This window comes from Streptomyces sp. NPDC034111 (assembly GCF_055575375.1).
In genome coordinates, this window is sequence record NZ_JBVIST010000003.1 from 56,849 (window position 1) to 112,740 (window position 55,892).

General features: G+C 71.2%; 51 protein-coding genes and 1 pseudogene (1 of these 52 cut by a window edge). 26 read left to right on the forward strand and 26 right to left on the reverse strand.

The genetic code is table 11. The annotated features are described in order from the left end of the window. A pseudogene (locus ACZ55A_RS09655) lies at nucleotides 1-93 on the forward strand (peptide-methionine (S)-S-oxide reductase MsrA) (its annotated part extends 12 nt beyond the left edge of the window); the annotation flags it as partial. 145 nt (nucleotides 94-238) lie between these two features. Here ACZ55A_RS09655 and ACZ55A_RS09660 read toward each other — a convergent pair. The 6 genes from ACZ55A_RS09660 to ACZ55A_RS09685 all read right to left on the reverse strand — a co-directional run bounded on the left by ACZ55A_RS09660 (nucleotide 239) and on the right by ACZ55A_RS09685 (nucleotide 7,625). After that, nucleotides 239-1,234 (reverse strand): terpene synthase family protein, encoded by a 996-nt coding sequence (locus ACZ55A_RS09660; RefSeq protein ID WP_468836779.1) that lies wholly within the window; start codon nucleotides 1,232-1,234, stop codon nucleotides 239-241. Between the two features lie 275 nt (nucleotides 1,235-1,509). Beyond that, nucleotides 1,510-3,189 carry a PP2C family protein-serine/threonine phosphatase gene (locus ACZ55A_RS09665; RefSeq protein WP_468836781.1) on the reverse strand — a complete coding sequence of 560 codons (1,680 nt, stop codon included), beginning with the start codon at nucleotides 3,187-3,189 and terminating at the stop codon, nucleotides 1,510-1,512. 664 nt (nucleotides 3,190-3,853) lie between these two features. Further along, nucleotides 3,854-4,567, reverse strand: a complete 714-nt coding sequence (locus ACZ55A_RS09670) for a DUF6333 family protein (RefSeq protein ID WP_468836783.1) — start codon at nucleotides 4,565-4,567, stop codon at nucleotides 3,854-3,856. 312 nt (nucleotides 4,568-4,879) lie between these two features. After that, complete coding sequence (locus ACZ55A_RS09675) at nucleotides 4,880-5,722, reverse strand: MerR family transcriptional regulator (RefSeq protein ID WP_468836785.1); 843 nt, start codon at nucleotides 5,720-5,722, stop codon at nucleotides 4,880-4,882. A gap of 378 nt (nucleotides 5,723-6,100) precedes the next feature. Further along, nucleotides 6,101-6,415 carry a hypothetical protein gene (locus tag ACZ55A_RS09680; RefSeq protein ID WP_468836787.1) on the reverse strand — a complete coding sequence of 105 codons (315 nt, stop codon included), beginning with the start codon at nucleotides 6,413-6,415 and terminating at the stop codon, nucleotides 6,101-6,103. Between the two features lie 352 nt (nucleotides 6,416-6,767). Then, on the reverse strand, nucleotides 6,768-7,625 hold the full coding sequence (locus ACZ55A_RS09685) for a class I SAM-dependent methyltransferase (RefSeq protein WP_468836789.1): 858 nt from the start codon (nucleotides 7,623-7,625) through the stop codon (nucleotides 6,768-6,770). 70 nt (nucleotides 7,626-7,695) lie between these two features. Between ACZ55A_RS09685 and ACZ55A_RS09690 the strand changes: the two genes are divergently transcribed. Together ACZ55A_RS09690 and ACZ55A_RS09695 are read left to right on the forward strand one after the other, a co-directional pair. Beyond that, nucleotides 7,696-8,295, forward strand: a complete 600-nt coding sequence (locus ACZ55A_RS09690) for a TetR/AcrR family transcriptional regulator (protein ID WP_468836791.1) — start codon at nucleotides 7,696-7,698, stop codon at nucleotides 8,293-8,295. A gap of 51 nt (nucleotides 8,296-8,346) precedes the next feature. Further along, nucleotides 8,347-9,249 (forward strand): phosphorothioated DNA-binding restriction endonuclease, encoded by a 903-nt coding sequence (locus ACZ55A_RS09695; RefSeq protein WP_468836793.1) that lies wholly within the window; start codon nucleotides 8,347-8,349, stop codon nucleotides 9,247-9,249. A gap of 56 nt (nucleotides 9,250-9,305) precedes the next feature. Here ACZ55A_RS09695 and ACZ55A_RS09700 read toward each other — a convergent pair whose 3' ends face one another. Then, on the reverse strand, nucleotides 9,306-9,905 hold the full coding sequence (locus ACZ55A_RS09700) for a hypothetical protein (protein ID WP_468836795.1): 600 nt from the start codon (nucleotides 9,903-9,905) through the stop codon (nucleotides 9,306-9,308). A 255-nt stretch (nucleotides 9,906-10,160) separates the two neighbouring features. On the opposite strand from ACZ55A_RS09700, the gene ACZ55A_RS09705 reads away from it, so the two are divergent. From ACZ55A_RS09705 to ACZ55A_RS09715, 3 genes are read left to right on the forward strand one after another with little or no spacing between them, the layout of a single operon-like run. After that, complete coding sequence (locus tag ACZ55A_RS09705; protein WP_468836797.1) at nucleotides 10,161-11,492, forward strand: sensor histidine kinase; 1,332 nt, start codon at nucleotides 10,161-10,163, stop codon at nucleotides 11,490-11,492. A 34-nt stretch (nucleotides 11,493-11,526) separates the two neighbouring features. Then, nucleotides 11,527-12,174 carry a response regulator gene (locus ACZ55A_RS09710; protein WP_468836799.1) on the forward strand — a complete coding sequence of 216 codons (648 nt, stop codon included), beginning with the start codon at nucleotides 11,527-11,529 and terminating at the stop codon, nucleotides 12,172-12,174. Beyond that, nucleotides 12,171-12,884, forward strand: a complete 714-nt coding sequence (locus tag ACZ55A_RS09715) for a class I SAM-dependent methyltransferase (protein ID WP_468836801.1) — start codon at nucleotides 12,171-12,173, stop codon at nucleotides 12,882-12,884. Before ACZ55A_RS09710 ends, ACZ55A_RS09715 begins: the two co-directional genes overlap by 4 nt. Nucleotides 12,885-13,043: 159 nt before the next feature. Here the strand turns inward: ACZ55A_RS09715 and ACZ55A_RS09720 are convergent, their stop codons facing one another. After that, on the reverse strand, nucleotides 13,044-14,246 hold the full coding sequence (locus ACZ55A_RS09720) for a DUF2786 domain-containing protein (RefSeq protein WP_468837892.1): 1,203 nt from the start codon (nucleotides 14,244-14,246) through the stop codon (nucleotides 13,044-13,046). Between the two features lie 133 nt (nucleotides 14,247-14,379). After that, a complete protein-coding gene (locus ACZ55A_RS09725; RefSeq protein ID WP_468836803.1) occupies nucleotides 14,380-14,784 on the reverse strand; it encodes a winged helix-turn-helix transcriptional regulator in 405 nt (134 codons plus the stop codon). A 142-nt stretch (nucleotides 14,785-14,926) separates the two neighbouring features. Between ACZ55A_RS09725 and ACZ55A_RS09730 the strand changes: the two genes are divergently transcribed. Beyond that, nucleotides 14,927-15,337 (forward strand): YybH family protein, encoded by a 411-nt coding sequence (locus ACZ55A_RS09730; RefSeq protein WP_468836805.1) that lies wholly within the window; start codon nucleotides 14,927-14,929, stop codon nucleotides 15,335-15,337. Nucleotides 15,338-15,488: 151 nt separating this feature from the next. Here ACZ55A_RS09730 and ACZ55A_RS09735 read toward each other — a convergent pair whose 3' ends face one another. Both ACZ55A_RS09735 and ACZ55A_RS09740 read right to left on the reverse strand, forming a co-directional pair. After that, entirely contained in the window at nucleotides 15,489-16,826 is a 1,338-nt protein-coding gene (locus ACZ55A_RS09735; RefSeq protein WP_468836807.1) for a L,D-transpeptidase, read from the reverse strand. A gap of 309 nt (nucleotides 16,827-17,135) precedes the next feature. Then, a complete protein-coding gene (locus ACZ55A_RS09740; RefSeq protein WP_468836809.1) occupies nucleotides 17,136-17,474 on the reverse strand; it encodes a hypothetical protein in 339 nt (112 codons plus the stop codon). A 109-nt stretch (nucleotides 17,475-17,583) separates the two neighbouring features. Here ACZ55A_RS09740 and ACZ55A_RS09745 point away from each other — a divergent pair, with 109 nt between their 5' ends. Beyond that, the gene (locus tag ACZ55A_RS09745) at nucleotides 17,584-18,000 is read left to right on the forward strand and encodes a hypothetical protein (protein WP_468836811.1); all 417 of its coding nucleotides are present in this window, start codon (nucleotides 17,584-17,586) and stop codon (nucleotides 17,998-18,000) included. Nucleotides 18,001-18,051: 51 nt separating this feature from the next. Here ACZ55A_RS09745 and hutH read toward each other — a convergent pair whose 3' ends face one another. From hutH to ACZ55A_RS09770, 5 genes are all read right to left on the reverse strand, one after another. Continuing rightward, complete coding sequence (gene hutH, locus ACZ55A_RS09750; protein WP_468836813.1) at nucleotides 18,052-19,596, reverse strand: histidine ammonia-lyase; 1,545 nt, start codon at nucleotides 19,594-19,596, stop codon at nucleotides 18,052-18,054. Between the two features lie 109 nt (nucleotides 19,597-19,705). Beyond that, nucleotides 19,706-20,812 carry a GGDEF domain-containing protein gene (locus tag ACZ55A_RS09755; protein WP_468837895.1) on the reverse strand — a complete coding sequence of 369 codons (1,107 nt, stop codon included), beginning with the start codon at nucleotides 20,810-20,812 and terminating at the stop codon, nucleotides 19,706-19,708. Nucleotides 20,813-21,086: 274 nt separating this feature from the next. Beyond that, on the reverse strand, nucleotides 21,087-21,881 hold the full coding sequence (locus tag ACZ55A_RS09760; RefSeq protein WP_468836815.1) for an enoyl-CoA hydratase/isomerase family protein: 795 nt from the start codon (nucleotides 21,879-21,881) through the stop codon (nucleotides 21,087-21,089). 132 nt (nucleotides 21,882-22,013) lie between these two features. Continuing rightward, nucleotides 22,014-23,168, reverse strand: a complete 1,155-nt coding sequence (locus ACZ55A_RS09765; RefSeq protein WP_468836817.1) for an adenylate/guanylate cyclase domain-containing protein — start codon at nucleotides 23,166-23,168, stop codon at nucleotides 22,014-22,016. A gap of 370 nt (nucleotides 23,169-23,538) precedes the next feature. After that, a complete protein-coding gene (locus tag ACZ55A_RS09770; protein WP_468836819.1) occupies nucleotides 23,539-24,429 on the reverse strand; it encodes a biotin--[acetyl-CoA-carboxylase] ligase in 891 nt (296 codons plus the stop codon). Between the two features lie 131 nt (nucleotides 24,430-24,560). Here ACZ55A_RS09770 and ACZ55A_RS09775 point away from each other — a divergent pair, with 131 nt between their 5' ends. From ACZ55A_RS09775 to ACZ55A_RS09805, 7 genes are all read left to right on the forward strand, one after another. Further along, entirely contained in the window at nucleotides 24,561-26,150 is a 1,590-nt protein-coding gene (locus ACZ55A_RS09775) for an acyl-CoA carboxylase subunit beta (RefSeq protein WP_468836821.1), read from the forward strand. A 12-nt stretch (nucleotides 26,151-26,162) separates the two neighbouring features. Next, complete coding sequence (locus tag ACZ55A_RS09780; RefSeq protein WP_468836823.1) at nucleotides 26,163-26,375, forward strand: acyl-CoA carboxylase epsilon subunit; 213 nt, start codon at nucleotides 26,163-26,165, stop codon at nucleotides 26,373-26,375. Nucleotides 26,376-26,505: 130 nt separating this feature from the next. Further along, nucleotides 26,506-26,634, forward strand: a complete 129-nt coding sequence (gene mmpB / locus ACZ55A_RS09785) for a morphogenic membrane protein MmpB (protein ID WP_468836825.1) — start codon at nucleotides 26,506-26,508, stop codon at nucleotides 26,632-26,634. 165 nt (nucleotides 26,635-26,799) lie between these two features. After that, complete coding sequence (locus tag ACZ55A_RS09790) at nucleotides 26,800-28,284, forward strand: peptidoglycan D,D-transpeptidase FtsI family protein (RefSeq protein WP_468836827.1); 1,485 nt, start codon at nucleotides 26,800-26,802, stop codon at nucleotides 28,282-28,284. A gap of 43 nt (nucleotides 28,285-28,327) precedes the next feature. Beyond that, complete coding sequence (locus tag ACZ55A_RS09795) at nucleotides 28,328-28,939, forward strand: nucleoside triphosphate pyrophosphatase (protein WP_468836829.1); 612 nt, start codon at nucleotides 28,328-28,330, stop codon at nucleotides 28,937-28,939. An 86-nt stretch (nucleotides 28,940-29,025) separates the two neighbouring features. Further along, on the forward strand, nucleotides 29,026-29,856 hold the full coding sequence (locus ACZ55A_RS09800) for an MOSC domain-containing protein (protein WP_468836831.1): 831 nt from the start codon (nucleotides 29,026-29,028) through the stop codon (nucleotides 29,854-29,856). 60 nt (nucleotides 29,857-29,916) lie between these two features. Further along, entirely contained in the window at nucleotides 29,917-30,483 is a 567-nt protein-coding gene (locus tag ACZ55A_RS09805; protein WP_468836833.1) for a DJ-1/PfpI family protein, read from the forward strand. Between the two features lie 61 nt (nucleotides 30,484-30,544). On the opposite strand, the gene ACZ55A_RS09810 is transcribed toward ACZ55A_RS09805, so the two are convergent. From ACZ55A_RS09810 to ACZ55A_RS09825, 4 genes are all read right to left on the reverse strand, one after another. Further along, nucleotides 30,545-32,662, reverse strand: coding sequence for a protein kinase domain-containing protein (locus ACZ55A_RS09810; RefSeq protein WP_468836835.1), 2,118 nt, complete (start codon nucleotides 32,660-32,662; stop codon nucleotides 30,545-30,547). Between the two features lie 53 nt (nucleotides 32,663-32,715). After that, entirely contained in the window at nucleotides 32,716-34,941 is a 2,226-nt protein-coding gene (locus tag ACZ55A_RS09815; protein ID WP_468836837.1) for a protein kinase domain-containing protein, read from the reverse strand. Between the two features lie 7 nt (nucleotides 34,942-34,948). After that, nucleotides 34,949-35,896 carry a protein kinase family protein gene (locus ACZ55A_RS09820; protein ID WP_468836839.1) on the reverse strand — a complete coding sequence of 316 codons (948 nt, stop codon included), beginning with the start codon at nucleotides 35,894-35,896 and terminating at the stop codon, nucleotides 34,949-34,951. Between the two features lie 140 nt (nucleotides 35,897-36,036). Continuing rightward, nucleotides 36,037-36,546, reverse strand: a complete 510-nt coding sequence (locus ACZ55A_RS09825; RefSeq protein WP_468837898.1) for a hypothetical protein — start codon at nucleotides 36,544-36,546, stop codon at nucleotides 36,037-36,039. A gap of 434 nt (nucleotides 36,547-36,980) precedes the next feature. Here ACZ55A_RS09825 and ACZ55A_RS09830 point away from each other — a divergent pair, with 434 nt between their 5' ends. Further along, a complete protein-coding gene (locus ACZ55A_RS09830; protein WP_468836842.1) occupies nucleotides 36,981-38,750 on the forward strand; it encodes an acetyl/propionyl/methylcrotonyl-CoA carboxylase subunit alpha in 1,770 nt (589 codons plus the stop codon). Nucleotides 38,751-38,826: 76 nt separating this feature from the next. Here ACZ55A_RS09830 and ACZ55A_RS09835 read toward each other — a convergent pair whose 3' ends face one another. Continuing rightward, nucleotides 38,827-40,011 carry an alpha/beta hydrolase gene (locus ACZ55A_RS09835; RefSeq protein ID WP_468836844.1) on the reverse strand — a complete coding sequence of 395 codons (1,185 nt, stop codon included), beginning with the start codon at nucleotides 40,009-40,011 and terminating at the stop codon, nucleotides 38,827-38,829. 348 nt (nucleotides 40,012-40,359) lie between these two features. Between ACZ55A_RS09835 and ACZ55A_RS09840 the strand changes: the two genes are divergently transcribed. After that, nucleotides 40,360-40,998 (forward strand): TetR/AcrR family transcriptional regulator, encoded by a 639-nt coding sequence (locus tag ACZ55A_RS09840; protein WP_468836846.1) that lies wholly within the window; start codon nucleotides 40,360-40,362, stop codon nucleotides 40,996-40,998. 94 nt (nucleotides 40,999-41,092) lie between these two features. Here the strand turns inward: ACZ55A_RS09840 and ACZ55A_RS09845 are convergent, their stop codons facing one another. Together ACZ55A_RS09845 and ACZ55A_RS09850 are read right to left on the reverse strand one after the other, a co-directional pair. After that, on the reverse strand, nucleotides 41,093-42,043 hold the full coding sequence (locus ACZ55A_RS09845) for a DeoR/GlpR family DNA-binding transcription regulator (protein ID WP_468837900.1): 951 nt from the start codon (nucleotides 42,041-42,043) through the stop codon (nucleotides 41,093-41,095). Nucleotides 42,044-42,399: 356 nt separating this feature from the next. After that, nucleotides 42,400-43,845, reverse strand: coding sequence for an NAD(P)H-quinone dehydrogenase (locus tag ACZ55A_RS09850; protein WP_468836848.1), 1,446 nt, complete (start codon nucleotides 43,843-43,845; stop codon nucleotides 42,400-42,402). A gap of 140 nt (nucleotides 43,846-43,985) precedes the next feature. Here ACZ55A_RS09850 and ACZ55A_RS09855 point away from each other — a divergent pair, with 140 nt between their 5' ends. The 3 genes from ACZ55A_RS09855 (at nucleotide 43,986) to ACZ55A_RS09865 (ending at nucleotide 47,986) form a co-directional block, all read left to right on the forward strand. Beyond that, complete coding sequence (locus ACZ55A_RS09855) at nucleotides 43,986-44,423, forward strand: gamma-glutamylcyclotransferase family protein (RefSeq protein WP_468836850.1); 438 nt, start codon at nucleotides 43,986-43,988, stop codon at nucleotides 44,421-44,423. A 475-nt stretch (nucleotides 44,424-44,898) separates the two neighbouring features. Next, complete coding sequence (locus tag ACZ55A_RS09860; RefSeq protein ID WP_468836854.1) at nucleotides 44,899-45,720, forward strand: purine-nucleoside phosphorylase; 822 nt, start codon at nucleotides 44,899-44,901, stop codon at nucleotides 45,718-45,720. Nucleotides 45,721-46,303: 583 nt separating this feature from the next. Then, nucleotides 46,304-47,986 (forward strand): phospho-sugar mutase, encoded by a 1,683-nt coding sequence (locus tag ACZ55A_RS09865; RefSeq protein WP_468836858.1) that lies wholly within the window; start codon nucleotides 46,304-46,306, stop codon nucleotides 47,984-47,986. 69 nt (nucleotides 47,987-48,055) lie between these two features. Here the strand turns inward: ACZ55A_RS09865 and ACZ55A_RS09870 are convergent, their stop codons facing one another. Further along, nucleotides 48,056-48,721: a PH domain-containing protein gene (locus tag ACZ55A_RS09870; RefSeq protein ID WP_468836860.1), complete on the reverse strand. Its 666-nt coding sequence runs from the start codon at nucleotides 48,719-48,721 to the stop codon at nucleotides 48,056-48,058. Nucleotides 48,722-48,851: 130 nt separating this feature from the next. On the opposite strand from ACZ55A_RS09870, the gene deoC reads away from it, so the two are divergent. The 4 genes from deoC to ACZ55A_RS09890 all read left to right on the forward strand — a co-directional run bounded on the left by deoC (nucleotide 48,852) and on the right by ACZ55A_RS09890 (nucleotide 53,064). Beyond that, nucleotides 48,852-49,847, forward strand: coding sequence for a deoxyribose-phosphate aldolase (gene deoC / locus ACZ55A_RS09875; protein ID WP_468837903.1), 996 nt, complete (start codon nucleotides 48,852-48,854; stop codon nucleotides 49,845-49,847). 7 nt (nucleotides 49,848-49,854) lie between these two features. After that, nucleotides 49,855-51,306, forward strand: coding sequence for an aldehyde dehydrogenase family protein (locus tag ACZ55A_RS09880; protein WP_468836862.1), 1,452 nt, complete (start codon nucleotides 49,855-49,857; stop codon nucleotides 51,304-51,306). Continuing rightward, on the forward strand, nucleotides 51,306-52,172 hold the full coding sequence (locus ACZ55A_RS09885; protein WP_468836864.1) for an aldehyde dehydrogenase family protein: 867 nt from the start codon (nucleotides 51,306-51,308) through the stop codon (nucleotides 52,170-52,172). Before ACZ55A_RS09880 ends, ACZ55A_RS09885 begins: the two co-directional genes overlap by 1 nt. Before the next feature lie 220 nt (nucleotides 52,173-52,392). Further along, nucleotides 52,393-53,064 (forward strand): hypothetical protein, encoded by a 672-nt coding sequence (locus ACZ55A_RS09890; RefSeq protein WP_468836866.1) that lies wholly within the window; start codon nucleotides 52,393-52,395, stop codon nucleotides 53,062-53,064. A 54-nt stretch (nucleotides 53,065-53,118) separates the two neighbouring features. On the opposite strand, the gene ACZ55A_RS09895 is transcribed toward ACZ55A_RS09890, so the two are convergent. Next, entirely contained in the window at nucleotides 53,119-53,523 is a 405-nt protein-coding gene (locus ACZ55A_RS09895) for a hypothetical protein (protein ID WP_468836868.1), read from the reverse strand. Nucleotides 53,524-53,682: 159 nt separating this feature from the next. Here ACZ55A_RS09895 and ACZ55A_RS09900 point away from each other — a divergent pair, with 159 nt between their 5' ends. After that, the gene (locus ACZ55A_RS09900) at nucleotides 53,683-54,336 is read left to right on the forward strand and encodes a uridine kinase family protein (RefSeq protein WP_468836870.1); all 654 of its coding nucleotides are present in this window, start codon (nucleotides 53,683-53,685) and stop codon (nucleotides 54,334-54,336) included. 28 nt (nucleotides 54,337-54,364) lie between these two features. Continuing rightward, nucleotides 54,365-54,841, forward strand: coding sequence for an OsmC family protein (locus ACZ55A_RS09905; protein ID WP_468836872.1), 477 nt, complete (start codon nucleotides 54,365-54,367; stop codon nucleotides 54,839-54,841). A 231-nt stretch (nucleotides 54,842-55,072) separates the two neighbouring features. Here the strand turns inward: ACZ55A_RS09905 and ACZ55A_RS09910 are convergent, their stop codons facing one another. Continuing rightward, nucleotides 55,073-55,882 (reverse strand): SigE family RNA polymerase sigma factor, encoded by an 810-nt coding sequence (locus tag ACZ55A_RS09910; RefSeq protein ID WP_468836874.1) that lies wholly within the window; start codon nucleotides 55,880-55,882, stop codon nucleotides 55,073-55,075. Nucleotides 55,883-55,892: the final 10 nt, after the last annotated feature.

Consider the following 55,892-nt stretch of genomic DNA (forward strand, 5'->3'; position numbering starts at 1 on the left):
CAGCAGTACCTCGACAAGAACCCGGCGGGGTACTGCGGGATCGGGGGGACGGGCGTGAGCTGTCCGGTGGGTGTGGCACCGGCAGAGGACTGACGACGTCGAGTGGGCTTCAGAACTGTGCTGTCGGGCACTACTGCCCGCTCGGCTTCAATGTGGGCTGCGACGCACACTTCTGCCTGAGGATCCCGGTGCCCCTGGCACGGCGGTGCCTGACGCGCCCGGGCGACGGCCGACGGTCCTACGGAATGAACAAGTCCGCCAGATAGGTCGGTTTGGCCTCTATCTCCGCATAGCGCCCGGTCTCCTTCGACCAAGCGACGTTCCCGGCGGTGAGCGCGTGGAAGTCCCTGACACAGCGGAGCGCGTCGGCGACGACGTCGTCGGCGAGGCCGGAACGTGTCAGACGTCCGGGCAGGACCTGTTCGAGATCGAGGATGCGCTGGACGTATCCGGCCTGCATCAGGGCCACTCGCTCCACCGCCTCCTGGAGGCTGCACCGGTGATGGTGGCTGATCACCGTGACGGCGTTGAACGCATAGTCATGGGCGAGTTCTTTGGGCAGCGAGTAAAGATCATTGATGCAGGCATTCGCGTAGATCACTGCCTCGCGCACGTCCGCGAAGGCCGGGTTCGCATACAGTTCGTCGGACAGGTCCACACCGGTACCGATTTCCATCAGGTCCAAGACGGCGTCGAATGCGAATGAGGCGCGGCGGTGGGCGAGATATTGCTGCAAGCCTGGTACACGCCCTTCCTCACGATGAATCATATCGGCCCGGTAGCTGTCGAAATACCACAACAGGTGCGGGACAAATCTTCGCTGCCATACGGAAGAACGGACAGCCGTCGTACGGCGCCACAGATCGGCCAGGGAACGCGCCAGTCGCCCAGCCGTAACGTTCCCGTCGAAGACGGCGAACAACGGGCCGAACGCCTCCCGCCACTGCTCGGGCTGGTAGCCGCGCACCGGGTCGTCGTCGAACTGGTCGTCCAACTGGAACAGCCACGCGTTCCACTGGGTGATCAGCGTCAGCGCCTCCCGTGAGGCGTTCGGGCACAGCCACGCGGTGAGCCGGTCCACACGAGTGCGCTGCACATGCCGGCGTGCCTCCTCGGTGGGCGCCAGACCGAACTCGTCCAACCACGCCTCAGTGGCCGCCGTGACCTCCTGGAGTTCCGGATTGAGCGCTGCCGGTACGGGTATGCAAAGATCCGGGATCCGGAGATTTTCCATACGTCAGCCCACTTCTCGGTATTTCTCTGCTATTCGCGACATCCAGCGACGTGCGGCATGCCAAGGCCCGCATACACCATGGCCAGGCAATCCCAACCACCGATGCAAATTACCCTGCCCGTCGTTGACGTTCGACAGAGGTCTCGTCTCTTTGGCATTCTTGCGTTGTGTCGGGCAGCACACGGACCCGGATAAATCGGTTGGCCGTGGAGACAAGTATCCGGCGGTCCAAGCGAGTTGAGGACAAGCCGGGTCAGGCCCGGGTCAGGCCCGGGTCAGCTGCGGCGGCCGGGCCTGTTCAGACGAGCCAGGAGCAGAGCGACATCGTCCCCCAGGCCGTGATCCCTCTCTGTACCGGCAAGGAGGTCGTCGACAACGTTCTCCAGGTCCGCCGTGGGAGCCCCTCGCAGACCCCGGAGGAACCTCTCGATGCCCTGGTCGATGTCCTTGTTCACGGCCTCCAGCAAGCCGTCGGTGGTCAGCGCGATCACGCTGCCCGGTGCGATGCGCAGGCGGGTGGTCGGGTACCGCTGCTGCCGGTCGATGCCCAGGGGGAGGCCGCCGGGGACCTCCAGGAGGCGCGGCGGCTTGCGGGGTGTGATCAGCGCTGGGGCCGGATGGCCCGCCCGGCACACCCGGAGCGTTCCGTCGGAGGGGGTGAGTGCGAGGTAGCAGCACGTGGCGAACAGGGCCCTGTCCGGGTCGGTGTTCAGCTCGGCCAGCAGGCGGTTGGTGCGTTCCAGGACGGCCGCGGGAGGGTGTCCTTCGCTCGCGTAGGCGTGCACGGCGGTGCGCAGCCGCCCCATGAGAGACGCGGCGTGAACGCTGTGTCCCTGCACATCTCCTATGACCAGAGCCACGCCACCGTCGGGCAGGCTGATGGCGTCGTACCAGTCGCCACCGATCCACATGCCGGAGGTGGCGGCCTGGTAGCGGGCGGCGATGGTCACACCCGGCACCGTGAGCGGCCCGCGCGGCAGCATGCCGCGCTGGAGCTCGGTCGCGAGTGCGTGCTCCGACTCGTACATGCCGGCTCGCTCCAGTGACTGGGCGAGCAGTCCCATGGCGGCGACCAGGAGGGCCCGCTCCTCGGGCAGGAATTCCTGCGGCTCGGGAAAACTGACGAGGCAGGAACTGACGCGGCCGCGCGAGTCCGTGAGCGGCAGTGCCGCCCACGCCTGTCGGGCCGACTGCGCGCACGGTGCCAGGTGCGGATAGCGGGTCATCAGCGCGTCCGCGGAGCCGATGAGGACGGGCGCCCTACGGTCGAGTGACTCCTCCACGAGTGTGCGGGCCGTCGCCTCGAGGACTCGCATGGAGTCCTCGCCCTGCTCGTCGTCGGCGCACGCGGCGACGACGGTCAACCGGTCCCCCTCCGGGGCGATCACCGCCAGCGCGTCCGCTCCGAAGGTATGCAGCCCTGCCTGTGCGGCGGCCATGATGTCCTTGACCGTCACCGCGGCGGCCAGACCAGCGGTGAGCTCCTGCATCCAGCGATCACGGCTGGCCCGCTCGTACAGCCGCCGCCTCTCCGCTTCGTGGCGCTCATGGACGGCCGTGGTGTCCATGACCACTCCGACCATGCGGGCCGGCAGCCCGTCGGCACCGGGCAGGACGCGGCCCCGGGCTTCCAGGGACCGGTGCCGGCCGTCGTCAGAGGTGACGCGGTACTCGATCTGGTAGTTGCCGCAGGATTCCGCTATCAGCCCCAAGGCCTCGCGCACATCGGCCAGATCGGACTCGTGTACTGCGGACAGGAAGCTCGAGATGTCCGACGGGCCGTTCTCGGGCATACCGTGCAGGGCGAGGGTGAGCGGATCGCAGCTCACCTCGCCAGTGGCGATCTCCCAGCAGAAGAAACCCGCCTGCACGATGCTCGCGCTGGCCTGGAAGTCGACAGGATGGGACTCATCCTCCCGAAATACAGCAGTACGCACCGGCTCGACGTCTTTCACTGGATCTCCCTGCCGCGGCGTGAGCTACTTCTCTCCGAGGAGCCGACCGTGCTCGACAGGATGGGCCACGCAGTGTAGTGGGCGGCCGATGGAAACCAGCCAGTCAGGCGACTCAAGAGTCCGCGGGACTGCGACACCGTTCCCTCCTAGATGTGAACGGGCTTTTGCAGCGGAGTGTGCTCCCGCCCTTCCAGGGAAGATCGCCGAACCGACCTGGCTGTGGCCGGATCGTGCGCATGGTAGTAACTTTCCGGATCTTGCGCTAGACGCCCCACCTGGCAGACCGCGTCGGCCGGGCAAGCGAACGCGTTCCTCCGCCCGGCCCACGCCGGTCGCTGAACGCGGCACCACAGGTGGGTCCTGGCGTCGCGCCTGGGATCGCGCCCGCCAAGAGGCTGCTGTGCCGCAAGCGATGGGGCGCGTCCGGCGACAGCGACAGCCTCTTCCGACTCGCCGGGGCGAGCGGCGGCCGCCCCGAGCGTAAGCCGGGCTGCGGCTACACGCATGGGCGAGACCCCAATACCGTCCGGGCCCCGGCTCGGGGCCTGGTGCCCCGGGCCGCCGGGCAAGGAACAGGCAAGTGCGTGTCGGTGTGTCAACCCGTGCGTCAACCAGACTGCGGCGCAAAGGAGTTGAGTTGCCTGGGCTGGTTGGTCGCGTTGCTTCAGAGGAAGTAGAGGTCTTCCATCGTGCGGACAGCATCCTCGGTGTGGCGGACACGGAACGCCGCAGCCTGGATGTCGGGAAGGTTCCACGGGTCGGCAGCCCCCAGGGCCAGAGCAGCCAGGGCAGACCACTCGGTCTCCCCGGGCTCGTCCTCCTCCAGGTCGATCCCGGCGTCTTCCAGCATCTCGGCCGTCAGCGCCAAAGAAGCGATCACCGCATCCGGGTCGCCTGTGACGACGAACGGTTCGTCACCGGGCCAGCCGCTGGCGTGGAACATGGCGCCGTCCGGCAGCCACACGATGTCCTCGGTGTGGTCGGCGCCCCCGTAGAAGTGGACCCGGCCGACGATCCGCGCGTCGGGAAACCGCTCCCGCAAGGCCTTGGCCTCATGCAGTAGCGGGGTGTCGTTGCCGTTGTCGGCGAACGCCGGATCGTAGACGCCCAGGACAGGGCCCCATGCACCGGCCTGGATGACGTCCAGGTCGGCGCGGGTGTCTGGCTCGGGTGTGTGGAGCGCGGTGCAGGACCCGGCGTCTTCGAGGATCTCTTCGACGGTGCTGATGGAGGAGGCGAACTCGGCTGCCCGCCCCGGGTCGTTGGCAGGCAGCGCACCGGCACCGAACGGGGGCTCCAGGACGGTGAGGTTGCAGTGGCCCATGGAGCCGCGCACTATCCGATCGGCCGGTGACGTCCAGAAGTCGTTGACGGTCATGGCGGTCACCGTAGCGGCCGCGGCTCACCGCCGGTTCTCCAGCGCCGCGCATCCGGCGCTTCACCCACGCCTGTTGGAGGTCACCTTGATGTCAGCTGTAGATGTGCCAGCGGCCTTCATCCAGGGTCCAGATCCAGATCACGAGAGCACAACGCTCACCGCTTCCGCCCTCAAACGCGAGTGCCGTGAGGTGCCGCGACGACCGTCGATCTGGTGGCGGACCGTGCTGCACGGCACCGCCGGCCCGGCGCACGGTGGTGCTCTGCGCGGGCTCTCGATTCTTCTCGGCGTACGGGGCCGTCGCTCGTCAGGTCACCCGACCACGCTGGTCTCGTCGAGCTTGCAGATCGATGCGGTGGATTCGATGCCGTTTTCATGCAGCAGATGGCGCATGCGCGCGATGTCCAGGTAGGCGTCGTCGAGGGGATGCCGGGCCAGTCGCGAGAGTGCAGTGGCGTACTTGGCGATCGAGCACTTGCCGGGGATGAATATCGACAGTTCGTCCCGGGCCTCGAAGGTCTGCACCTCAACGTCGCCGGGCAGAGCCTCGACCGCTTTCCCGTCCGCCGTGACGGGGATCTTCACCACCCAGAGCCCCATGCCGGGGGCGAGGCCCTGCCTCCTGTGCTCCGCGGCGCCGGCCAAGGTTCGCCAAGGGGTACCCGACACAACCGCTCCGCACGACTCGACGGTCTTCACCAGGTCCTGAACGGCGGCGGTGACGGCGGCATGGACGTCGTCCCACTCGCACTGGTTGCGCAACAGGGCCGACGACTCGGGCACCGGCTTCGACACCACGGTCATCTCGGGCACGTGGCGCAGGCGGACCTCCGGCCACGAAGGGAACAACTCCCGCGCGTCGCTGATCGCCTCGTCCTGAGCCCGCCGCTGGCGCTGCACCTCCACACTGTGCTGCTGCAACAGGGCGGGAGCCGCGTCCGGCTCGTCGAGAGCACGCCGGACGAGCTCGACACTCATCCCCGTGCCGCGCAGGACGGTGATCAGCATGGCCCGTTCGACCTGGTCAAACGTGTACGAGCGGTAGCCGTTCTGCTCGTTGACGTCGGCCGGGACGAGCAAACCCTCAGCGTGGTAGAACCGCAACGTCTGCGGCGACAGATGGCACATTTGGCTGAAATCGCTGATGGACAACATGGCTCCATGTTCGCCCTTACAGCAACTGCAAGGTCAAGCGCCGAGTATGCGGCGCAGGGCAGCCTGTGTCCGGTGTGCGGGCGGGGCGGCTGGACGCAGACACGCGTGGTCACCCTGACTCCTGTCTGCGGCCCATGTCCGGTCCTGAGCATCTGACTCCGGATCACCGCATGGTGCCCTACGGGCCCTCGCCGAGGCCGATGTTGACCCGGATGCTGGTGAGCGGTCGTGGTTGTCGGCCATCGGCGCCCGGTGGCCGAGGAGGTGGGGCCAATCGCCGCTCGCACATTGCCGCTTGTGGGCTCAGCCAGGCTGGTCACCGGGGGAACCGGGTCCGGCGCTCCGGCTGTGCTGAGGGGCAGGACAGGCACAGGAAAGTCAGGCGTCCTGAAGGATCGACAACACCACAAGACACAGTGCCAACGAAGCCGCGGCGCCGGCCCCGCCCCACGTGACGAGGCGCGGCCGGTCGTTCCGTCGACCGTGCACCCTGACAGCCAAGCCGGTGTACATGGCCACCAGGTTCAGCGCCGTCAGCCACACTCGCGTCCCATTGGTGACGGAGAGATAGACGAGCACCCAGGGCACCACCAGAGCCAGCCCGAACATGACGTGCGTGAAGACCCTGCTCTCCCGGCGCATCATCTCGTCCGCAGGTCCGAGCGGTTCCAGATCCGGCAGTTCGGGACTCACAAGGATTCCTTCCACAACGTCCACAGCCGTACTACACGGCTGCACCTACACCAGTCGCCCAGCGAAAGGAGTTCCGGTGCACCACCCTGGGTTCGAACCCTATCGGCCGCAAGCAACGCCCTGTCGGCGTCGAAGACCTGGGCCCAAGCGGTCGAAGAGGTCACCCTGAACTTCCGTACCGGACCGCCTCATTGGGCCCTGGGGCGGAAGAGACCCCGAGCCGTCGCCGGAGATCGCTGGGTACAGAATGGCTCGTTGGCCAAGGCCGGCGCGGCGGGTCTGCCCGCCTGAAGCCGGGGACGCAGATCCCGGCCAGGCGCCCTGCCCGCCACGGGCAGAGCGAAAAGTCGGGTCAGGCGCCGTCGGTTCGGGTCGCGGTGACCGCCACCGTTGTGTAAGGCATCGTGAAGCTGCCGCCCAGGGCGTCGATTGCGGTTCCGACGTCGTTCAGGATCTCTGTCAGCTTGTCCGGGGGGAGGCGGGTGAGGGCGCCGTGTGTGGGTAGTTGGTCGAGCCATGCCTCGCGGGTGTAGGACCACTGCCAGTCGAAGCGCCACTGCTCCGGGCGGCTGAAGGCGCCGACCTCTTGGATCCCATTGGTGGCCTTGGTGAAGAGCGGCCGGTATCCGTCCATGGCTTGCTTCGTCGTTGCCTGGAGGTTGAACGGCGCGTCGGGCATCACCCGTCGGCAGGCCGCGGCGAAGGCTTCCGTCACGGCGGGCGGGGGCTGGCCCACGTTCCAGAAGGCGGCCAGCAGACCGCCGGGACGCAGTACCTGCGCCGCCTTGGCCGCGCCGGCGACCGGGTCCACCCAGTGCCAGGTCTGTCCGGAGACGACCGCGTCGAAGTCCCGGCCGGCCGGGTCCCAGGCCTCGAACGCGGCCACCTCGGCCTCAACTCCGCTGCGCCGCGCCAGGTCTGCCATCCGTGCATCGACGTCGACGCCGAGGACCCGGCAGCCGGCTGCCTGGAACTGCCGGGCGGCGATGCCGGTGCCGCACCCGACGTCGAGGACGTCGGGGAGGTCGGGGGCGTCGGGGGCGTCGGGGACGGGGCCGGCGGCGATGATCGCCTGCACCATGGCGTCGGGGTAGCGGGGGCGGGCCCGGTCGTAGCGCGCGGCGTCCGTGCCGAACGACCCTGCTATTTCCCGGTGTTGATGAGGTTCGTTCTCGGTGCGGGGTGCTCGCTCAGGCGGTAAAGTGGGCATGCGCCCACTATGGTGGGCACATGCCCACTCGTCAACCGGGTGGGCACCGAGAAGGAAGGGCGGGATTGCGGTGCCGACAGGGGTGGCGATGCGGGATGCGCGGGAGCAGTTGTTCGGCGCGGCCGAGCGCGTCCTGCTCCGGGACGGGCCGAACGCGCTGACCAGCCGGGCGGTCACCACGGAGGCAGGCTGCGCCAAGGGGGTCCTGCACCGGCACTTCGCCGACTTCGACGCCTTCCTCGCCGAGCTCGTACGGGACCGGATCACCCGGCTCGACGAACAGGCCGCCGCCCTGCGGGACTCGGCAGGGACCGGCACCGTCGCCGACCACCTCACCGGTGCGCTGACGGACCTCTTCGGGACGGTCGCCGTGGCCATCGTCGGCCTCGTTACGTCGCGGGACGAGCTGCGCGCCCGGTTGCGCCGGACCACGCCCACGGGCGTACCCGTACTGACGGAGGCGACGGCCGTGATCGCCGCCTATCTCACCACCGAGCGCGAACTGGGGCGCATCGCGGCGGATGCCGACGTCGACGCCCTCGCTCCCACGCTGATCGGCGCGGGGCACCTGCTCTTCGCCGACCGGAAGGGCGCCCCGCCGGAGGTCGGCGCCGTCCGCCAGGTCGTGACAACGGTCCTCGCCGGCGTCGTACGAGAACCGAGGGGATGACTCTCTCCGCCGCTGTCAGGTTGCTCGTCGACGGTCCTACAGTCGGGTGCCATGGACTGGGTCGAGCGGGTGGGGAATCTGCGTCAGTGGACGCGCAACGGGGCTCGGGCGCCGCACAAACCGCTGTTGATGCTGTATGCCCTGGGGCAGTTCAGGCGGCATCCGGGCGGGGCCATGCGCTACTCGGACGTCGAGCAGGATCTGCGGGAGCTGTTGCAGGACTACGGGCCCCCGCACCAGACGTCGCCGTCCTATCCGTTCCACCATCTCGTCAGCGACGGGGTCTGGGACGTACGTACGGACGCGGGTGACGGCAGCCCGGGATCGGGTGTGCAGATGCTCCGGGAGAGCGGTGCGCGGGGACGGCTGGCTCCGGGGCTGCGGGCTGCGCTCGCCTCGGATCCGGCGCTGCTCGGGCGGCTGACGCACCTGCTGCTGGACGTGCACTTCCCGCCGTCGACCCACCCGGACATCGCTGCTGCCGTGGGGCTGGAGCTGGAGCCCGCCGCCGGGACGCCGCTCGGCTCCGGGCCGGCGGGCGAGCGCCGGCGGGCGGTCGAGCTGCGCAGGGATGTGCTGATCGCTTACGAGTACCGCTGCGCGTTCTGCGGCTTCGACGGGGCGATCGGACGGGTTCCGGTCGGACTGGAGGCCGCGCACGTCCAGTGGTGGTCCTTCCGGGGGCCCGACGAACTCTCCAACTGCCTCTGCCTGTGCTCCCTGCACCACAAGCTGTTCGACAGAGGCGCGCTGGGCCTGGACGCCGGCCGGCGCATCACGGTCTCCCAGGAGTTCGTCGGCCGCGGTGCCGCCGCGCGGAGTCAGGTCCTCGGCCTCAGCGGCCGGGCCCTCATCGGGCCGCAGAACGGCAGCGCCCAGGTTTGCCCGGAACGCATCCGGTGGCATACGGCGCAGGTGTTCCGCGGTGAGCCACGGATACCCGCGCAGGTGTGAAACGGCAGGGCGCGCGGCCTGTGCGGTGTTTGCAGGCCGCGCGCCCTTCTGAATGTCTAGCCGGCCGTGGAGCGCTGCGCGGGGGCCGTGGTCCGAGTGCCGCTGCCCGTGGCCGGAGTTCCGGTGCCTGTGGCCGGAGTACCGGTGGTGGTGGCGGTGTTGCGGAGGCGCCGGCGCTTGGTCAGGAGGATGGCGGTCCGGGTGAGGACCATGGCGAGGGACATGAAGACGAAGGCGTTTGCGTAGACGTCGGGGCCGCTCAGCTGGTTGTCGATGCTGAAGCGGACGAGATCGGCGGCGAACCAGTGCTCGGAGCCGTAGCTGAAGAGGACGCGGGCGCTGGAGAGGACGATCCACAAGGCCGCGTAGCCGAAGCCGCCGGTGGTGTAGATCTCGCCGTCGGTGCCTCGGTGGGCGGGGAGCAGGGCACCGGCGACCAGGCCGCAGATCACGCCGACGCCGACGCCGATGAGCTGGAAGGACGGGGCATTCCCTGACGTGGGGAGGGAGTGGACGAAGAGCGCGATGATGAGGGCGACCGCGATCACTGAACGCAGCATGCGCATGTTCGTGACCCGGCGGAGGCCCAGGTCGGTGGCGAGGATAATGACCAGGATCGTTCCGCTGGCAATGAGTGCGGTCAGGAATGGGCTCATCGGTTACGGGGCCTTCTGATAGCGGTGGTTGCGTTTGCTGCGGTTGCTGTGTTCGCTGCGGTTGCTGTGTGTTGCGGTTGCCGCGTTTGTTGCGGTGGTTGGGGTGGTTGCGGTGGCTGGGGCGACGGTTCCGGCGCTCTGGGAAGCGGTTTCCCGGCTCTCAATGACCGTATGGCGGCGGGCGGTTGGGGCGGTACGACCAGGTGGTGGACCGGATGTCCACCGAACGGTGGACAGCGGTGACGGGAGAGTGGAGTGGCGGAGGGCCAGGCGGGGAGCGGGCCGGAGGCGCGGGTGCGGTGGCTCGGGCTGTGGGACGGCTACTTCGTGGTCTGCTATCTGGTCACCACGGGGCTGGTGTTCACCTCCGGGAGCCCGCAGGGCGCTCGCATCGTCGCCATCTGTGCCCTGACGCTCGCGGCTCTCTGGTACGCGGGCCTGGGACGGCAGCTGATGATCAGGCACGAGGACGGGCGGCGGAACCTCGTCTTCTGCGGCGGGTTGCTGGGGCTGTTCGTCCTGACCGCGTTCGCCGATATGGCGGGGTCGTTCGCGCTGTTCGGTGTGGTCCCGATGCTGATGATGAGCCTGGCCACCAAGCCGGCCCTGGTCGTTGCCGCCGTGGTCAATGTGCTGCCGCTGGCGGCATGGTGGCTCCAGCGGGGCGCCGCGGCCCCGCCCCCGTTGTTCGCCGTGCTCGCCTCGCTGCTCGGGATCGCGCTGTCCGTACTGCTCGGGCTGTGGATCAAGCGTGTGGTGCGGCAGAACCGGGAACACGCCGAGCTCATCGAGGAGTTGCGGCGCAACCGGGAGCGGGTGGCCCGGCTGTCGCACCAGGCAGGGATCGCCGCCGAACGCGAGCGGCTGGCGCGGGAGATCCATGACACCCTCGCCCAGAGCCTCACCAGCATCATCGGCCTCGTACAGGCCGTCGAGTCGGAGGTGGCGACCGCCCCCGGACTCGACCGGGCGCAGGAACGTCTTGCGCTGGTCGGGCAGGTGGCCAGGGAGAGCCTGGCGGAGGCCCGGGAGTTCGTGGCCGGGCGGGTGCCCGCGTCGTTGCAGGAGAGTTCGCTGGCTCAGGCCGTACGGCGGCAGGCGGAGGGGCTGAGCGCGCAGAACGGGCTGCCGGTGCGGTTCACCGTCGAGGGGGACGAGCTGCCGCTGCCGATGGCGGTCAGTGTGGTGCTGCTGCGGGCGGCGCAGGAGACGCTGGCGAATGTGCGCAAGCATGCCGCCGCCGGGCGGGTGGAGGTGACGCTCCGGTACGGGGAGGGGCGGGTCGGGCTCGTCGTTGCGGATGACGGCAGGGGGATGGGGGAGGACCAGCCCTTCGACGGTGGTGGGGAGGTCGGCAGCGGTCCCGGCCCGCGTGACCAGAACCAGGACCAGGACGAGAACCGGGACCCGGACCGGGACCAGGGCCGCGAGGGCGGGTTCGGATTGCGGGGTCTGCGGGCGCGGGTGGCGGAGTGCGGTGGGGAGATGACGGTCGCGAGCGGGCGAGGGGAAGGAACCGTGGTGGAAGTGACGGTGCCCGTGGGGCAGTTGGAGACCGCGGCGACAGCGGCCCGAGCGGAAGCGTGACAGGGCACGGAAGGCAGGACGGAGGAGACAGGCGATGAATGCTGCGGGGAGTGCGCGGGCCAGGGTGGTCAGGGTGATGCTGGCGGATGACCACCCCGTTGTGCGCGAGGGCCTGTGCGCGATGCTCGAATCCGACCCGGGGATCGAGATCGTCGGGCAGGCGGGCTCCGGCGAGGAGGCCGTCACGCTGGCGGAACGGCTCGCTCCTGACGTCGTGCTGCTCGATCTGCGGATGGGCGGGATGGACGGGGTCGCGGCGACCGGGCAGATCCTGCGGCGGTCGCCGGGCAGCCGGGTGGTCATCGTCACCACGTACGAGGACGACGGCGACATCCTGCGGGCGGTGGAGGCGGGCGCGGCCGGCTATCTGCTCAAGGGGAGTTCCCGGGCGGAGCTGATCGACGCCGTGCATGCCGCCGCGCGGGGCGGGACCGTGCTGACCCCTTCCCTGGCCAGCAAGCTGTTCCGGGCCCGGGCGGTGGAGGCGCCGCTGCTGTCGGTCCGGGAGTGCGAGGTGCTGCGGCTGGTCAGCCAGGGCCTGACCAATGCCGAGATCGGCCGGGAACTCTTCATCGGTGAGGCCACGGTCAAGACGCATCTGCTGCGGGCCTTCAAGAAGCTGGAGGTGTCGGACCGGACGGCGGCGGTGATCACGGCGCTGGAGCGGGGATTGTTGGCGTGAGGCCAGGCAGCGGGTCCGGCGCCGTCGGTGCGGCGTCCGTCCAGGCGCTCAAGGAGAACGCCTGGCGGGAAGTCGCGGCGATCGATGCGGCGTTGGAGGCCGGGCAGATCGACGAGGCCGGCTGGCATGCGGCGGTTGCCGGGCTGGTACGGCCGGCGTATCTCGCGGCGGAGACGCCGTGGGGCCAGTCGGGCATGACGTGTGACGAGGCGGGCTGGGTGGCGGCCCGGCGTTTTGTGCTGGAGGCAGTGGAGCGGGACGGGACGTTCCTGGACTGCGGGTGCGCGAACGGCTATCTGATGGAGTCCCTGGAGCGCTGGGCGGCGGCCGACGGGCTGCGGCTGGAGCTCTACGGGCTGGACATCGTCGGGGAGTTGGTGGCACTGGCCAGGCAGCGGCTGCCGCACTGCGCGGACCGCATCTGGGAGGGCAATGCGCTGACGTGGGTGCCGCCGCGACGGTTCGATGTCGTGCGGGTGGGGCTGGAGTACGTACCGGAGCGCCGGCGGCCGGACCTGGTGGGGCATCTGCTCGCGGCGGTGGTGGCGCCGGGCGGGCGGCTGGTGGTCGGCCCGTATACGGAGGAGGCCGGCAGCCAGGGGACCGAACGCGCGCTGGTGGACTGGGGGTTCACGGTGGCGGGGCGGGCCGAGGTGGCACATCGGGATCCGCGGGTGGTACGGCGCATCGCGTGGGTGGACGCGGGGTAGCGAGGCCGGCCACGGGCCTACGGGCCTACGGGCTGGCCAGCTACGGGCTTACGCGGCCGGCCGGGGCACGAGCGAGGCCACACAGACCGACCGCAGAGCAGACGTCCCCTGAACGCCCCCTGCACACCCCTGGCACATCCCTTGCACGCCCTCGTCCCCTCACCCGTCGCCCAGTTCGGCGCGGTCCGCGGCGGCTCTGCCCTGATGCCAGCCGTCGGCGTCGCGGATGCCTCGCAGGCGGACCGGGGCGGTGTCCGGGAAGAGGGTGCCGGTGGTTTCGGCCACCGCGAGTTCGCGGGCGGCGAGGACCGGGAGGAGGTCCGGGGCCGCGCCGTCGGATGCGGCGGTGGCCGCGGCCGTCGCGGCCGCGGTGGCCGCCGTCAGCCGGACGCGGATCCGGTCCGCGTACGCGACGAGGAAGGTCTGGCGGAAGTCCCGGGTGCGGCGGGAGCGTCCGCGGGCGTGGTGGTCGTCGCCGGCGCGGTTCATCGCGGCGGTGGCCTGGAGAAGCAGCGAGGTGTAGAGGAGTTCGGCCGCCTCCAGGTCCGGTGCGAAGCCGATGAGCGTCGAGAAGCCGACGTCGGCGGCCCAGACGGCCTGGCAGCGGTTGGCGGCCGCGACCGCGTCGAGAAGCAGTGCCTTGGCCTGTTCGTACGGTCCCTCGATACCGATGCGGACCGCCGACGGGCCGCCGGCCTTGCCGTCCCGGGAGCCGGCCGCGCTGTCGAGCAGCGCCTCGTCGATGCTGTGCCGGGCCATCAGCTCCTGCGCCTTGGCGGACAGCGCCTCCGCCTCCTCGGCGTAGTCGGTCGCCTCGGCCTTGGCGAGCAGACCGCGGATCCGGCCGAGGGCGCGGGAGGCCGCGGCGTCGGCGGGGCGGTGCGGCTCGCCGGCCGTGGGCGGCAGCGGGGTGATACGGGGCAGCCGGGCGAGCATGCGCAGCACCGCCAGCACGTCGTACGCGGTCTCGAAGCGGGAGGTACGGCGGCGCCTGGCCAGCGCGTCGAGGTAGCCGCGGTCGGAGTCCCACCAGACCTCGGCGCCGAGCCGGCGCAGCTGCTCGGACCAGCGGGTGTCATGCGCGGGCCGGGCCTTGGCCAGCCGGGCGGCCTCGGCCGCGATGGCATCGACGACCAGGGCGGCCAGGGTGGCGTCCGACGCATCGCGCCGTACGATCCGCTCCAGGTCGGCCGGCTGCCAGCCGCCAGCCCAGCACTGCCGTACGCCCTCGGCGGCGGCCGCCACCAGCGCCGCGCTCACCGCCTCCAGGCCGGGTGCGGCCGCGGCCAGCATCGAGGCGCCCGCCTCGATGGCGTCCTCGGCCGGCGCGCCGTCCGACGCGTAACGGACGCTGCCGAGCACCCCCGCGACCAGCTCATCGGCGGCCGACGCCGCCGGCCGGCCGCGCCCGGCGCTTCCGCTACCGGCACCCGCGCGGCCGGTGTCTCCCCGGCCGTTACCCCCGCGCCCTGTTTTTCCGCGCTCACTCACCCGGTCACTCTACGGAGGACTCCCCCGCCGCGGCGTTCGGGAGGCTGCCGGCTGCGGCCCCCCAGTCCCAGAGCGCCTGTAGTACGGGGCCCAGCTCCCGTCCGTGGTCCGTGAGGCGGTAGCGCACGGTGGGCGGCCAGCCGGCGATGCGGTCGCGGTGGGCCACGCCCTTGGCGACGAGCTGGGCGAGCCGGTCGGTGAGCACCTTGTCGGAGAGGGTGGGGAGCGCGGCGGCGAGTTCGCTGTAGGTGTGCGGGCCGCGGAGCAGTTCGCGGATGACGAGGGTCGTCCAGCGGCCGCCGAGTGCGCCGAGGGCGATCTCCACGGGGCAGTCGGTGGCCGGGGCGCGGACCGCCGCCCGGGCGTCATCGGGCAGACCGGGCGGGTGCCGAACCGTTCGGTGAGTCACGAGGGGGCCTCCTAGGGTTTCGCCGGCAGCGACCGGCCAACACCGGACCGGCGACCACACCGGAACGGCGACCACACCGGTCCGGCCGACCGCACCACAGGCCGGCCGACCGCACTGGACCACCACCGAGGAGGCGACGCCCGTGCCGTCCCATTCTGCTCAGCCCGACCTGCCACGCGAAGCCCACGACATCCCTGCGGTCTTCGCCCGGCGCTTCAACGCGGGCGATGCGGACGCGGTGCAGGAGATGTACGCGCCGGAGGCGGTGTTCGTGCCGCGCGACGGCGCACCGGCCACGACACCGGAGGCGATCCGGCAGGCCAACGCCGGGTTCCTCGGCCTCGGTCTGCCGATCACCGTACGGCCGCGGCAGATCCAGGTCGCCGGCGATACCGCGCTGCTGGTCGTGGACTGGGAGCTCGACGGTCAGGCCGGTACGGGAGGGCGGATACGGGGTACCGCGACCGATGTCGCGCGGCGCGGGCCGGACGGCCGCTGGCGCTATGTGATCGACAGCCCCTTCGGCGGCAGCGTCCCGGAGGACCGCAGCTGACGGGCAACGACGACGCCCGGCGTGCCGTGGAGACGGCATCGCCGGGCGTCTGTCACACGCCGTGAGGTGGCGGGTCAGAGGAGGTCAGCGGGAGTCAGAGCGGGTCAGAGGTGAGCGGCCAGGGGTCATGAAACGGTCATGACCGCTGACGTCACTGCGCTGCGCTCCCCGACGGCACCGCACTGCTCGACGGCACCGCGCTCCCCGACTGCACTGCGTTCCCCGACTGCACCGCAGTGCCCGACTGCGCCGCGCTGCCTGCCACCCACTGCGACCAGTCCATGTTCCAGCCGTTCAGGCCGTTGTCCGGCTTGATGGTGCGGTCCTTGGAGTTGATCACCTTGACGACATCGCCGAGCTGCGAGTGGTCGAAGAACCAGGCTCCGTCCGTCTTGGGGTCATCGGCGCCCTTGACATCCTCCAGGCCGATGCAGCCATGGCTGGTGTTGGACTTGCCGAAGATGCCCTTGCCCCAGTAGTTGCCGTGGATGAACGTGCCGGAGGCGGAGAGGCGCTGGGCGTGCGGGACGTCGTGGATGTCGTACTCGCCCTTGCCGTTCTTCTTCTTGAAGCCGACCGTCGAGCCGTCCATCCGGGTCTGCTTGAACCGCTCGGAGATGACCATCGCACCGTTGTAGGTCGGGTTCTCGTCGCCGCCGGCGGAGATCGGGATGGTCTTGATGACCCGGCCGTCACGCACCACTGTCATCTTGTGCTTCTTGGTGTCAACGGTGCTGACCTGAGAGTGACCCACGGTGAAGCCGACGGTCTTGTTCTGGATGCCGGTGACACCCGGCGAGGCCTGGACGCCGTCGAGGCCGAGCTTCATGGTGACCTTGGTGTTGGCCTTCCAGTACTCCTGGGGGCGGAAGTCCAGCCGGGTGTCGCTGAACCAGTGGCCGACGACCTGCTGGTTGCTGCTGGCCGAGACCTGGATCGCGGACTCCACGTCGGCCTTGTTCTTGACCGGCTTGTCGAAGTTGATCGACACCGGCATACCGACACCGACGGTCGAGCCGTCCTCCGGGGTGAAGTTCCCGATGAAGCTGTTCGTCGGGGCGACCGTGGTGAAGCTGGAGTTCTCCACCGCCTTGCGGCCCTGGGAGTCCACCGCATGCGCCGTGACCTTGTACGCCGTCGAACGGCTCAGCGGCTGGTCCGGCGTCCAGGAGGTGCCGTCGGCGGACAGCGAGCCCTGGACCGTCCGGTTGGTCTCGACGGAGGTCATGGTGACGTCGGTGAGCTTGCCGCCACTGACCGTGACCTTGGCGTTGTTGAGGCCGGAGCCGGTGGCCCCGTCCTTCGGCGAGATGGTGATTCTGGCGTCGGAAGCGTCCTTCGCCGCGGCCTCGTCGACCTGCTGGGCGTTCTCGTGCCGGGTGGCGTCCTTGTCGGCCGCGCTGCTGCCGCCACACGCCGCCAGCGTGAGTACGCCCCCGAGCAGCGCAGCGCTGGCTATGAGCCGCTTGCGGCGCTTGCTGTCCGTCATCACACGCATCTCCATTGCTACCGACTTCGCGAAAATCCCCGAGCGAGCTGCCAACTGAACGCAGGCATTGGTGGACGCTGCCATTCCGGCCGACGCCATATGAACGCCTTTTCCGTTTCGCCCGTTCCATGCCTGCGAAAAGTGTGGGCTAGGCCACTCAGCACACGTCTCGCGAACGGCGGCCCCGGCGGCCGGTCGCCCAGCCCGACAGTGCAGAGCCCGACACACAGTCGGCCCCCGCACGGCAGGAAGCCGTACGGGGGCCGTGGCCAGTGGCCGGGAGGGCGGCTCCCGGCGTAGCTGTCGGTGTCAGCCCTCCCCGTCCGCGTCGTCCGCCAGGTCCCACTCCGCCGCGTCCCACTCGGCGTCCGGGTCGTAATCGTTCAGCTCCTCACTGCTCCAGGACGCCTGGGCGAGTTCGGTGCCCGGCACGGCGGTGACGAGATCGAACGGGTCGATCAGCTGGGCCAGCGCCTCCGCCGGGTCGTCCTTGACGGTCTCCTGGGACTGTCTGCGCTCCTCGTCGGGGAGCGAGGGGTCGCCGTCGATGTGGTCGAGGGCGGCGCCGGTCAGCTGACCGGCGTCGGTGATCTCCATGATCAATTCGACATGAAGCCGCACATAACGTGATGTCTCACCATTGCTCATAGCACGGAGGTTAGGCATGGACGGCTCCTGACTTCCCCGCGACCCGCGGCGGTCATTAACATCTGAGGTCAACGGCCAATTCGCCGAACCCACAAGGAGGATCGCTTCCGTGACCGCTCGACGACCACTGCTGACCGCCGCAGCCGCGGGATCGGTGCTGTTCGCCCTGTGGTTCGTCCCCTCCGCCCAGGCGCTCGTGGGGACTGACGGAACGACAGATTCCGGCCTGCGGGCCGCCTCCACACCGGCCGGGACGGGCAGCGGTGTGCAGGACGACGGCGCCGCCTCCACCACGACCGGCACGGACGAGACCGCTCCGGGCAGTGGAGTCCTGGACCCCGCCGGCGGAACCCAGGACTCCGGCAACGGCACCCAGGGCTCCGGCTCCGCCGCCGCGCGGCACTTCCTCGCCGACACCGGCAGCCCGGACACCACTCCGTACGTGATCGGCGGCGCCGCCTGCCTCGCGCTCGGCGCCGGGCTGGTCAGCTACTCCGTACGCCGCACCCGCGACGAAACGGCCTGACCCGGCGGTCTGCGGGGCACCCGGGCGCAACCGGCCGGGCACCCCCTTCTCCTACGCCAGCTCCCCGGTGACCGGCTCAACGGCCGCCACCAGCTTGCCGTCCCGCACGAACGCGTAGGCGCCCTCCAGGTCCGGTGCCAGGAAGCGGTCCTCACCCGGCCCTTGGATGCCCGCCGCGCGCACCGCGTCCAGCACTGCGCGGGTGGCGGGCGCCGGGGTCAGGCCCGCGCGCATCTCGATGGCCCGGGTCGCCGCGTAGAGCTCGACGGCGATGATCCGGGTCAGGTTGTCGACGGCGGTGCGCAGCTTGCGGGCCGCCGACCAGCCCATGGAGACATGGTCCTCCTGCATGGCGGAGGACGGGATGGAGTCCACCGAGGCGGGGGCGGCCAGCCGCTTGAGCTCGCTGACCAGCGCGGCCTGGGTGTACTGAGCGATCATCAGGCCGGAGTCGACGCCCGGGTCGCCGGCCAGGAAGGCGGGCAGGCCGTGCGAGCGGTTCTTGTCCAGCAGGCGGTCGGTGCGGCGCTCGGCGATGGAGCCCAGGTCGGCCGCGGCGATGGCCAGGAAGTCCAGGACGTAGGCGACCGGCGCGCCGTGGAAGTTGCCGTTGGACTCGACCCGGCCGTCCGGCAGGACGACGGGGTTGTCGACCGCCGCCGCCAGCTCGCGGTCGGCGACCAGGCGGGCGTGCGCCAGGGTGTCCCGGCCGGCGCCGGCGACCTGCGGGGCGCAGCGGAGGGAGTAGGCGTCCTGGACGCGCGGTGCGTCGTCCTGGTGGTGGCCGGTGAGGCCCGAACCGGCCAGGACCTTGTGCATGTTGGCGGCCGAGGCGGCCTGCCCGGGGTGCGGGCGGATGGCGTGCAGTTCGGGTGCGAGCACCTTGTCGGTGCCGAGCAGCGCCTCCAGGGAGAGGGCCGCGGTGATGTCCGCCGAGGTGAACAGCCGGGCGAGGTCGGCGCAGGCCATCACGAGCATGCCGAGCATGCCGTCGGTGCCGTTGAGCAGCGCCAGGCCCTCCTTCTCGCGCAGTTCGACGGGCGCGATGCCGTGCGCCGCGAGGAGTTCGCCGGCCGGCCGGACGACGCCGTCGGGGCCTTCCGCGTCGCCCTCGCCCATCAGCGTCAGCGCACAGTGCGAGAGCGGTGCGAGGTCGCCGGAGCAGCCGAGCGAGCCGTACTCGTGCACGACCGGCGTGATGCCGGCGTTGAGTATGGCCGCCATGGTCTCGACGACCAGCGGGCGGACGCCGGTGTGCCCGGAGGCGAGCGTCTTGAGCCGCAGGAACATCAGCGCGCGGACAACCTCGCGCTCGACCCGCGGGCCCATACCGGCGGCGTGCGAGCGCACGATGTTGCGCTGGAGCTGAGCCCGCAGTTCGGGGCTGATGTGGCGGACGGCGAGGGCGCCGAAGCCGGTGGAGACGCCGTAGACGGGTTCGGGCTTGGCGGCGAGTTCGTCGATGAAGGCGCGGGAGGTGGCGACGGCCGCGAGGGCCTCCTGGGACAGCTCGATCCGGGCCGCGCCGCGGGCCACCGCGATGACGTCCTGTGCGGTCGTGCCGGACGTCCCCAGCACCACAGTGTGCATATCCATATTCAGGCACCCTAGAGACTGAATCGCCGGATGTCACCACCGGATTTCGGGATCACCCCTTACCGGGAGTGAGCACCGGGATCCGGGGACTGCGCAAGGGCCTGCCGCCTCACCTCCGGAAGCGCCGGCGCTCCGGCCCCGGGCGCCGGTCGGGGGCGTCCGCGAGCCGGACGACCGGGTCGTCCTTGCCGCCGTGCCGGCCGGCCACCACCGGCTCACCGGACCCCGCCGCCTTCGCCTTGTACTGCGCGGCGTCCGCGAGCCGGAAGAGCCGGCGGCCGCTGCGTACCGGGCCGATCGGGTCGCCGGTCGAGGCGACCCCCACCGCGACCCCCTCGCCGAGGTCCAACTCCCCCGCGCGCTCGCACAGTTCACCGGCCACCTTGACCACCTCGTCGGCCGGCGGGCCCACCGCGAGCAGACAGAACTCGTCGCCGCCGAGCCGGGCGGCGAGCGTGCCGGGCAGCATCGCACCGCACAGCGACAGCACCGAACCGAATCGCTCCAGCAGCCGGTCCCCCACCGCATGGCCGCGGGAGTCGTTGACCCGCTTCAGCCCGTTGAGATCGCACACCACCAGACTGACCACCACCTCGCCGCCGCGGTGCAGCTCCAGCGCCTCGTCCAGCCGCATATCGACGGCGCGGCGGTTGGCGAGGCCGGTGAGGGCATCGGTGAAGGCCAGCCGGCGGGCCTCCGCCAGCCGCTCGGTCTGGGCGATCCCGGCGGCCGTCACCGCGGCGAGCACCCCGGCGAAGTCGGCGTCCGCCGGGCCGAAGACGGGCTCGCCGGTGCGCCGGGCGACATACAGCTCGCCCCACGCCCGGCCGTGCAGCACGATCGGCGCGACCACGCAGCAGCCCCGGCCGCGGCGGCGCAGTGCGGCCACCCGCTGGTGGTTGTACGGACCGGCGTCCCGGCCCGCGCCCGGCGCCGGGTCCGCCTCGGCGGTCTCCACCCAGGCGCTGGGCTCGCCGCCGCCGGCCCACTGCTCGTGCAGAAAGCCGACGATCTCCGGGAATTCATGGACCGGGTAGCTCTCGTCCTCCGGGAACTCCTCCTCGCCCTCGGCGAGTTCGCCGATGTTGACCAGCACCCGCAGCTTCCCCCGCTCGCGCTCCCATTTCGAGATCGCCGCGAAGGAACCGCCCAGGGCCTGGCGCACGCCCTGCGCCGCGGCGTGCGCCGATTCGCGCGGCGTGTGCGCGGCCGCCATCGCCTGCGCCAGCTCCACCACGGCCCGCAGCCGCGCATCGCCCTCGCCCGTCACCGGATCCTCACATTCCGTCACCGTGAGCACGCTCTGTACTACAGCGTAGGAATGTTTAACCCCTTTCGCCCCTTTCAGCCGGTGAATGACACCTGGGCGTTATCCGCGTCCTGGCTGGTGAGGGCCGATCGAGGAGCAAGGGCCCACCTTCTTCACGGTGCGTGACCGTCCTCGTACGCCACGTGCCTGGACGGCGTGCGGCCCTCGCCGCCGGGCCGCCTCACTCCCCCGGCCACTGCGGCTCCCGCTTCTCGTTGAAGGCCGCCACACCCTCCGCGCGGTCCCCGGAGAAGGCCACACTGCGCCAGGCGCCGTCCTCCACGTCCAGACCGGTCCGCAGATCGAGGCCGTGCCCCAGCCGCAGGGCGCGTTTGGCGGCACGCAGACCGACCGGGGAGTTACGGGCGATCCGCGCCGCCAGCTCCAGCGCCTCGGTACGGTCCTGCCCGTCCTCGGCCAGCCGGTCGATCAGCCCCAGCTCCGCCGCCTCGGCCGCCGGCACCCGCCGGGCGGTGAACACCAGCTCGGCGGCGCGCGCCGCACCCACCCGGCGCGGCAGCAGCTGGGTGCCCCCGCCGCCGGGGATGACGCCCACCGACACCTCCGGCAGCCCGACCACCGCCGTACCGTCCGCGACGATCAGATCGCAGGCCAGCGCCAGCTCGAAGCCGCCGCCGAGCGCGAAGCCGTGCACCGCGGCGACGGTGGGCACCGGCAGCTCCAGTACGCCCGTATAGGCGGCCCGGGTGTGCGGGCGCTGGCGCATCAGGTCCGCGTCGGTGAAGGAGTTGCGCTCCTTGAGGTCGGCGCCCACGCAGAACGCCCGCTCATGGGTGGAGGTGAGCACCACCGCCCGTACGGAGCGGTCCGCGGCCAGCTCCGCGCAGGCCTGCGCCAGGCCGTCGGCCATGGCCGTGGAGACGGCGTTCATGGCCTTGGGGCGGTCCATGACCAGCTCCGCCACATGGCCGTGGTGCTCGATGCCGACCCATCCGTCCGCGCCGAACCGTTGCATGAAGGCCCTCCCTGGTGTCCCTGTTAACGAGCGTTGACCTGAGCGACTGGAAGGATCATGCCAGGTGAGGGCCGCACGGGACAGAGGGCTGACGAGCCGCTGCCGGGTGACGCGGCGCCGGGTGGCCGGCGCTCAGCCGCGCCGGGTCAGCAGCCACGGCTCCACAACGCCCAGCCCGCGCACCGGCCGCTGCCACATCGGCTGGAGGGCGAAGCGGTACGACGGCGGCGGCTCGCCGGTGCCCTCCTCGGCGGCCTTCTCCGCCGCCGCGGCGTCCGCCTCTGAGACCGGTGCATCGCCGATCCGCGCCAGCTCCTCGGCGAACGCCTCGTCCACCAGCACGGTGTCCTTCGGCGCTATCGACGTCAGCCGGCTGGCCAGATTGACGGTGGTGCCGAAGACATCGCCCATCCGGGTCGTGACGGTGCCGAAGGCGATGCCGACCCGCAGCTCGGGCATCGTCTCGTCGTGGGTCATGGTCTCGATCAGCCGCAGGCCGATCTCGGCGGCGACCCCGGCATCGTCGGCGGAGAACAGCACCTCGTCGCCGAGGGTCTTGATGAGCCGGCCGCCGTGTGCGGCCACCAGGTCGGAACAGGTGGTCTCGAACGCCTCGACCAGCTCGCCCAGTTCCTCCTCCTCCAGGCGGCGGGTCAGCCGGGTGAAGCCCACCAGGTCGGCGAAGCCGACGGCGAGCCGGCGGTCGACCATCTCGGCGTCGTCCTGGGCCCGTACGACCCGGCCGGTGGCGGCGGCGAGCTGCCGTCGCCAGACGTAGACCAGGAACTCCTCCAGCTCCGGCAGCAGCAGCTCGACCAGCGGATAGGTGATCTCCGTACGGGTCAGACCGGAGTCCTGGGGCTCGGTGAGGCCCTCCAGGAAGGAGTCGATCTGCCAGTCGGCGAGGCGGGCGGTGGTCTGGCCCGTGGAGCGGGCGACCTGGACGGCCATCGCCTCGCTCAGCAGCCCGGCCTCCACCAGACCGGCGAGCCGGCGCAGGGCCAGCACATCGGCCTCGGTGAGCGCCTTGACCTGGCCGATGTCGGCGAAGCCCATGGCCCGCCAGAAGCGCGCCGCGAGGTCCATGGAGACACCGGCGCTGCGGGCCGCCTGGAACGGCGTGTAGCGGCGGTCGGCGCCGAGGATGAGTTGTTCGAGGCGGATGGCGATGGTGTTGTCTTCGCCCTCGTCACCGGCTGCCGGCGGGTCGCCTTCGGGGACGTCGCGTACGGCGGCGTCCTCGGTGTCCACATCGCGCGGGGTGGCGCCCGAGTCGTCGGCGGTCACCGGCCGCTCCCTGTCCGATCCCTGCGCACTGCCCTTCCGATCACTGCTCGCCCTGGGTCCGCTCCCCGGCGGACCGCCTCAACGATACGGCAGGTGTGCTGTGGCTCACAGCCACGGGTACGCGTGGGCGGGCCGGGGCGGAGCCGTGGGTGGTTTCGATTGATACGGGGGGCGTTGCCCAGTCGCGGTGTCGCCACGGGTACGTGTGGGCGGGCCGGGGCGGAGCCGTGGGTGGTTCCGGTTGATACGGGGGACGTTGCCCAGTCGCGGTGTCGCCACGGGTACGTGTGGGCGGGCCGGGGCGGAGCCGTGGGTGGTTCCGGTTGATACGGGGGGCGTTGCCAGGGTCGCGGCGTCCCCCCTCGGCGCGTCACTCCGTCCGTCCGGTGCCGTCCCCTCCGGCCGGGCGCAGATGGATGATGTCGCCCGCTCCCACCGGCTGCTGCACGCCCTCGCCGGTGGCCAGTACCAGCCGCCCGTCACCGTCGATGGCGACCGCCTCGCCGGTGATCGCGGTGTCGCCGGGGAGCTCGGCGCGTACCGCGCGGCCCAGGGTGGCGCAGCCCGCGGCGTAGGTCTCCTGGAGGCCGCTGGCGGCGGGGTCACCGTCGGCGGACTGCCACTCGCCGTACCAGTGCTCCAGGGAGCGCAGTACGGCGCGCAGCAGCGGGTCACGGTCGGTGGTGCGGGCCCCGGCCAGGGCGAGGGAGCCGGCGGCGGGGACGGGGAGCTCCCCGGCGGAGAGGGTGACGTTGAGACCGATGCCGATGACGACGCCGTCGCCGGCCCGCTCGGCGAGGATGCCGCCGGCCTTGCGTTCGCCGCCCTCGACGGTGACCAGGAGGTCGTTGGGCCACTTGAGTGCGGTGTCGACGCCGGCCGTACGGGACAGCGCGGTGGCGGTGGCGACGCCGGCGAGCAGGGGGAGCCAGCTCCAGCGCGCCACGGGGACCCGCGGGGTGAGGTAGACGGAGAAGAAGAGGCCGGAGCGCGGGGGCGCCGACCAGGTGCGGTCGAGCCGGCCGCGGCCGGCGGTCTGCTCCTCGGCCACCAGAACGGCGCCCTCGCGCTCGCCCTTGGCCGCCCGGTCCGCCAGGTCGGTGTTGGTGGAGCCGGTGGCGGGGACCAGGTCGAGGGACGTCCAGACGCTGCCGGGGCGTACCAGGGCGCGGCGCAGCGCGGTGGCGTTCAGCGGCGGGCGGTCCAGATCGCTCCAGCGACCGGCTTCTTTGTCCCGGTTTTCCGGTGGTTGAGGCGTCATGGCACCAGCCTAGGTGTGGTCAACGACGCAGTGCCCGTGAGCAGCCCCGCGGATACGCTACGGATTGGTAGCCACACACGTACCACCCTCAGTACGAGCACCAGTCCAGGACGAGCAGGAGCCGCATCCCGATGTCCGAGCCGGAAGCAAACACCCACACCACCGCGGGCAAACTGGCGGATCTGCAGCGGCGGGTCGAAGAAGCCACCCACGCCGGTTCCGCCCGTGCAGTGGAAAAGCAGCATGCGAAGGGCAAGTTGACGGCGCGTGAGCGCATCGACCTGCTGCTGGACGAGGGCTCGTTCGTCGAGCTGGACGAATTCGCCCGGCACCGGTCGACGAACTTCGGGCTGGAGCAGAACCGCCCGTACGGCGACGGTGTGGTGACGGGCTACGGCACCGTCGACGGACGCCCGGTGGCGGTCTTCTCGCAGGACTTCACGGTCTTCGGCGGGGCGCTCGGCGGGGTCTTCGGCGAGAAGATCGTCAAGGTGATGGACTTCGCGCTGAAGACCGGCTGCCCGGTCATCGGCATCAACGACTCCGGCGGCGCGCGCATCCAGGAGGGCGTGGTCTCGCTGGGCATGTACGGCGAGATCTTCCGCCGCAACACCCACGCGTCCGGCGTGATCCCGCAGATCAGCCTGATCGTCGGCCCGTGCGCGGGCGGTGCGGTCTACTCCCCCGCCATCACCGACTTCACCGTGATGGTCGACCAGACCTCGCACATGTTCATCACCGGGCCCGACGTCATCAAGACGGTCACCGGCGAGGACGTGGGCTTCGAGGAGCTGGGTGGCGCCCGTACCCACAACTCCACCTCGGGCGTGGCGCACCACATGGCGGGTGACGAGAAGGACGCCATCGACTACGTCAAGGGGCTGCTGTCCTACCTGCCGTCCAACAACCTCTCCGAGCCGCCGGTCTTCGCCGAGGAGGCGGACCTGGAGACCTCGGACTACGACCGTGAGCTGGACGTCCTCGTCCCGGACTCGGCCAACCAGCCGTACGACATGATCACGGCGATCGAGCACGTCCTGGACGACGGCGAATTCTTCGAGACCCAGGCGCTGTTCGCACCGAACATCGTCACCGGCTTCGGGCGGGTCGAGGGCCATTCGGTCGGCGTGGTCGCCAACCAGCCGATGCAGTTCGCCGGCACCCTCGACATCAAGGCGAGCGAGAAGGCCGCACGCTTCGTGCGGACCTGCGACGCCTACAACATCCCGGTGCTGACCTTCGTCGACGTCCCCGGCTTCCTCCCGGGGACCGACCAGGAGTACGACGGGATCATCCGGCGCGGCGCCAAGCTGATCTACGCCTACGCGGAGGCGACGGTCCCGCTGATCACGGTCATCACCCGCAAGGCGTTCGGCGGCGCGTACGACGTCATGGGCTCCAAGCACCTGGGTGCCGATCTGAACCTGGCCTGGCCGACCGCGCAGATCGCGGTCATGGGCGCGCAGGGTGCGGTCAACATCCTCTACCGCCGGACGCTGGCCGCGATCGAGGATCCGGCCGCGCAGGAGCTCCGGCGCCAGGAGCTGATCCAGGAGTACGAGGACGCCCTGCTGAACCCGTACGTGGCGGCCGAGCGCGGCTACGTCGACGCGGTGATCATGCCGTCCGAGACGCGCCGGCACATCGTCCGGGGGCTGCGCTCGCTGCGCAACAAGCGGGAGGCCCTGCCGCCGAAGAAGCACGGCAACATCCCCCTGTAGGAGGCGGTCCAGATGATCAAGGTCGTACGGGGCAATCCGACACCTGAGGAGCTGGCCGCCGCACTGGCGGTGGTCCAGGCCCGGGCGGCGGCCGCCGCTGCCGTCGCCCCGGGGAGTGCGGACCGGGGCAGCGAGTGGTCCGATCCGGCGTCCACGGTTCCGGCCCGGGCGCGGCTGCCGCATCCGGGGCCGCGGGCCTGGCGGACGAGTTACTGGCCGCGCTGAGCTGCGCGGAAGCCGGGCGGCGTGACCGCCCGGTCAGGTCGGTGCATGATGCATTGACTAGTCCTTTGTGCGGTGGCGCCTGAGTACGCGTACTCAGGCGCCACGGGCGCGACGGGCACAGGATCGATACATGCTGTGGTCAGATCCGCCCGATGAGCCGCCCGAGGAGCTGCGCGATGTACAGGCCATGCTCCGCCGGCTGGGCATCGTGCTGGCCGTGGCGGCCGTGGTGCTGATGTTCCTGCTCGCACAGCGATAGATGTTTCTGCTCGCACAGCGATAAGAGTTCCCGTACGGCGGGAGGCAACGGTCACAATTCCCTCCTGCAACCAGAGCCATCGGAATCTCATCTTTCACCCTCGAAGAGCGCAATTCGGGCGTTGGGCCGCCCGGACCCGCGCTGCCGCCGACGAGTGGGAGAGCGATGAACCGGCCGCTGAGGCATATAGCCGTCTTCTGCGGGGTGCTGGTACTGGCCCTGCTGGCCCGGGTGACCTGGGTGCAGTTCGTCCAGAGCGACGAACTCGCGAACGACCCCAACAACCGCCGGGTCAAGATCGAGGCGTTCTCCTACCCCCGCGGCAACATCATCGTCGGCGGCAAGCCGGTCACCGGCTCCGTGGCGACCTCCGGCGACTTCAAGTACAAGCGGACGTACAAGGACGGCCCGATGTACGCGCCGGTCACCGGCTTCGCCTCACAGGCCCAGGGCACCACGTTCCTGGAAGGCATCTACAACAAGCTGCTCTCCGGCAAGGACGACCGGCTCGCCTTCAAACGCGCCCAGTCCATCCTGACCGGTGAGAAGCCGCGCGGCGGCGATGTGATCACCACCATCGACCCCAAGGCGCAGAAGGCCGCCTACAAGGGGCTGACCGACCTCAACGCCAACGGCGCGGTGGTCGCCCTCGACCCGCGCAACGGCAAGGTCCTCGCCCTCGCCTCCACCCCCTCCTACGACCCGTCGGGCTTCGCCGGCATCTCGAACACCGAGGGCAAGAAGTTCAAGGCGCTGGACGACGAGAAGAGCAAGCCGCTGAGCAACCGGGCGCTGCGCGAGACCTACGCCCCGGGCTCCACCTTCAAGATCCTCACCGCGGCGGCGGCCCTGGAACACGGCGTGATCAGCGATATCAACACCCCCACCAACGCCCCGGCCCCGTACCAGCTGCCGCAGAGCACGCACAAGGTCCCCAACGACGTGGTCGGCGCCCCCTGCGACAAGGCCTCCCTCAAGACCGGTATGCAGTGGTCCTGCAACAACGTCTTCCTGGACACCGCGCTCAAGGTCGGCAAGGACAAGATGCGCGAGACCGCCGAGAAGTTCGGCTTCAACTCCCAGGTCTACGACAAGGAGTTCGGGGACCTGCTGGCTTCCAAGAGCCTCTACCCCGAAAAGCTCGACAAGCCGCAGACCGCGATGACCGGTATGGGCCAGGGCGACCTGACCAGCACGCCGATGCAGATGGCGATGGTGGCCGCGGCGTTCGCCAACGACGGCAAGCTGATGATGCCGCACCTCGTCGACGAGCTGCGGGGCCCCGACCTGTCCACGGTCCAGAAGTTCGAGCCGAAGATGATGTCCCAGGCCGTCTCCGAGAGCACCGCGAAGAAGGTGCAGGAGATGATGGAGTACACCGTCTCGGAGGGCACCGCGAAGACGGCCAAGATCGACGGGATGACCGTGGGCGGCAAGACCGGTACCGCCCAGCACGGTGTGAACGTCAACGACGAGCGCCCCTACGCCTGGTTCGTCTCCTACGCCAAGCAGAACGACGGCTCCTCCCCGGTGGCGGTCGCGGTCTTCATCGACCCCAAGAACATCGACATGGCCCGCTCCGACATCGCCGGCGGCAAGCTCGGCGGCCCGATCGCCAAGAAGGTCATGGAGGCGGTCCTCAACAAGTAGTCCGGACGCCGCCCGCCGCCCACGGCTCCGTACGATGGCGGGCATGACCGAAGATCCCCGCCCCCGCCGTCTCGTCCTCGCCTCCCAGTCCCCCGCCCGGCTGGCCCTGCTGCGCCAGGCCGGGCTGGCGCCCGAGGTGATCGTCAGCGGCGTCGACGAGGACGCGCTGAGCGCCGAGACGCCCGGTGAGCTGGCCCGCATACTGGCCGAGGCGAAGGCCGCCGCCGTCGCCGCCCGCCCGGAGGCCCACGACGCGCTGGTCGTCGGCTGCGACTCGGTCCTGGAGCTGGACGGCCGGGCCCTCGGCAAGCCGGCCGACGCCGAGGACGCCACCGCCCGCTGGAAGTCGATGCGCGGCCGCTCCGGCGTCCTCCAGACCGGCCACTGCGTCATCGACACCCGCGACGGCCGCCGGGCCTCCGCCACCGCCTCGACCACGGTCCGCTTCGGCGAGCCCACCGACGCCGAGATCGCCGCCTACGTCGAGAGCGGCGAACCGCTCTTCGTCGCCGGCGCCTTCACCCTCGACGGCCGCTCCGCCCCCTTCATCGACGGCATCGACGGCGACCACGGCAATGTCATCGGCCTGTCCCTGCCGCTGCTGCGCCGCCTGCTGGCCGACCTGGACGTGGCGATCACCGACCTGTGGACCTGAGCTCCGGCGCGCACCGGCAGCGCCGGCGCGGAGCACAGCGCGGTATTTCCCGGGCCCGGCGGCCGACCGCCGCCTAGGCTGCGCGCATGGCTACCGTCATCGAACTGATCAGCTACCCCGTCAAGGGCTGTGCCGGTACCCCGCTGACCGAGGCCGAGCTCACCCGCGCCGGGCTCGCGCACGACCGCAGCTTCATGGTCGTCGGCACGGACGGCGTCTTCCGCAGCCAGCGCAGGGACCCCGCCCTGGCCGTGGTACGCCCCGAGGTCAGCCCCGAAGGCAGCCAACTCACCCTGTCCGCCCCGGGAGTTGAGCCACTGCGGTTCGCCATCACCGCGGGGCTCGGGACGCCGGCCCGCTCGGACGTCGAGATGTTCGGCACCCCGTACCGCGCCGTCGACCAGGGCGAGGCGGCGGCCGGCTGGCTCTCCGAGGTGCTCGGCGCGCCCAGCCGGCTCGTCCGCGTACCGCCCGAGCACGACCGGGTCACCGACGGCCTGACCCCCGGCACCTCCGGCTTCGCCGACAGCAGCCCCGTACACGTCCTCTCCCGGGCCTCCCTCGACGACCTCAACGCCCGGATCACCGCCGCCGGAGCCACCCCCGTCCCGATGGAGCGCTTCCGCCCCAACATCGTCGTGGACGGCTGGGACGAGCCGCAGACCGAGGACCGGGCGCGGCGGATCACCGTCGGCGGCGCCGAACTGGGCTTCGCCAAGCTCGCCGTCCGCTGCGCCGTCACCCTCGTCGACCAGCGCACCGGAGCCAAGACGGGCCCCGAACCGCTGCGCACCCTCGCCTCCTACCGGCGGGTGCCCGAGGGCGGCGTGGCGTTCGGCTCGAAATTCTCCGTCCTCGAAACCGGAAAGCTGGCGGTGGGCGACGCATTCAACGTCACGGCATGGGGAACCGATTGATCCCATACGGCCCGGTCGACCCGATCGGCCCGGTTGATGCCACCACGAGGAGCGCGCAGCATGCCCAAGATCCTGCTCATCGCCGGCGACGCCACCGAGGACCTGGAGTTCTTCTACCCCTACCAGCGGCTGCTGGAAGAGGGCTACGAGCCCCGGATCGCGGCCCCGTCCCGTAAGAAGCTCCAGTTCGTCGTCCACGACTTCGTCGACAACTTCGACACCTACGTCGAACGCCAGGGCCACTCCTGGCCGTCCGACCTCGCCCTGTCCGAGGTCGACCCGGCCGACTACGCGGGCCTGGTGCTCCCCGGCGGCCGCGCCCCCGAATACCTGCGCAACGACGCCGACTTCCGCCGCATCGTCACCCACTTCTTCGACGCCGACAAACCCGTCGCCCACATCTGCCACGCCGCCCTCACCCTGGCCCCCCTCGGCCTCCTCAAGGGCCGCCGCACCGCCGCCTACCCGGCCTGCGCCCCGGACGTGGAGATGGGCGGCGGCACCTTCGTCGACGACTCGGCCGTGGTCGACGGCAAGGTCGTCTCCGCCCGCGCCTGGAACGACCACCCGGACTGGATGCGCGCGTTCATGGAGGTCTTGCGGGAGCATGCGCCGGTGAAGGGCTGAGCGGCGGACGCCCCGGGCCCGGCCGACTCGGCCGGGCCCCTTCCTTCAGAACACCGGTCTTTCAGAACACCGGCAAGGCGTAGAGCGCGCTGTCGTTCATGACGAAGACGCGGTTGCCGTCGGCGACCAGCCACTGGCGCTCGGCCTCGGGCAGTTTGTACGTCCAGATCGGATAGCCGTGCGCCGCATCCACCGCGCCGACTTCGTAGAACGCATCGCCTCGGATCGTCCAGAGGCCTTGTCCCTGGAGAACCACGGGTGTGTGGAGGTTGGATGACGCCCTGAGCTGAAAGACCTTGCTGCCGTCGCTGGGCTTCCGCTTGTCGGGGTAAGTGGATTCCGAGTCGAGGTACGCCTGAACCGTGACGTACAAGGCGTCAGCGGTGGCGGTCACCGGACTCCACTTCGTTCCGGACTCGTTCGTCAGACTGCGCTGCGTGACCGTCCACAGCTCCTTGCCGTCGGTGATCTTGCGGGCCGTCATCGACTTGCCGTTGAGGTAGACGGTGGAGCCGTAGCAGGCAGGCCGTACGAAGGAGTCGGACTGGTGGCGCAGATCCCATATGCGGCGGCCGTTGGCGGTGTCCACGGCGAGGACGTTGCCGTCCAGGGTGCCCAGGACCAGGCGGCCGTGGGCCGTGACGCCGGGCGGGTTGAGCTTGGTGCGGAAGGGGGCGTCGATCGGCGCCGTCCAGCGGACCTTCCCATCGGACCGCCCGACCGCGCGCAGCCGGTGGTCCTTGGTCACCAGGTACACCGCCTCGTCGTCCGCGGCCAGCAGCTGCTCGGCCTCGGCGTCGGCGGTCCATCGCGGCTCGCCGGTCGAGGGGACGAAGGTGCGCAGGGTTCCCTTGGCGTCGACGGCGGCTATCAGGCGGTCCGAGAGGGAGAGGTAGCGGCCGGTCGCCTTGATGTTGCGGGCGGCCCAACGGCGTTTGCCGTCCACGACGTTGTGGGCGGCTATGCCGCCGTCGCGCGCGCCGAAGACGATGACGTCCCGTACGGGCAGGGGCGCGGGGGTGTCATCGGCGAGGACATCGAGCGGGCCCCAGAGCTCCTTCGGCGACTCGCCGACGACGAAGTCACCGTCGTCGGCGTTCAGTACGTGAGCCATGGGGGTCTTGACGGCGGGCGGGAAGGCGAAGGGATCGACCGGCTTCTTGGGTTGCTGCTGCGGTGCACGTGGCCACCATGCGGCCGCCGCGCCGCCGCCCGCGGCGAGTACCACACCGCCCGCCGCCAGGCCGGTGAGCAGCCGGCGCCGCGGGACCTGCGGGGAGGCCTCGCCGGCGGTCAGCGTGGTCAGTTCATGGAGGCCGCTCTCCCGCTCCTTGATCGCCTGCGCCACCGGGCCGCGCCGCCAGGTGCGTCCGGCGCCCTTGGGCGGGGCGAAGGCCGCGGCGATCTGGGCGGGTGTGGGCCGGGCCGCCGGGTCCTTGGCGAGAGTGGGTGCGATGAGGTGCCGCAGCGCGTCCGGGATGCCGTCCAGGTCGGGCTCGTCGTGGACGACCTTGTACTGGAGGGCGGCGATGTGTGAGGCGTCATAGGCGCGCCGGCCCGTGGCCGCGTACACCAGAACGGCGCCGAGGGAGAAGACGTCGGCGGGGGCGGCGACCCGGCGGCCCAGGACCTGTTCGGGCGCGCCGTAGCCGGGGGTGACCGGGACCTGCCCGGTGGTGGTGAGGGTCAGGCCGTGCTCGGGGCGGGCGATGCCGAAGTCGATGACGCGCGGTCCGCTCGAGGTCAGGACGATGTTCGGGGGCTTGAGGTCGCGGTGGATCAGCCCGCTGGCGTGGATGTCCGCCAGGGTCCGGGCGATCGATGCCGCGAGGGCGCGCACCGCCGGTTCGTCGAAGGGGCCGTACGACCCGACGGCCTCGTCGAGGGTGGGGCCGGCCAGGAACTCGGTGGCGATCCACGGCCGGCCGCCCTCGGTGTCCGTGCCCAGCACACGGGCCACGCCCTTGCTGGTCACGGCCGTTGCCGCCTGTGCCTCGCGGACGAAGCGCTGGGCGAGGTTCGCCTCGTCGGTGAGCTCGGGCCGGAGCACCTTGACCGCGGCGACGGTGCCTTCGGCGTCCTGGCCGACGTAGACCTTGCCCATACCGCCTTCACCGAGCACACCGAGCAGGCGGTAGGGGCCGAGGCGGAGGGGGTCGCCGGTGCCGAGGGGTTTCATGGTGGTGGCTTTCTGCGGAGGTCGGTGGGGCGGGAGCGGGTCGGTCCGCGGGGCTACTGGAGGGGGAAACCGGCGAGGAAGTGCTCCCCCAACGCGATGATCATCTTGCTCTGCTGCTGCGCGGTGAAGTGGTCACCGTTGGCCTTGTAGAGACGGTCCGTGGTGCGCGAGGCCAGGCCGATCGCCCGCAGTGCCCCCTCGCCCTCGTGGTACGTGTACGCGTACTGGGTGCCGATGACGGGGCGGGACGTGAGGGACGTCTGCGCGCCGTCGCCGCCCTTCTCCGTCCAGCGCGGCTTCCCGCTGCCGGCGTCGGTCCCGACGAGGCCGCGGCCCTTCTCCACCGCGTACACCACACCGTCCTTGAGGACCGGCAGGCCGTAGCTCGTTCCCGCCGCCGACTCCCACGCCTGTCCGCCGTCGCTCAGCCGCAGCGCCCGCAGTCGACCGGTACCCAGGTAGAGGTGCGTCCGGTCGGCCGTGAGCGGTTGGCGTGCGGCGGCCGGCTTGACGTCCCAGGGCTTGTCCCAGGCGACCTTCCCGGTCCGGGTGTCGCGGGCGACGATACGGACCGTGCCGTCGTTCGTCTCCTGGAGCAGCAGCAGACGGTTGCCGACGACCTTGGCGGCGAGGAAGTGCCACTGGTCGGACTTCTGCGACCGGAACGGCAGCTGCTCGGTCCACCGGCGGCCCCCCGTCGTGAGGTCCACGGCGGTCACGGCCCAGGGGAGCTGCCGCTGGTACATCTTGACCTTCCCCAGCGAGATCGCCAGATAGGCGGTGTCGCCGGCGACGGCCAGCAACTGGCTGTTGATGCCGCCGTAGTGGGAGTCCGTCACCTCGGCGAGGTGCTTGCCGGCTTTGCCCGTGGTGAGGTCGACGCGGGCGAGGAACCGCGAGACGGTGCGGGGAAGGGAGCTGTTGCCGTCGTAATGCGCGACTCTCACGTTCTTGTAGACGTGCTTGCCGTCCGAGGCGACCTGCCAGGTGCCGTCGATATCGGATGTCCACCTGACGGCACCGGACGCCGGGTCGATGCGGTACAGCTGCGTATGGCCCAGCAGAAGGGCCATGTCATCGATCACCAAAGGGGCATCGGGCGACTCGTCGTCATACATGCCGCCGGACTGGATCTGCCACACCGAGTCCAGCTTCTTCTTCTTCAGCGCGCTGACGCTCGGCCCCGGCTTGGGCTTGGTGTACCCCGGGCCGGTGGCGGGACCGGCGGGCTCGCCGCTCCCCAGCCAGGCCCACACCCCGGCCCCGGCACCGGCCACGCCCAGTACCGACCCCGCGCCCGCCATCAGCAGCCCCCGGCGGGAGAGGCCCCTCGTGGGCGGAGTGTCGGCGGACGGTACGGTCGCCGGCTGGTCGGGCGGGGCGGGCAGCCGCTGGGGGAGGGCCTGCCAGACCTCGCTCGCCCGCCGGCCGATCTCCGCGAGCACCGCATCCGGCAGATGGTCGGCGAACTCCCCTGACCCGTCGTGCAGTTGGGCGGCGAGCTCGGTGGTCGTCGGGCGCCCGGCAGGGTCCTTGGCCAGGCAGCGGGTCAGGACCGGGACGAGGGCGGCGGGCACACCGGTGAGGTCCGGTTCGGCGTAGCGGACCCGGTAGAGGAGGTCCGCGGGCCGGCCGTCGCCGAAGGGGCCGCGGCCGGTGGCGGCGAAGACCAGGACGCCGGCGAGCGCGAAGACGTCCCCGGCGGGGGTGTGTTCCTGCCCGGTGGCCTGCTCCGGCGACATGAACGCCGGGGTGCCGACCGCGGCACCGGTATGGGTCAGCCGGTCGTCGCCGAGGGCGCGGGCGATACCGAAGTCGATGACCTTCGGGCCGTACGCGGTGACCATGATGTTCGACGGTTTGAGGTCGCGGTGTACGACGTCCGACCGATGCAGCTGGCCCAGCGCCCCGCACAGCGCCGCCCCCAGGGCGCGCACCGTCGCCTCGGGCAGCGGGCCGGCCAGCTCGACCGCGTCGTCGAGCGGCGGGCCGAGTACGTATTCGGTGGCGATCCAGGGCGTTTCGGCGAGCGGATCGGCCTCGACGACCTGGGCGCCGTAGCGGCCGCCGATGACCCGGGCGGCGTCCGCCTCCAGCCGGAAGCGGGTACGGAAGGCGGTCTCGGTGGCGATCCGGGCGTGCATGGTCTTGAGCGCCAGCGTCCGCCCGCCCGGGGAGCGGGCGAGGTAGACGGTGCCCATACCGCCGCTGCCCAGCCGGGCGATCAGGCGGTAGGGACCGAGGCCGGGCGGGTCGTCGTGGATGAGAGGCGAAGGCATGGCGGCTTCAGTCCTGGCGTGGGGCGGGCGAAGAGGGAAGGGACGCGGCGAGCAGGCCGGCCGACTGGCGGGCCAGGGCCGCGACGATCCGGCCGGGCAGCCAGCCGGGGCCGAGCCCGGCGGCGGCGCGTCCGGCGGGGTTGCCGGTGGCGTCGAGGGCCGTGGCGGGGTGGCCGGGGAGCGGGCTGAGCGCGTCGAGGAGTTCGGCGGGGCGCGGCCGGGCGGCCGGATCGCGGGACAGACAGCCGGTGATGACGGTCCGCAAGGCGGCCGGCAGCTCCTCCCGTTCGGGCACGGTGTACCCGGTGGCGGCGTAGGCGAGCGTCGCGCCGAGCGCATAAACGTCGCCCATCGGGTGCGGATGCCCGCCGTTCGCCTGCTCCGGCGGCAGGCTGCCGGACTCCAGGCCCGGCAGCCCGGAACGCACGGTGCCGTCCTCGGCCGCGGCCCGGACCGCCCCGAAGCAGCTGAGCCGGGGCCCGTCCGCCGCCAGCAGGACGGCCGCCGGCGACACACCGGCGTGGGTGAGGCCCTGCCCGTGCCCGATGATCAGCGTCTCCACGAGGGCCGCACCGAGGGCCCGCACGGTGCGCTCGGGCAGCGGCCCGCCGTACAGGGAGAGCGCGTCGGGCAGCGGGATCACCGGGAGGTAGGGGCGGGCGTGCCAGGGGGCCTCGCCGGGCGCGGAGAGTTCGGCGGCCGGTGCCGACCACGGGCCGAGCAGATAGCGCGAGGCCTCCGCCTCGGCCAGGAACCTCGCCGGGTCGGCGCCCGGCAGCGGCACGCCGATCAGGACCGTACGGTCCCCGTCCGCGCTGCGCCCGATGAACCGCCGCTCCGGTACGGGGATGCCGGACCCCTCACCGTCCAGCCGGCTCAGTACCGCGTACGGGCCTATCGAGCCCGGCGCCCCGGTCCGCGCCGGTCCCCCGGCATCCGCAACTGCCGCCTGCATGCGCACCATCCCCCGTCCGACGACACAAGCGCACCGAGCCTACCCGGGCGTGTCGCGGGCCTCCGAGGGGATTCGAGGAGAGTCGAACCGGGCCGCGGTGCGGGGAGTTCAGCCCCCGGCCGCCGGTTGCGGGCGGCGGTTCACACCGCGCCCGGCGCGGCCGGCTGCGGGCCGTTCGGGGTACCCCCCGCGCCGCCCTCCCCGTCCTGCTGCGGACGGCCCTCCCCGTACGCCACCAGCGTCAGCACCAGCATCCCCAGCACGGCCATCATCGCGAGGAACGCCAGCCAGCCGACCAGGCCGACGGAGAAGGCACCCACCAGGCCGTGCACCACCGCGGCGCTGATGAGGACGATCCGGGCAACACCGGCCGGGGCACGGTCGCGCAGCGCGGTGCGGATGAGGAGGACGGCACAGAAGAGGAGATAGAGGCCGAAGAGGACACCGGCTATCACGGAGCCCGTGGACATCGCGCCCGGCTCCAGACCCGCCAGCGACATCTGCTGCCGGTCCACCACGATGCTCAGCACCCAGTTGAGCCACACGATCCCGGCCGCCTCCAGGATCAGGAACACTGCCGCGGCCAAGGCCACCGGTCGTCGCGCCACGCCGTCCACCCACTTCTGCCGTTTGCCGCTCACCGCGGTCAGACCTGTCACCGCGCATCCGGAAGCGTCCGCTACCGCGAGTACAGAAGACATCGGGCACGCTACTAATGGGTAATAGCTGGGGCAAGAGTTCTGCACGGGTGGGTACGGGCGGAGCGCGAGCGGAAGTCCCGCGTTACGCCCAAGGACGGAGCCGCCAGCAAAGTTTCCTTCGCCCATTCGTAGGGACTCCACAAAGAATTGACGATCCGCTGGACGTCAGAAGTTCGAGACCTAGGCCACACCGCGTCCCGAGCCTGGGCCCCGGAATCCGGGCCTACCCTGGGATACCAGGGGACTTAGCTCCCTCACTGGCACCCCGAGCACACTCCGTGTGGGCAAGCTCACCCCAGGGAACGGGTCGGCACGCGGTGTCGCCAGTCCCTAAAATCGCCGCATCCCTATTGTTGCGGCGAAGCGCCAAGGAAGGACCCATCGTGCGCAAGGTGCTCATCGCCAACCGTGGCGAAATCGCTGTTCGCGTTGCCCGTGCATGCCGGGACGCGGGGATCGGCAGCGTAGCCGTCTACGCCGACCCCGACCGGGACGCTCTGCACGTACGCGCGGCAGACGAGGCATACGCCTTGGGCGGTGACACTCCTGCCACCAGTTACCTGGACATCGCCAAGGTCCTGGCCGCCGCCGCCGATTCGGGCGCGGACGCCATCCACCCCGGCTACGGCTTCCTCTCCGAGAACGCCGAGTTCGCGCAGGCCGTCCTCGACGCCGGGCTGATCTGGATCGGCCCGCCCCCGCAGGCCATCCGCGACCTCGGCGACAAGGTCGCCGCGCGGCACATCGCCCAGCGCGCCGGTGCACCGCTGGTCGCCGGCACGCCCGACCCGGTCTCCGGTGCGGAGGAGGTCGTCGCGTTCGCCAAGGAGCACGGCCTGCCCATCGCGATCAAGGCGGCGTTCGGCGGCGGCGGCCGCGGCCTGAAGGTCGCCCGTACGCTCGACGAGGTGCCGGAGCTGTACGACTCCGCGGTGCGCGAGGCGGTCGCCGCCTTCGGCCGCGGCGAGTGCTTCGTCGAGCGCTACCTGGACCGCCCGCGGCACGTCGAGACCCAGTGCCTCGCCGACAAGCACGGCAATGTCGTCGTCGTCTCCACCCGTGACTGCTCGCTCCAGCGCCGCCACCAGAAGCTGGTGGAGGAGGCCCCGGCGCCGTTCCTGACGGACGAACAGAACGCCGAGCTCTACCGCGCGTCCAAGGCCATCCTCAAGGAGGCCGGCTACGAGGGTGCCGGCACCTGCGAATTCCTCGTCGGCCAGGACGGCACCATCTCCTTCCTGGAGGTCAACACCCGCCTCCAGGTCGAGCACCCGGTCACCGAAGAGGTCACCGGTATCGACCTGGTCCGCGAGATGTTCCGGATCGCCGACGGCGAGGAGCTGGGTTACGACGACCCGGCGGTGCGCGGTCACTCCTTCGAGTTCCGTATCAACGGTGAGGACCCGGGCCGCAACTTCCTCCCGGCCCCCGGCACCGTCACCAGGTTCGACGCGCCGACCGGCCCCGGTGTCCGCCTGGACGCGGGCGTCGAGTCCGGCTCGGTCATCGGCCCGGCCTGGGACTCCCTGCTCGCCAAGCTGATCGTCACCGGCGCCACCCGCCGGCAGGCGCTCCAGCGCGCCGCCCGTGCGCTGGCGGAGTTCCATGTGGAGGGCATGGCCACCGCCATCCCCTTCCACCGCACGGTCGTCCAGGACCCGGCGTTCGGCCCCGAACTCACCGGCTCCGCGGACCCCTTCACCGTCCACACCCGCTGGATCGAGACCGAGTTCGTCAACGAGATCGCCCCGTTCGCCGCGCCCGGCGCGGACGAGGCCGAGGCCGACACCCGCGAGACGGTCGTCGTCGAGGTCGGCGGCAAGCGCCTGGAGGTCTCGCTGCCGTCCTCGCTGGGCATGCCGCTGGCCCGTGCCGCGGTCGCCGGCGGTGCCAAGCCCAAGCGCAAGGCCGCCAAGAAGGCCGGCAGCGCCGCCTCCGGCGACGCGCTCGCCTCGCCGATGCAGGGCACCATCGTCAAGGTCGCCGTCGAGGAGGGCCAGCAGGTCACCGAGGGTGAGCTGGTCGTCGTCCTGGAGGCGATGAAGATGGAGCAGCCGATCAACGCCCACCGCTCGGGCACCATCAAGGGCCTGACCGCCGACGTCGGCGCGGCGCTCACCTCCGGCGCGGTGATCTGCGAGATCAAGGACTGACCGCACCCGTATGACGCCCGAGGGGCTCCCGGCCTGCTGAAGGCCGGGAGCCCCTCGGGCGTTTCCACCCCGTCCGCTACGAGTTCCCCACCACGTCCTCCGGGAACGTCAGCTGCTTGTCCATCCACTGCAACGCGGCGGGCAGCTCACGCCGCCAGGTGGCGAAGTTGTGGCTGCCATGCCCGAGGACGAGCGAATCCGCCTTCATCGGCGGCCTGACCGCGGCCAGGAAGGCCTTCGCCGCCGGATAGTTCTTCTCACCCGTACGGCTGGTACCCACCAGCACGCTCACCTGCGGCGCGGGCAGATGCTTCAGACGCCACATCAGATCGTGCTCCTGCCGGCGGCGGACCCGGTCGCGGCCGTCACCGAACAGATTGCCGGTCGTCGGATCGTTCCTGACCTTGTAGTCGGGTGAGAGGGCGGCCGCCACGGAGTACGTACGGTCGTGCCGCATGGCCAGCTGAAGGGCGCAGCTGCCCCCCGAGGAGTAACCCATCACGCCCCAGCCGCCCGGATCGTGGCCGACGCGGTAGTGCGACCGCAGCGCGTCCGGCACATCGCGGGCGAAGAAGGTCTCGGCCTGCGGCCCGCCGGGCACATCGACACACTGGGTGTCGCGCGGCGGCGCGATGGTGGGCCGCAGCATGACGATGACGGTCGGCTGCATCCGGCCGGAGCGGACCAGCTGCGCGGCGGTCTGCGGCAGCCGCAGATGCTGGGCCAGCAGAAAGGTGCCGCCCGGGTAGCCGCTCAGCGCCACGACGACCGGAAAGCGCTGGCGGGCGTACTGCGGCTGGAAGTACTGCGGCGGCAGATAGACATACGCCGGGTCCACCGCCCGGGTCCGCTTGCCGACGATCCGTACGGACTCCACCCGGCCCGCCTGCTCCGGCGGCCCCTTCGGCAGACCGTGCACCGTGTCCAGCCCGTCCGGCCCCGAGGTCTGCACCAGGCCCTTCGACGGGTCGCCGACCGGACCGGCCGTGCCCCCGTCGCCCCATTTGCCGACCGCGGCGGGCGCATCGTCGTACAGGCCGAGCAGCTCGTGCCACGAGGCGTAGAACTGGAAATTGGCATTCACCGCCAGACCCAGGGCCGCCACGACGGTCAGCTGGGTGACGACGATCGAGCCGAGCCGCCCCAGCAGCGCCCGGGGCCCGCGCCCGGCGAACCGCGGCCACAGCCAGAGCGTGAGGCCTACGCAGACCACGGCGGCCGCGGCCATCGCGTACAACAGCGACCGGCTGGTCAGTCCCATGACGTTCCCCAGATGTCCCGCGCCGCGCCCCGCTCCCCGGCGGTGCGCCACGGCGTCTTCCCGGCCCTCCGGAACAGCCCGGAAGACCTCATTGCGCCTGGTTTGATGGCTCTTGACGGCGTGGCGTTGCGGTGCACCGCAGGTGTTCGGCCGCGCGACCACTGCGGTACGCCGGGGCTTCACGCCCACTCCGCCGGCCGTCCACCTGGCGGCACGGCGGACCCCGTACCCGGGAAAACTGGAGGATTCCTCCGCTCATGGTTGCGTACCGCACCGAGACACCCGCCGTGGGCGCAATGGCATCCTGGAGCCACCGGGCCGCAACGGCCGGGGTGAGGGAGGACGGCGATGGCGACGGAGACGGCAGGGCAGCGGCAGACGGCGCGGGGTCCGGTGGCGACCGCACCGGCGCGGGACCAGGACGTCCGCCCGATGCGGGCCGACGCACGCCGCAACTACGAACGCCTGCTGACCGAGGCCCGTACGGCCTTCACCGAACACGGCACGGACACCTCACTGGAGGACATCGCACGCCGCGCCGGCGTCGGCATCGGCACCCTCTACCGGCACTTCCCCAACCGCACCGCCCTGATGGGCGCGGTCTTCCAGGGCGAGGTCGACGCCCTGCTCGCCTACGCCAAGGAGTTGGCCGACGCACCGCAGCCGTGCGCCGCACTGGTCGACTGGCTGCGCGCGATCATCACCCACGCCAGCACCTACCGCGGACTGTCCCGCGCCCTGATGACGGCCTCGGCGGACGAGACCTCGGGGATGGCGCGGTGCAGCGTGCCGATGCGGGAGGCCGGCGGCGCACTGCTGGCCCGCGCCCAGCAGGCCGGTGCGGTACGCCCCGATGTGAGCATCAACGATCTGATGCAGCTGACCAACGGCATCGCCCTGGCCGTCGAGGAGTCCCCGGACGACCCGAAGCTCGCCGACCGGCTGCTGACGCTCACCCTGAGCGGCCTCAAGGGCGGGACCCGGTAAGCGGGACCCGGTAGGCCCGACACGCCCGGGGCGCGACAAGGGCCGTACCGTACGGACCCACGTATGAGGCCCGTCCGGCGCCGCCCCGCCGCGCTCAGCGCCGCCGGGGAGCCAGGTCGGCCACCCGGCCGCCCGGCGCCTCGCTCAGCGAGGGGGCCGAGCGCAGCTGTGGCGCCCCGCTCCCGCCACCCGGCGCATGGCTGCGCCGCTGACCCGGCAGCGGCACATCCCGCCGCGGGCCCCTGCCACGGTCACCCCCGCCGTCCAGGCCCGGCTGCCCCGGCCCGTGGGCGGCCCCGGAACCACTGGCCACGGCGATCTGAACGCCCTGGTCGGCCAGCGCCTGGAGCTCCGTGGCGGCGCGGTCGTCATGGCCCGGCGGCTCATCGGTGACCAGCCGGGTGATCACATCCGTCGGCACGGTCTGGAACATCGTGTCCGAGCCGAGCTTGGTGTGGTCGGCGAGCACCACCACCTCCCCCGCCGCCTGGACGAGCGCCCGGTCGACGCTGGCGGAGAGCATGTTGGACGTGGACAGCCCGCGCTCGGCGGTCAGCCCGCTGCCCGACAGGAAGGCACGGGAGACCCGCAGCCCCTGGAGGGACTGTTCGGCACCGCTGCCGACCAGCGCATAGTTGGAGCCGCGCAGGGTCCCGCCGGTCATCACGACCTCGACGCGGTTGGCATGGGCCAACGCCTGCGCGACCAGCAGGGAGTTGGTGACGACGGTCAGACCGGGGACGCGGGCGAGCCGGCGGGCCAGCTCCTGGGTGGTGGTACCCGCGCCGACGACAATGGCCTCGCCCTCTTCGACGAAGCCCGCCGCGAGATCGGCGATGGCCGTCTTCTCCGCGGTCGCTAGGTGAGATTTCTGTGGAAACCCGGATTCCCGGGTAAAGCCTCCCGGCAGGACCGCACCGCCGTGCCGGCGGTCGAGCAGTCCTTCTGCCTCCAGCGCCCGCACATCCCGCCGTACGGTTACTTCGGAGGTCTGGACGACGCGGGCGAGCTCCCGGAGCGATACCGCCCCGTTGGCGCGCACCATTTCAAGGATCAATTGGCGACGTTCTGCAGCGAACACGAAACCGACAGTAACGCCAACGACCGTCTGTTTTCAGCAGGTTGCACCAATTAACGGAAGTTGTGCACACCGCACAGCGTGACGTGGTATGCGCGGCGCATATGTCGTACGTCCGTCGAACTGCCGGGCGGCGCGGCCCGCTTGCTGCCTGGTCAGCCCCCCTGACACCCACCGCGCCGGCGAACCGCCCGCACCGACCGGCCACCGCCCCGTACGGACACCACGCAGGGACGTTTCATCCCCAGAGCGCACGGGGGGCACAAAGATTTCAATCGGCCCTTGCCGCTCGGGTATCGGCTGTTCGCCGGAAGTTTCCCCGGCTACTCGGCGCCCGTCTTACGGCTGTGCAGCTGCCGGGCGACCTCGGCGATCGAACCGGACAGCGACGGGTAGACCGTGAAGGCGCTGGCGATCTGCTCGACCGTCAGATTGTTGTCGACCGCGATCGAGATCGGGTGGATCAGCTCACTGGCGCGCGGGGAAACCACCACACCGCCGACCACGATCCCGGTGCCGGGACGGCAGAACAGCTTGACGAAGCCGTCGCGGATGCCCTGCATCTTGGCGCGCGGATTGCGCAGCAGCGGCAGCTTCACCGCCCGGGCGTCGATCCGGCCGCTGTCGACATCGGCCTGCGAGTAGCCGACGGTGGCGATCTCCGGGTCGGTGAAGACGTTCGCCGAGACGGTCTTGAGGTTCAGCGGGGTGACCGCATCACCGAGGAAGTGGTACATCGCGATCCGGCCCTGCATCGCCGCGACCGACGCCAGCGCGAACACGCCCGTGCAGTCACCGGCCGCGTACACACCCGGGGCGCTGGTACGGGAGACCTTGTCCGTCCAGACATGACCGGACTCCGTGAGCTTGACGCCGGCCCCCTCCAGCCCGATGCCCTCGGTGTTGGGGATCGAGCCGACCGCCATCAGACAGTGCGTACCGGAGATCGTCCGGCCGTCGGCGAGGGTCACCTCGACCCGGTCACCGACCCGTTTGGCGGACTGCGCACGCGAACGTGCCATCACGTTCATGCCACGCCGCCGGAACACGTCCTCCAGCACCGCGGCGGCATCCGGGTCCTCACCCGGCAGCACCCGGTCACGGGACGAGACAAGCGTGACGCGGGACCCGAGCGCCTGATAGGCACCCGCGAACTCGGCACCGGTGACACCCGAACCGACCACGATGAGCTCCTCGGGCAGCTCATCGAGGTCGTAGACCTGCGTCCAGTTCAGGATCCGCTCACCGTCGGGGAGCGCGTCCGGGATCTCGCGCGGGTGCGCGCCGGTCGCGATCAGCACCGCGTCCGCGATCAAGCCCTCGGAGGTGCCGTCGGCGGCGGTAACGGTCACCTTGCGCGAACCGTCCGGCGCCTGGCCCGGCTCCAGCCGGCCGCGACCACGCATGACCCGGCCGCCGGCACGGGTCACGGAAGCGGTGATGTCATGCGACTGGGCGAGTGCCAGCCGCTTGACCCGTCGATTGACCTTCCCCAGGTCAACGCCCACCACCCGGGCCGGCCGCTCGTTGTACGGAGTGTCGTCCTCGACGATGATGCCGAGCTCTTCGTACGACGAATCGAAGGTGGTCATCACCTCGGCCGTGGCGATAAGAGTCTTCGACGGCACGCAGTCGGTCAGCACCGACGCCCCGCCCAGACCGTCGCAGTCGACGACGGTCACCTCCGCGCCGAGAGAGGCCGCCACCAGGGCCGCTTCATATCCGCCGGGTCCGCCACCGATGATCACGATCCGAGTCACGTACTCCATTGTCCCGCACGCCCGTACGCACCTCTCGCCCGGGGGCACACTGCACCCCTTGGGCCGCCCGGGGCATGCTCCACGCTGCCCCGTTGTACGAACCTCCGGTACCACGAGCCCGAAGGGCAACCTCCCGTACCCTCGGAACCATGTCGCTCTACGCCGCGTACGCCGGCAACCTCGACGCGCGGCTGATGTCCCGCCGCGCACCGCACTCGCCGCTGCGCGGCACGGGCTGGCTCAACGGCTGGCGGCTGACCTTCGGCGGCGAGCAGATGGGCTGGGAAGGCGCACTGGCGACAGTCGTCGAGGACCCGGGCTCCCAGCTCTTCGTCGCGCTCTACGACATCGCCCCCATGGACGAGGAGTCCATGGACCGGTGGGAGGGCGTCGGCATGGGCATCTACCGCCGGATGCGGGTACGCGTCCACACCCTCGAAGGCGACGAAACCGCCTGGATCTACGTCCTCAACGGCTACGAGGGCGGCCTCCCCTCCGCCCGCTACCTGGGCGAAATCGCCGACGCCGCCGAATCCGCCGGCGCCCCCCACGACTACGTCATGGAACTCCGCAAACGGCCTTGCTGAAGGCGTGGCGCGCCCCCAGGGACCGCCCGCTCGCCCGTCAGCCACCGGCTCCACACCCGTCGGCCACCGGCTCCCCATCGGAGCGCCCGCCCCAGGCTCCTCTCGCTTCACCCCACCTCACCGCGCCCGAACCGACGGCGGGACGCTCCGTGACGGCCACGTGACGGGTCTCGTAAGGCCCCCCATAACTGATCCGGTAACGCGCCCCTTAGCGGGTCCCGTAACGCACCCCTTGGCGGGTCCGGTGACGCGCCCCATGACACGCCGGCGGCCGATTGGAGGCCCCGGCCCGTCCCGCAGCCACCAGCTCGACCGGGCCACCAGCCGCACCGGGCCACAGCCATGACGGGCCACCGGCTATGACGAGGCCACCACCCACGACGGGGCCATTTGGCGGAACCCACAAGACAACGATCCCAGGACCGTGAGCAGCGACATCTACGCGCGTAGGGGATTACCGGCTACCCTCGTCCGCGTGAACGCATCTGTTACCCCGGACATCGCGCGCGACCCGCAGGGCGCCGCCGCCGACGCCGCCGCCCGCCTGCGCGAGCTCACCGGCGCCGAGACCCACGACGTTGCCCTGGTGATGGGCTCCGGCTGGGCCCCGGCCGCCGAGGCCCTGGGCGCGCCCGATCACGAATTCCCCGTCACCGAGCTGCCCGGCTTCCCGGCGCCGGCGGTCGCCGGACACGGCGGCAAGATCCGCTCCTACCAGATCGGCGAGAAGCGGGCGCTGGTCTTCCTCGGCCGCACGCACTACTACGAGGGTCGCGGCGTCGCCGCCGTCGCACACGGCGTCCGCACCGCCGTCGCGGCCGGCTGCAAGACCATCGTCCTCACCAACGGCTGCGGCGGCCTGCGCGAGGGCATGCGCCCCGGCCAGCCGGTCCTCATCAGCGACCACCTCAACCTCACCGCCACGTCCCCGATCGTCGGCGCGAACTTCGTCGACCTGACCGACCTGTACTCGCCGCGGCTGCGCGCGCTGTGCAAGGAGGTCGACCCGAGCCTGGAGGAGGGCGTCTACGCGCAGTTCCCCGGCCCGCACTACGAGACCCCGGCCGAGATCAAGATGATCCGCACGCTGGGTGCGGACCTGGTCGGCATGTCCACCGTCCTCGAGGCCATCGCGGCTCGCGAGGCCGGCGCCGAGGTGCTCGGCCTGTCGCTGGTGACGAACCTCGCCGCCGGCATGACGGGCGAACCGCTGAACCACGAAGAGGTCCTTCAGGCCGGCCGCGACTCGGCCACCCACATGGGCTCCCTCCTCGGCCAGGTCCTCAGCAAGATCTGACAGGCCTCCAAGACCTCGACGCCAAGCCGAGCCCAACCCCGACCCGGGCTCGGCCCCAACCCGAGCTCAGCCCTGGGCCGAGCTCCACGCCAACCCGAGCCCGCCGCCAAGCCCTGGATCCCCGGGGCCTCGACCTCAGGCGCTCCGGAGGGCCTCGACCTCAGGCGCTCCGGAGGGCCTCGGCCTCAGGTGCTCTCCGGGGCCTCGGTCTCAGGAGGCCGACCGGGACGGTCACCTCGTTCCGGGCTACCCGGCTCCCGGGGGTGGGAAGTTCTGAAACGGCCTGGGAAGGCCTGGGACGTTCGAGGTCTTGCGTGGCGTGGCGGGGCCTTGCGCGTCGCCTCCTTAATCCGGCAACGATTACTGAGTGTGATTGGTTCCTTACTGATTACAGTCTGTGACCAGATGGGAGAGGGCGTCAAGGCCGGGCGGCGGGCCGGGCCGGCCGGTGGCTGATTGGCGTCGTTCGTCCCGCGCGCGGGGTAAGGGGTACGAGCCGGGCGTGCGCCGCGCGAGCGCCCGGCGGCCCCCGTAGCCCACCCCGTACGTCACCCCACAACGCACCCGAAGGCAGGAGCATCACGTGGCTACCGATCCCGCGGAGCTGATCAACCGGGCCGAGGCATGGCTGGCCGAGGACCCCGACCCGGAGACCCGGGACGAGCTGTCCAAGCTCATCGAAGCCCAGGACACCGACGAGCTGGCCGCCCGGTTTGCCGGCACCCTCCAGTTCGGCACCGCCGGGCTGCGCGGGGAGCTGGGCGCGGGTCCGATGCGGATGAACCGCTCGGTGGTCATCCGGGCCGCGGCCGGCCTCGCCGCGTATCTCAAGGCGAAGGGCGAGGGCTCCGGGCTGGTCGTCATCGGTTACGACGCGCGCCACAAGAGCGCCGACTTCGCCCGGGACACGGCGGCCGTGATGGTCGGCGCGGGCCTGCGTGCCGCGGTGCTGCCGCGTCCGCTGCCCACCCCCGTCCTGGCCTTTGCGATAAGGCATCTGGGCGCGGTGGCCGGTGTCGAGGTCACCGCCAGCCACAACCCGCCGCGCGACAACGGCTACAAGGTCTATCTGGGCGACGGCTCGCAGATCGTGCCGCCCGCGGACGGGGAGATCGCCGCCGAGATCGCCGCGGTGCGCGCGCTGGCGGACGTACCGCGCCCGGAGTCCGGCTGGGAGACCCTGGACGACGCCGTCCTGGAGGCCTATCTGGCGCGTACGGATGCGGTACTGACCTCCGGCACCCCCCGTGACGTGAACGTCGTTTACACCCCCATGCACGGCGTGGGCCTGGGCACCCTCCTCGCCGCCTTCGCCCGGGCCGGCTTCCCGGCCCCGACGGTCGTCGCGGAACAGGCCGAGCCCGACCCGGACTTCCCGACGGTCGCCTTCCCCAACCCGGAGGAGCCGGGCGCGATGGACCTCGCGTTCGCCACCGCGCGGGCGCAGGGCGCGGGCGACGTGGACCTGGTCATCGCCAACGACCCCGACGCGGACCGCTGCGCCGTCGCCGTCCCGGCCCCCGGTACCCCGGAGGGCTGGCGGATGCTGCGCGGCGACGAGGTCGGCGCGCTGCTCGCCGCCCACCTCGTCAGCAAGGGGGCGTCCGGCACCTTCGCCACGACGATCGTGTCCTCGCAGCTGATGTCCCGTATCGCCGCCGGCTCCTCGCTCCCCTACGAGGAGACGCTGACCGGCTTCAAGTGGCTGGCCCGGGTGGACGGGCTGCGGTACGCCTTCGAGGAGGCGCTGGGTTACTGCGTCGACCCGGAGGGCGTACGGGACAAGGACGGCATCACCGCCGCCCTGCTGATCGCCGAGCTGGCGGCGGAGCTCAAGCAGGCCGGCCGCACGCTCAGCGATCTGCTGGACGACCTCGCGGTGGAGTTCGGGCTGCACGCGACCGACCAGCTCTCGGTGCGCGTCGAGGACCTGTCGCTGATCGCCGATGCGATGCGCAGGCTGCGTGAGCAGCCGCCGGCCGCGCTGGCGGGCCTGGCCGTGGCCCGAGCCGACGATCTGAACCGGGGCACCGAGGCGCTGCCGCCGACCGACGGCCTGCGTTACTACCTCTCCGGTTCCGCGGAGGCCGGTATCGAGGCCGCCCGTGTCGTGGTGCGCCCCAGTGGCACGGAGCCCAAGCTCAAGTGCTATCTGGAGGTCGTGGTGCCGGTGGGCTCGGCCGGGGCGCTGCCCGGGGCCCGGGCGAAGGCGGCCGAGACGCTGGCCGCGATCAAGGCGGATGTTTCGGCGGCGGCCGGGATCTGAGGCGCTTTCGGGGAGCGGGGTCTCGTGGGGTGGTTTCCCCATGAGGCCCCGCGCCTCATATCGGCACCCTCAGAGCGCGATCAACACCGCCAGGCCGATCGCGCCCACCACGCTCGGTGCGATGACCTCGTACGACCAGCGCACCACCGGCGCGATCCGCGCAGCCTCACTCTGCTCGCTCTCCACGCTCTCCCGCCGGCCGTTCCCGTCCCGCGCCGCACGTTCCTTGAGTTCGCGGAGTTCGGCGAGGGCCTGGTCGGCCGCGGCGCGCGGCACCGGGCCGGCGTCGGCGTCCGGGCCGAAGCGGGGCCGTGCCGGGTCGGTGCCGCGCAGGGCCTGCCGGCCGGCCTTCTTGCGCTGCCGCAGTGAGACGGGGATGGCCCACAGCTGGTACTTGCCGGAGGCGGTGAACACCTCGGTGGAGAACGACGCCCGCAGCTCCTCCACGGTGCCCCACGGCAGCGTGATCGTGCGGAACGGGTTGCGCACCGTCAGCCGGTCCTGGTCGGCCCGCACGAGCGGCCGCAGGGTGAAGGCGGTCACCAGGGGCACACCGAGCAGCAGGGCGAAGACCGTCGCCAGCCGGGTGGTTGCGTCGCCGCGCAGGAGTGCGTCCACGGCGAGCCAGGCTCCGAGCAGCAGGAGGAGTACGCCGCCGGCGAGGGCCGCGGGTGAGCGGTAGGTGCGCTCGGCGTCCTGCTGTTGGGGCGGCGTGGTGCGTTCCTGGCGCGTCATGTCGCCGATTCTGCCTGACCGTCCGTATGCCGGACATTGCGTTACGGCATCATTCCGGCGGAACGGCCGGATAGCGGCTTCCAGGGGGATGACATTGCGCTACGCGCGTAGATATGCTCCCCTCGTGACCATGCCCATCACTGTTCCCGCATACGGCAAGGAAGCCGCGGGGCGTCTGGCGTCAATGGCGGACGTGACCGCCGACGACGGTGCGCTGCGCCGCTTCCTCCACGGCCTCCCGGGCGTCGACGCGGTCGGCCTCGAGGCCCGCGCCGCCACCCTCGGCACCCGCTCGATCAAGACGACGGCGAAGGCGTACGCCATCGATCTCGCCATTTCGATGATCGACCTGACGACCCTTGAAGGCGCGGACACCCCGGGCAAGGTCCGGGCGCTGTGCGCCAAGGGCATCAACCCCGATCCCACCGACCGCACCAGCCCCAAGGTCGCGGCGATCTGTGTCTACCCCGACATGGTCGCGACGGCCAAGGAGGCGCTCGGCGACTCCGGTATCCATGTCGCGTCCGTCGCCACCGCCTTCCCGGCCGGCCGCGCCGCGCTGCCGGTCAAGCTGGCCGACACCCGGGACGCGGTGGCGGCCGGCGCCGACGAGATCGACATGGTGATCGACCGGGGCGCCTTCCTCTCCGGCCGTTACATGGCGGTCTTCGAGGAGATCAAGGCCGTCAAGGAGGCCTGTGCCCGCCCGGACGGCACGGCCGCCCACCTGAAGGTCATCTTCGAGACCGGTGAGCTCCAGACGTACGACAGCGTCCGCCGGGTGTCGTGGCTGGCGATGCTGGCCGGGGCGGACTTCATCAAGACCTCGACCGGCAAGGTGAGCGTGAACGCCACACCGCCGGTCACCCTGCTGATGCTGGAAGCCGTGCGCGACTTCCACGCCGCGACCGGCGTCCAGGTCGGGGTGAAGCCGGCCGGTGGTATCCGTACGACCAAGGACGCGGTGAAGTACCTGGTCATGGTCAACGAGACGCTCGGTGAGCCCTGGCTGACCGCCGACTGGTTCCGCTTCGGCGCCTCCAGCCTCCTGAACGACCTGCTGATGCAGCGCCAGAAGCTCAGCACCGGCCGCTACTCCGGCCCCGACTACGTCACGGTGGACTGAGGCACCCATGACCTTCGATTACGCACCCGCACCCGAGTCCCGCGCGGTCGTCGACATCGCGCCGTCCTACGGGCTTTTCGTCGACGGCGAGTTCGCCCCGGCCTCCGACGGCAAGGTCTTCAAGACCCTCTCCCCCGCCTCCGAGGAGGTCCTGTCCGAGGTCGCCCAGGCGAGTTCCGACGACGTCGACCGGGCCGTCAGGGCCGCCCGTAAGGCCTTCGAGAAGTGGTCCGCGCTGCCGGGCGCCGAGCGCGCCAAGTACCTGTTCCGGATCGCCCGGATCATCCAGGAGCGCTCGCGTGAGCTGGCCGTCCTGGAGTCGCTGGACAACGGCAAGCCGATCCGTGAGTCCCGGGACGCCGATCTGCCGCTGGTCGCCGCGCACTTCTTCTACTACGCGGGCTGGGCCGACAAGCTCGACCACGCGGGCTACGGCCGGAATCCGCGCCCGCTGGGCGTCGCCTGCCAGGTGATCCCGTGGAACTTCCCGCTGCTGATGCTGGCGTGGAAGATCGCCCCGGCGCTGGCGACCGGCAACACGGTCGTGCTGAAGCCGGCCGAGACGACCCCGCTGTCCGCCCTCTTCTTCGCGGACATCTGCCGTCAGGCGGGGCTGCCCAAGGGTGTCGTCAACATCCTCACCGGCGACGGTTCGACGGGCGCGGCGCTGGTCGCGCACCCGGACGTCGACAAGGTGGCGTTCACCGGCTCGACCGAGGTCGGCAAGGCGATCGCGCGTACGGTCGCCGGTACGGACAAGAAGCTCACCCTGGAGCTGGGCGGCAAGGCGGCGAACATCGTCTTCGACGACGCGCCGCTCGACCAGGCCGTCGAGGGCATCGTCAACGGCATCTTCTTCAACCAGGGCCAGGTCTGCTGCGCGGGCTCCCGCCTGCTGGTCCAGGAGTCGGTGCAGGACGAGCTGCTGGACGCGCTCAAGCGCCGGATGCAGACGCTGCGGGTGGGCGATCCGCTCGACAAGAACACCGACATCGGCGCCATCAACTCCGCGGAGCAGCTGGCCCGGATCACGGCGCTGGCGGACGCGGGTGAGGCCGAGGGCGCCGAGCGCTGGTCGCCGGCGTGTGAACTGCCCACCTCGGGCTACTGGTTCGCGCCGACCCTCTTCACGGGGGTCACGCAGGCGCACCGGATCGCCCGTGAGGAGATCTTCGGCCCGGTGCTGTCAGTGCTGACCTTCCGTACGCCGGAGGAGGCCGTCGCGAAGGCGAACAACACTCCGTACGGGCTGTCGGCGGGCATCTGGACGGAGAAGGGTTCGCGGATGCTGTGGATGGCGAGCAAGCTGCGGGCGGGCGTCATCTGGTCCAACACGTTCAACAAGTTCGACCCGGCGTCGCCGTTCGGTGGCTACAAGGAGTCGGGCTTCGGCCGCGAGGGCGGTCGTCATGGCCTGGAGGCGTACCTCGCCCCGTCGAGCCCGGAGGGCGAGCGCTGATGAAAACCGTTGATCGTCTGAGCGTTCTCAAGACCTACAAGCTGTACGTCGGGGGGAAGTTCCCCCGGTCCGAGAGCGGGCGGGTGTACGAGGTGACCGACTCCAAGGGCAACTGGCTGGCCAACGCCCCGCTCTCCTCCCGTAAGGATGCCCGGGACGCGGTGGTGGCCGCCCGTAAGGCGTTCGGTGGCTGGTCGGGTGCCACGGCGTACAACCGTGGTCAGATCCTGTACCGCGTGGCCGAGATGCTGGAGGGCCGCCGCGAGCAGTTCGTCGCCGAGGTGGCGGACGCCGAGGGGCTGTCGAAGGCCAAGGCGGCCGCGCAGGTGGACGCGGCGGTCGACCGCTGGGTCTGGTACGCGGGCTGGTCGGACAAGGTGGCGCAGATCGCGGGTGGCGCCAACCCGGTCGCCGGGCCGTACTTCAACCTCTCCTCTCCCGAGCCGACCGGTGTTGTCGCCGTCCTGGCGCCGCAGGAGTCGTCCTTCCTGGGTCTGGTGTCGGTGATCGCCCCGGCGATCGTCACCGGCAATACGGTGATCGTGGCGGCCGCGCAGGACGCGCCGCTGCCCGCGCTGTCGCTGGCGGAGGTGCTGGCGACCTCCGATCTTCCGGGCGGTGTGGTCAACATCCTCTCGGGCCGTACGGCGGAGATCGCGGCCCCGCTCGCCGCGCACCAGGACGTCAACGCCGTCGATCTGGCGGGCGCGGACGCGGAGTTGGCGAAGGAGCTGGAGACAGCGGCGGCCGACAACCTCAAGCGGGTGCTGCGCCCTTCCCCGGTGGACTGGACCGCGGACCCCGGGACCGGCCGCCTGCTGTCCTTCCTGGAGACGAAGACGGTCTGGCATCCGATGGGTGTCTGACGGCCTGTTGCCGCCCTCGGGCGGTGTGGAACGACGGTGCGGGGGCTCCTCTTTGCGGAGGGGGTCCCGCACCGTCTTGTCCGGACATCTTTGTCCGGACGCCTTCGTCCGGACATTCAACTAAGATCATCTCTTTGGCCGTGTCCACGACAGACGGATCGGCCGCGATCCCGACGACCCGTTCGGCTGAGCACCGCACCCGACGAAAGGACCGCACCGGATGAAACCGGAGTACCGCGACTGTTTCCGGCCCTTTCTTCAGCCGGGCGAAAGGCTGGTCCTCGCCTCGGACTACTGGGGCAATACGGCGCTGCCCTCCGTCCCCGCCCCGTTGCGTACGCCTCGTACCCCGCCCCGCCCGTCGGCGCTGGAGCAGCGGGTGCGGGGCGCGCTGGGGAGCGCGCTGGGCAAGGTGACCCGTCCGCTGGAGGCGGTGGGCAACAGCCGGCTGGTCAACAACCCGGTCGTCCGGGCCGCCGAGCGCGTGGGCGACCGGGCCGAGAACACGGCGATCGCGCTGGAGCATGTCGCCGACCGGGCGGTCGAGAAGGCGATCTGGGGCACCGTCATGGACGGCGGCTGGCACAGCATGGCCGGGCGCTTCCTGGTGGATCTGACCAACGCAGGCGGCGAACCCAGGCGCCAGGCGCTGACCGACCGCCGGCTCCTGCTGCTCGTGGACCACAACACGAGCTGGTGGGGCACCACCCCGCAATGGGAGGTGGGGGTGGCGGTGCCCCGTACGACGATCGCGCGGGTCACCGCACATCCGAAGGCCGCCAGCCGGGGGCGGTTCGATGTCGCCTTCGTCGACGGTTCGTGGATCGCTCTGGGCAGTGCGGTGCGGGCGCACATGGAGGGGTTCGTGGCGGCCTTCGGCCACGGCGCCTGACTCGCCTCGATCAGGGAACGCCGGGTACCCGAACCGGCCGCCGGCGCCCATTCCTCACCCAGGCAGTACCTTCGTCACCGTTCCCAGCAGCGGTACGTCGCGGATCGCGGCGCCGCGGGAGAGGAAGCCGGTCAGGTGGGTGGTGCTGATCGGTTTGAAGTCGGCGATCTGGGTGGCGACGGCGTTGGCGAGGGGGTCGACGGAGGTGTTCGCCAGCGGGTCGAGCTGGAGGTTCTTGACCGGGCCGAGGCCGCCGGACGCGGAGTGCAGCAGGGCACCGGTCAGTGCGGAGGCCGTGGCGCCGGTGTCGGTGCCGCGGGCCGGGGCGGGTGCGGGGGCCGCGCCCGCCGTGGCCGCACCGCCCGCCGCGAGCGCGGCACCGGCCGCGGAGACCACGAGGCCGGCGCGGAGCAGTGCGCGCGGTACCCGGCTGGGCTTGGGACGTGCGTGGGAGGGCATGGGCCACCTGCCTGGAGGGTCGAAGGGCTGTATGAGCGGGGGAGTTGACGGTTCGCTGGGTAATCGGTTGACTGCGTAGCGTAGTTGAGCGGGGAGTGGCCGATCCACCTCGCACGCCAGGGGTAGCCCACACGGCGCAATGCGCGACAATGAGTGCCCGTGAGCCTCCACTCCACCGCTTCTTCCGCCCGGCCGCCGGCCGCCCGCGTCGTCCTGCTGACCGGCCCGTCGGGTTCGGGCAAGACGTCCCTGGCCGCCCGCAGCGGTCTGCCCGTCCTGAACCTCGACGACTTCTACAAGGAGGGCACGGATCCGACGCTGCCCCAACTGCCCGACGGGGGCGGCGCCGACTGGGATTCGCCGCTCTCCTGGGACGCCGGTGCCGCCGTCGCGGCGATCGAGGCGCTGTGCCGTACGGGGCGCGCCGACGTTCCGGTGTACGACATCTCGCTGAGCGCCCGGGTCGGGGCGGCGGGGCTCGACCTCGGAGGTGCCTCGCTGTTCATCGCGGAGGGTGTCTTCGCCGCCGATGTCATCGCGGCGTGCCGGGCGGCCGGGCTGCTGGCCGATGCGCTGTGCCTGCGCGGCCGGCCCGCCACGACGTTCCGCCGGCGGCTGGTCCGTGATCTGCGCGAGGGCCGCAAGCCGGCCCCGTACCTGGTGCGCCGTGGTCTGCGGCTGATGCGCAGCGAGCGGTCGATCGTCGCGCGGCACACCGCGCTGGGTGCGCACGCCTGCGCCAAGCCGGAGGCGCTGGCCCGGATCGCGGCCGCGGGAACGGCGGTTGCGGTGGATGCGGCCGTATTCTCCTGACACCTCACGAGGGAGGGAGTGAGTGCCGATGTCGAGAGTGCACAGTTACCGCGCCGGCGTCACCTGGACCGGTAACACCGGTGAGGGGACCGGCAGCTACCGCGGCTACGGCCGGGAGCACGAGGTGCGCGCCGAGGGGCCGCCGCCGCTGCCGGGCACGGCGGACCCGGCGTTCCGCGGCACGGCCGACCGCTGGAATCCGGAGCAGTTGCTGCTCGCCTCGCTCGCGCAGTGCCACATGCTGACGTATCTGGCGCTGTGTGCGCTGGCGGGTGTGGTGGTGACGGCGTACGCGGATGACGCGGACGGCACGATGACGGAGGACGGCGGGGGCGGCGGGCAATTCACCGAAGTGGTGCTGCGGCCGCGGGTCGAGGTGGCGTCGGCGGAGGATGCCGAGCGGGCGCGGGCGCTGCACGGCGAGGCGCACAAGAAGTGTTTCATCGCCAACTCGGTGAATTTCCCGGTGCGGCACGAGCCGGTGGTGTCGGTGCGGGGCGCGTAGGCGGCGCCTCCGCCCGGGCGGCAGCACGAAGGAGCGGGTTCGGGCAGGCCCCCCGGCCGCCCGACCCCGCTCCGTTCCCCCGTGTTCCCCCGGTTTCCCCTTGCTTCCCCCGTATCCCCCGATACGTCCGGCTTCGGCGGATTACTCCGCCTTCGCCGGTTCCCCCGTATCCCCGTTCCCCCTCGGGCTGCCCCCCTCGGGCATGGGCCCTTTCCCCCTCGGGCCCGTCCTTCAGGCGACCAGCTCGCCGAAGGACTCTTCCTCGTCACGGCCGAAGCTGAGGACGTCGTCCTCGCGCAGCCGGCGCAGGGCGCGCCAGATGCTCGACTTCACCGTGCCGACACTGATGTTGAGGATGTCCGAGATCTCCGGGTCCGTACGGCCCTCGTAGTAGCGCAGCACCAGCATCGTGCGCTGCGTCTCGGGCAGCCGGGCCAGCGCCTGCCACAGCACGGCGCGCAGCTCGGTGCCGCGCATCGCGTCCACCTCGCCGGCCGTCTCCGGCAGCTCCTCGGTCGGGTATTCGTTGAGCTTGCGCCGGCGCCAGGCGCTGATGTGCAGATTGGTCATGGTGCGGCGCAGGTAGCCGCCGAGCGCCGCCTTGTCGCTGATCCGGTCCCAGGCGCGGAAGGTCGAGAACAGCGCGCTCTGCAGCAGGTCCTCGGCCTCGTAGCGGTCACCGGTCAGGTGGTAGGCGGTGGCGTACAGGGAGGCGCGGCGCTCCTGGACGTAGGCGGTGAAGGCCGCTTCGGCCTCGGCCGCCTCCGACGCGGAACGCCGTTCCCCCGTGGCCTCCCCGTACTCCGCTCCCCCGTTGTTTCCCCCGTGGGCGGCGTCTCCCCCGTGCCGCCCGTCTCCCCCGTTGACGGTCACCGTTGTCGCGTCGATGGCGACCATGAAGGGCGGCCGCTGGCGGCCGGCGCCGCGGGCGCAGCCCCTCAGGGAGGTACCCCCTGCGACACCGGACTTCTCCGTGGTCCGTACGACGTCGTGGAGTCGCGTGATAACTGCGCTGGAAGCCTTGCCGTGCAGTGTGTTCATCTCGCGCCCC

What these genes read in the sequence shown, in the direction of transcription:
- ACZ55A_RS09660 (WP_468836779.1), bottom strand. Translation starts at nt 1,234, where the DNA reads ATGGAAAATCTCCGGATCCCGGATCTTTGCATACCCGTACCGGCAGCG.
- ACZ55A_RS09670 (WP_468836783.1), bottom strand. Translation starts at nt 4,567, where the DNA reads ATGACCGTCAACGACTTCTGGACGTCACCGGCCGATCGGATAGTGCGC.
- ACZ55A_RS09675 (WP_468836785.1), bottom strand. Translation starts at nt 5,722, where the DNA reads ATGTTGTCCATCAGCGATTTCAGCCAAATGTGCCATCTGTCGCCGCAG.
- ACZ55A_RS09685 (WP_468836789.1), bottom strand. Translation starts at nt 7,625, where the DNA reads ATGCCCACTTTACCGCCTGAGCGAGCACCCCGCACCGAGAACGAACCT.
- ACZ55A_RS09695 (WP_468836793.1), top strand. Translation starts at nt 8,347, where the DNA reads ATGGACTGGGTCGAGCGGGTGGGGAATCTGCGTCAGTGGACGCGCAAC.
- ACZ55A_RS09700 (WP_468836795.1), bottom strand. Translation starts at nt 9,905, where the DNA reads ATGAGCCCATTCCTGACCGCACTCATTGCCAGCGGAACGATCCTGGTC.
- ACZ55A_RS09710 (WP_468836799.1), top strand. Translation starts at nt 11,527, where the DNA reads ATGAATGCTGCGGGGAGTGCGCGGGCCAGGGTGGTCAGGGTGATGCTG.
- ACZ55A_RS09735 (WP_468836807.1), bottom strand. Translation starts at nt 16,826, where the DNA reads ATGACGGACAGCAAGCGCCGCAAGCGGCTCATAGCCAGCGCTGCGCTG.
- ACZ55A_RS09740 (WP_468836809.1), bottom strand. Translation starts at nt 17,474, where the DNA reads ATGAGCAATGGTGAGACATCACGTTATGTGCGGCTTCATGTCGAATTG.
- hutH (WP_468836813.1), bottom strand. Translation starts at nt 19,596, where the DNA reads ATGGATATGCACACTGTGGTGCTGGGGACGTCCGGCACGACCGCACAG.
- ACZ55A_RS09755 (WP_468837895.1), bottom strand. Translation starts at nt 20,812, where the DNA reads ATGGCGGCCGCGCACACGCCGCGCGAATCGGCGCACGCCGCGGCGCAG.
- ACZ55A_RS09760 (WP_468836815.1), bottom strand. Translation starts at nt 21,881, where the DNA reads ATGCAACGGTTCGGCGCGGACGGATGGGTCGGCATCGAGCACCACGGC.
- ACZ55A_RS09770 (WP_468836819.1), bottom strand. Translation starts at nt 24,429, where the DNA reads ATGACGCCTCAACCACCGGAAAACCGGGACAAAGAAGCCGGTCGCTGG.
- ACZ55A_RS09775 (WP_468836821.1), top strand. Translation starts at nt 24,561, where the DNA reads ATGTCCGAGCCGGAAGCAAACACCCACACCACCGCGGGCAAACTGGCG.
- ACZ55A_RS09780 (WP_468836823.1), top strand. Translation starts at nt 26,163, where the DNA reads ATGATCAAGGTCGTACGGGGCAATCCGACACCTGAGGAGCTGGCCGCC.
- mmpB (WP_468836825.1), top strand. Translation starts at nt 26,506, where the DNA reads ATGCTGTGGTCAGATCCGCCCGATGAGCCGCCCGAGGAGCTGCGCGAT.
- ACZ55A_RS09790 (WP_468836827.1), top strand. Translation starts at nt 26,800, where the DNA reads ATGAACCGGCCGCTGAGGCATATAGCCGTCTTCTGCGGGGTGCTGGTA.
- ACZ55A_RS09795 (WP_468836829.1), top strand. Translation starts at nt 28,328, where the DNA reads ATGACCGAAGATCCCCGCCCCCGCCGTCTCGTCCTCGCCTCCCAGTCC.
- ACZ55A_RS09800 (WP_468836831.1), top strand. Translation starts at nt 29,026, where the DNA reads ATGGCTACCGTCATCGAACTGATCAGCTACCCCGTCAAGGGCTGTGCC.
- ACZ55A_RS09805 (WP_468836833.1), top strand. Translation starts at nt 29,917, where the DNA reads ATGCCCAAGATCCTGCTCATCGCCGGCGACGCCACCGAGGACCTGGAG.
- ACZ55A_RS09810 (WP_468836835.1), bottom strand. Translation starts at nt 32,662, where the DNA reads ATGAAACCCCTCGGCACCGGCGACCCCCTCCGCCTCGGCCCCTACCGC.
- ACZ55A_RS09815 (WP_468836837.1), bottom strand. Translation starts at nt 34,941, where the DNA reads ATGCCTTCGCCTCTCATCCACGACGACCCGCCCGGCCTCGGTCCCTAC.
- ACZ55A_RS09820 (WP_468836839.1), bottom strand. Translation starts at nt 35,896, where the DNA reads ATGCAGGCGGCAGTTGCGGATGCCGGGGGACCGGCGCGGACCGGGGCG.
- ACZ55A_RS09835 (WP_468836844.1), bottom strand. Translation starts at nt 40,011, where the DNA reads ATGGGACTGACCAGCCGGTCGCTGTTGTACGCGATGGCCGCGGCCGCC.
- ACZ55A_RS09840 (WP_468836846.1), top strand. Translation starts at nt 40,360, where the DNA reads ATGGCGACGGAGACGGCAGGGCAGCGGCAGACGGCGCGGGGTCCGGTG.
- ACZ55A_RS09845 (WP_468837900.1), bottom strand. Translation starts at nt 42,043, where the DNA reads ATGGTGCGCGCCAACGGGGCGGTATCGCTCCGGGAGCTCGCCCGCGTC.
- ACZ55A_RS09850 (WP_468836848.1), bottom strand. Translation starts at nt 43,845, where the DNA reads ATGGAGTACGTGACTCGGATCGTGATCATCGGTGGCGGACCCGGCGGA.
- ACZ55A_RS09855 (WP_468836850.1), top strand. Translation starts at nt 43,986, where the DNA reads ATGTCGCTCTACGCCGCGTACGCCGGCAACCTCGACGCGCGGCTGATG.
- ACZ55A_RS09870 (WP_468836860.1), bottom strand. Translation starts at nt 48,721, where the DNA reads ATGACGCGCCAGGAACGCACCACGCCGCCCCAACAGCAGGACGCCGAG.
- deoC (WP_468837903.1), top strand. Translation starts at nt 48,852, where the DNA reads ATGCCCATCACTGTTCCCGCATACGGCAAGGAAGCCGCGGGGCGTCTG.
- ACZ55A_RS09880 (WP_468836862.1), top strand. Translation starts at nt 49,855, where the DNA reads ATGACCTTCGATTACGCACCCGCACCCGAGTCCCGCGCGGTCGTCGAC.
- ACZ55A_RS09885 (WP_468836864.1), top strand. Translation starts at nt 51,306, where the DNA reads ATGAAAACCGTTGATCGTCTGAGCGTTCTCAAGACCTACAAGCTGTAC.
- ACZ55A_RS09890 (WP_468836866.1), top strand. Translation starts at nt 52,393, where the DNA reads ATGAAACCGGAGTACCGCGACTGTTTCCGGCCCTTTCTTCAGCCGGGC.
- ACZ55A_RS09895 (WP_468836868.1), bottom strand. Translation starts at nt 53,523, where the DNA reads ATGCCCTCCCACGCACGTCCCAAGCCCAGCCGGGTACCGCGCGCACTG.
- ACZ55A_RS09905 (WP_468836872.1), top strand. Translation starts at nt 54,365, where the DNA reads ATGTCGAGAGTGCACAGTTACCGCGCCGGCGTCACCTGGACCGGTAAC.
- ACZ55A_RS09910 (WP_468836874.1), bottom strand. Translation starts at nt 55,882, where the DNA reads ATGAACACACTGCACGGCAAGGCTTCCAGCGCAGTTATCACGCGACTC.